Source organism: Parafrankia irregularis, assembly GCF_001536285.1.
Lineage (GTDB): Bacteria > Actinomycetota > Actinomycetes > Frankiales > Frankiaceae > Parafrankia > Parafrankia irregularis.
The window spans coordinates 1-57,671 of the sequence record NZ_FAOZ01000029.1; the positions used below are offsets into that span (position 1 = coordinate 1).

38 protein-coding genes (1 of these 38 running past the window's edge) are annotated in these 57,671 nt (G+C 72.1%); 27 read left to right on the forward strand and 11 right to left on the reverse strand.

The features are described from left to right. From AWX74_RS30040 to AWX74_RS30090, 11 genes are all read left to right on the forward strand, one after another. Window positions 1-264: group II intron maturase-specific domain-containing protein (locus AWX74_RS30040; RefSeq protein ID WP_278184667.1), on the forward strand; the 264-nt coding region annotated here is incomplete at its 5' end. 1,004 nt (window positions 265-1,268) lie between these two features. Then, the gene (locus AWX74_RS30045; protein ID WP_091283689.1) at window positions 1,269-2,456 is read left to right on the forward strand and encodes an LLM class flavin-dependent oxidoreductase; all 1,188 of its coding nucleotides are present in this window, start codon (window positions 1,269-1,271) and stop codon (window positions 2,454-2,456) included. Then, window positions 2,453-3,667, forward strand: coding sequence for an LLM class flavin-dependent oxidoreductase (locus AWX74_RS30050; protein ID WP_091283691.1), 1,215 nt, complete (start codon window positions 2,453-2,455; stop codon window positions 3,665-3,667). The genes AWX74_RS30045 and AWX74_RS30050 overlap by 4 nt, the downstream gene beginning before the upstream one ends. Then, window positions 3,664-4,896, forward strand: a complete 1,233-nt coding sequence (locus AWX74_RS30055; protein WP_091283693.1) for an acyl-CoA dehydrogenase family protein — start codon at window positions 3,664-3,666, stop codon at window positions 4,894-4,896. The genes AWX74_RS30050 and AWX74_RS30055 overlap by 4 nt, the downstream gene beginning before the upstream one ends. 62 nt (window positions 4,897-4,958) lie before the next feature. Next, window positions 4,959-6,623, forward strand: a complete 1,665-nt coding sequence (locus AWX74_RS30060; RefSeq protein WP_242666479.1) for an ABC transporter substrate-binding protein — start codon at window positions 4,959-4,961, stop codon at window positions 6,621-6,623. Between the two features lie 28 nt (window positions 6,624-6,651). Next, window positions 6,652-7,611: an ABC transporter permease gene (locus AWX74_RS30065; protein ID WP_091283697.1), complete on the forward strand. Its 960-nt coding sequence runs from the start codon at window positions 6,652-6,654 to the stop codon at window positions 7,609-7,611. Then, entirely contained in the window at window positions 7,608-8,606 is a 999-nt protein-coding gene (locus tag AWX74_RS30070; protein WP_091283700.1) for an ABC transporter permease, read from the forward strand. The genes AWX74_RS30065 and AWX74_RS30070 overlap by 4 nt, the downstream gene beginning before the upstream one ends. Continuing rightward, entirely contained in the window at window positions 8,603-10,525 is a 1,923-nt protein-coding gene (locus AWX74_RS30075; protein WP_091283702.1) for a dipeptide ABC transporter ATP-binding protein, read from the forward strand. Before AWX74_RS30070 ends, AWX74_RS30075 begins: the two co-directional genes overlap by 4 nt. Next, window positions 10,518-12,443, forward strand: a complete 1,926-nt coding sequence (locus AWX74_RS30080; RefSeq protein ID WP_311983898.1) for an ABC transporter ATP-binding protein — start codon at window positions 10,518-10,520, stop codon at window positions 12,441-12,443. Before AWX74_RS30075 ends, AWX74_RS30080 begins: the two co-directional genes overlap by 8 nt. After that, window positions 12,436-14,418, forward strand: a complete 1,983-nt coding sequence (locus tag AWX74_RS30085) for an ABC transporter ATP-binding protein (RefSeq protein ID WP_091283704.1) — start codon at window positions 12,436-12,438, stop codon at window positions 14,416-14,418. Before AWX74_RS30080 ends, AWX74_RS30085 begins: the two co-directional genes overlap by 8 nt. Continuing rightward, entirely contained in the window at window positions 14,418-14,942 is a 525-nt protein-coding gene (locus AWX74_RS30090) for an LLM class flavin-dependent oxidoreductase (RefSeq protein ID WP_091283706.1), read from the forward strand. Before AWX74_RS30085 ends, AWX74_RS30090 begins: the two co-directional genes overlap by 1 nt. Before the next feature lie 212 nt (window positions 14,943-15,154). On the opposite strand, the gene AWX74_RS39620 is transcribed toward AWX74_RS30090, so the two are convergent. Both AWX74_RS39620 and AWX74_RS30095 read right to left on the reverse strand, forming a co-directional pair. Next, window positions 15,155-15,844, reverse strand: a complete 690-nt coding sequence (locus AWX74_RS39620; protein WP_131799566.1) for a hypothetical protein — start codon at window positions 15,842-15,844, stop codon at window positions 15,155-15,157. 211 nt (window positions 15,845-16,055) lie between these two features. Further along, window positions 16,056-16,967, reverse strand: a complete 912-nt coding sequence (locus AWX74_RS30095; protein ID WP_242666480.1) for a ribokinase — start codon at window positions 16,965-16,967, stop codon at window positions 16,056-16,058. A gap of 1,300 nt (window positions 16,968-18,267) precedes the next feature. Between AWX74_RS30095 and AWX74_RS30100 the strand changes: the two genes are divergently transcribed. The 3 genes from AWX74_RS30100 to AWX74_RS30110 all read left to right on the forward strand — a co-directional run bounded on the left by AWX74_RS30100 (window position 18,268) and on the right by AWX74_RS30110 (window position 21,261). Then, the gene (locus tag AWX74_RS30100; protein ID WP_091283710.1) at window positions 18,268-19,335 is read left to right on the forward strand and encodes an NAD(P)H-dependent amine dehydrogenase family protein; all 1,068 of its coding nucleotides are present in this window, start codon (window positions 18,268-18,270) and stop codon (window positions 19,333-19,335) included. 136 nt (window positions 19,336-19,471) lie between these two features. Beyond that, window positions 19,472-20,158 (forward strand): VWA domain-containing protein, encoded by a 687-nt coding sequence (locus AWX74_RS30105; protein WP_091283711.1) that lies wholly within the window; start codon window positions 19,472-19,474, stop codon window positions 20,156-20,158. A gap of 101 nt (window positions 20,159-20,259) precedes the next feature. After that, window positions 20,260-21,261, forward strand: coding sequence for an LLM class flavin-dependent oxidoreductase (locus AWX74_RS30110; RefSeq protein ID WP_091283713.1), 1,002 nt, complete (start codon window positions 20,260-20,262; stop codon window positions 21,259-21,261). On the opposite strand, the gene AWX74_RS30115 is transcribed toward AWX74_RS30110, so the two are convergent. Beyond that, complete coding sequence (locus tag AWX74_RS30115; protein ID WP_207550444.1) at window positions 21,245-21,787, reverse strand: DinB family protein; 543 nt, start codon at window positions 21,785-21,787, stop codon at window positions 21,245-21,247. The genes AWX74_RS30110 and AWX74_RS30115 overlap by 17 nt on opposite strands. A 10-nt stretch (window positions 21,788-21,797) precedes the next feature. Continuing rightward, window positions 21,798-22,454, reverse strand: a complete 657-nt coding sequence (locus tag AWX74_RS30120; protein WP_091283717.1) for a hypothetical protein — start codon at window positions 22,452-22,454, stop codon at window positions 21,798-21,800. 370 nt (window positions 22,455-22,824) lie between these two features. On the opposite strand from AWX74_RS30120, the gene AWX74_RS30125 reads away from it, so the two are divergent. Further along, the gene (locus AWX74_RS30125) at window positions 22,825-24,183 is read left to right on the forward strand and encodes a jacalin-like lectin (protein WP_091283720.1); all 1,359 of its coding nucleotides are present in this window, start codon (window positions 22,825-22,827) and stop codon (window positions 24,181-24,183) included. A gap of 187 nt (window positions 24,184-24,370) precedes the next feature. On the opposite strand, the gene AWX74_RS40275 is transcribed toward AWX74_RS30125, so the two are convergent. From AWX74_RS40275 to AWX74_RS30145, 4 genes are all read right to left on the reverse strand, one after another. Further along, a complete protein-coding gene (locus tag AWX74_RS40275; protein WP_091283723.1) occupies window positions 24,371-25,870 on the reverse strand; it encodes a nickel/cobalt transporter in 1,500 nt (499 codons plus the stop codon). Continuing rightward, window positions 25,867-27,093 carry a DUF3500 domain-containing protein gene (locus AWX74_RS30135; protein WP_165615833.1) on the reverse strand — a complete coding sequence of 409 codons (1,227 nt, stop codon included), beginning with the start codon at window positions 27,091-27,093 and terminating at the stop codon, window positions 25,867-25,869. Before AWX74_RS30135 ends, AWX74_RS40275 begins: the two co-directional genes overlap by 4 nt. Before the next feature lie 365 nt (window positions 27,094-27,458). Continuing rightward, the gene (locus AWX74_RS30140) at window positions 27,459-30,218 is read right to left on the reverse strand and encodes an Hsp70 family protein (protein WP_091283726.1); all 2,760 of its coding nucleotides are present in this window, start codon (window positions 30,216-30,218) and stop codon (window positions 27,459-27,461) included. Window positions 30,219-30,221: 3 nt separating this feature from the next. Further along, a complete protein-coding gene (locus AWX74_RS30145) occupies window positions 30,222-31,787 on the reverse strand; it encodes a fibronectin type III domain-containing protein (RefSeq protein WP_091283728.1) in 1,566 nt (521 codons plus the stop codon). A 225-nt stretch (window positions 31,788-32,012) separates the two neighbouring features. Between AWX74_RS30145 and AWX74_RS30150 the strand changes: the two genes are divergently transcribed. From AWX74_RS30150 to AWX74_RS30170, 5 genes are read left to right on the forward strand one after another with little or no spacing between them, the layout of a single operon-like run. Next, window positions 32,013-33,017, forward strand: a complete 1,005-nt coding sequence (locus AWX74_RS30150) for an AAA family ATPase (RefSeq protein WP_054564474.1) — start codon at window positions 32,013-32,015, stop codon at window positions 33,015-33,017. A 15-nt stretch (window positions 33,018-33,032) separates the two neighbouring features. Further along, entirely contained in the window at window positions 33,033-34,205 is a 1,173-nt protein-coding gene (locus AWX74_RS30155) for a DUF58 domain-containing protein (protein WP_091283730.1), read from the forward strand. Beyond that, the gene (locus AWX74_RS30160; protein ID WP_242666481.1) at window positions 34,202-37,174 is read left to right on the forward strand and encodes a transglutaminase domain-containing protein; all 2,973 of its coding nucleotides are present in this window, start codon (window positions 34,202-34,204) and stop codon (window positions 37,172-37,174) included. The genes AWX74_RS30155 and AWX74_RS30160 overlap by 4 nt, the downstream gene beginning before the upstream one ends. Next, the gene (locus AWX74_RS30165) at window positions 37,174-39,903 is read left to right on the forward strand and encodes a PKD domain-containing protein (RefSeq protein WP_091283732.1); all 2,730 of its coding nucleotides are present in this window, start codon (window positions 37,174-37,176) and stop codon (window positions 39,901-39,903) included. Before AWX74_RS30160 ends, AWX74_RS30165 begins: the two co-directional genes overlap by 1 nt. 19 nt (window positions 39,904-39,922) lie before the next feature. Further along, a complete protein-coding gene (locus AWX74_RS30170) occupies window positions 39,923-42,637 on the forward strand; it encodes a PKD domain-containing protein (protein WP_131799570.1) in 2,715 nt (904 codons plus the stop codon). A 65-nt stretch (window positions 42,638-42,702) separates the two neighbouring features. Here AWX74_RS30170 and AWX74_RS30175 read toward each other — a convergent pair whose 3' ends face one another. Together AWX74_RS30175 and AWX74_RS30180 are read right to left on the reverse strand one after the other, a co-directional pair. Beyond that, window positions 42,703-44,412, reverse strand: coding sequence for a dynamin family protein (locus tag AWX74_RS30175; protein ID WP_091283735.1), 1,710 nt, complete (start codon window positions 44,410-44,412; stop codon window positions 42,703-42,705). Next, window positions 44,409-46,508: a dynamin family protein gene (locus AWX74_RS30180; protein ID WP_091283736.1), complete on the reverse strand. Its 2,100-nt coding sequence runs from the start codon at window positions 46,506-46,508 to the stop codon at window positions 44,409-44,411. Before AWX74_RS30180 ends, AWX74_RS30175 begins: the two co-directional genes overlap by 4 nt. Before the next feature lie 86 nt (window positions 46,509-46,594). Here AWX74_RS30180 and AWX74_RS30185 point away from each other — a divergent pair, with 86 nt between their 5' ends. Further along, the gene (locus tag AWX74_RS30185; protein WP_091283738.1) at window positions 46,595-47,434 is read left to right on the forward strand and encodes a response regulator transcription factor; all 840 of its coding nucleotides are present in this window, start codon (window positions 46,595-46,597) and stop codon (window positions 47,432-47,434) included. Window positions 47,435-47,442: 8 nt separating this feature from the next. On the opposite strand, the gene AWX74_RS30190 is transcribed toward AWX74_RS30185, so the two are convergent. Beyond that, entirely contained in the window at window positions 47,443-48,876 is a 1,434-nt protein-coding gene (locus tag AWX74_RS30190; protein ID WP_091283739.1) for an NlpC/P60 family protein, read from the reverse strand. A gap of 152 nt (window positions 48,877-49,028) precedes the next feature. Here AWX74_RS30190 and AWX74_RS30195 point away from each other — a divergent pair, with 152 nt between their 5' ends. The 6 genes from AWX74_RS30195 to AWX74_RS30220 form a co-directional block, all read left to right on the forward strand. Continuing rightward, a complete protein-coding gene (locus tag AWX74_RS30195) occupies window positions 49,029-49,709 on the forward strand; it encodes a Pvc16 family protein (protein WP_091283741.1) in 681 nt (226 codons plus the stop codon). A gap of 9 nt (window positions 49,710-49,718) precedes the next feature. Beyond that, complete coding sequence (locus AWX74_RS40925) at window positions 49,719-52,202, forward strand: ATP-binding protein (RefSeq protein WP_207550445.1); 2,484 nt, start codon at window positions 49,719-49,721, stop codon at window positions 52,200-52,202. Between the two features lie 431 nt (window positions 52,203-52,633). Beyond that, window positions 52,634-53,242, forward strand: coding sequence for a hypothetical protein (locus tag AWX74_RS30205; RefSeq protein ID WP_165615834.1), 609 nt, complete (start codon window positions 52,634-52,636; stop codon window positions 53,240-53,242). Between the two features lie 128 nt (window positions 53,243-53,370). Then, entirely contained in the window at window positions 53,371-53,883 is a 513-nt protein-coding gene (locus AWX74_RS30210; RefSeq protein WP_207550446.1) for a hypothetical protein, read from the forward strand. Between the two features lie 235 nt (window positions 53,884-54,118). Further along, the gene (locus tag AWX74_RS30215; RefSeq protein WP_091283747.1) at window positions 54,119-54,757 is read left to right on the forward strand and encodes an eCIS core domain-containing protein; all 639 of its coding nucleotides are present in this window, start codon (window positions 54,119-54,121) and stop codon (window positions 54,755-54,757) included. 392 nt (window positions 54,758-55,149) lie between these two features. Continuing rightward, on the forward strand, window positions 55,150-57,671 hold the 5' portion of the coding sequence (locus AWX74_RS30220) for a hypothetical protein (protein ID WP_131799571.1). Its footprint extends 55 nt past the window's final position; 2,522 of the gene's 2,577 nt are visible here — the first part of the coding sequence; it begins with the start codon at window positions 55,150-55,152; the stop codon falls past the right edge of the window.

A 57,671-nucleotide genomic window follows, 5' to 3' on the forward strand; every position in this document is an offset into this window, starting at 1 on the left:
CGGCGCACGACCTGGACCCTCGAAGACCTGGCATCGGAGATCAATCCGGTGACCAGGGGCTGGATCAACTACTTCGGGGCGTTCCGACGGTCCGCATTGTATCCAGTCCTCTACTCCATCGACCGCTACCTGGTCCGATGGCTGCAACGCAAGTACAGACGGTTCAGGGGACGTCCGGGACGGGCCTGGAGGACACTGCTGGCGATCAAACGCCGCAGACCCACCCTCTTCGCCCACTGGACGCTCTCCACGGCCAGCGGATAGCACGAGCCGGATGACGCGAGAGTGTCACGTCCGGATCTGTGGGGGCCGGCGGGTGAAACCCCCGCCGGCTACCCGGCGTCGGAACGACCAAAATCCTTCACTCTTGCGACTCGTCAAACCGGGCGACCGGGCGGCCGGGCGGCCGGTCGGTCGGCCGGAGGTGCACCGCCAGGGGCTGCGGGGGTGGGGCTGCGCGGCTGCGGGGTGGGGCTGGGTGGTGTCGGCGCGCGGTGGGCGGTGGATCGGTTGGCGGTGTGGTCCGCGGGTGGCGAGGCCGGCGAGTGCTGCGGCCGACGGGTGCCGAGCGTTCCGCAGAACGATCTATCGCGATTCCTTATCGGTGTGATCAGGAATCCGATCTCGACACCACACATATTTCCCACCATTCTGGTGGACATGGTGGGGAGCTCTGAGGGGGGAACGCACGGGACGCGCCGTGCGTGTGCTGCCGTCCATCGTCCGACATGTCCGGCGGCTGCCGGGCGGGCGCTGACCCGGCGGCGGTTCGTCGACTTCGGAATTCTCACCTCGGCCTGCTGTCGTCCCTGCTGAGCGGCCAGGCGCACCGGCCGCCGATGCCGCGCACACCGAACGCATCGACCTCGTCCGCCACTATCTCGCCCGCCACCATCGCTCGTCCGCCGCCATCGCTGGAGTGCACCCGGCGATTCGCCGCTGACGGGCCGAGGCCGAGGGCCCGGCGCGGGCCCAGGCCGCGAAAGCCGCGTGAGTCAGGCAGTGCCGTGTGCCCCGGAAGCCGATCGGGCTGCCTCGCGGCCGAAATCAGGCCGGTGGCCTGCCCGCGTCCGAGCGCGCCCAAGCGTGACCGATTTCCGGCCGTTGCTTCGCCAGCCCGTCTCTCCGCCAGCCCCCGGCCCTGCGCCCCCGACCCTGCGCCCCCGACCCTGCGCCCTCAGCCCTGTGCCCTCAGCCCTGTGCCCTCAGCCCTCGCTTCTGGCAGTCAGTCCAGGTGTGGACGCCTGTCCCGCCTCGCGGAGGTATTCGTGACCGTCGAGTTCATCAGCGCCATCAACGTCAATCCGTCCAACGAGCTGAACCAGCTTCGGTTGAGCGGGCTGGACCCGTCCTATCTGAAGCGGTACGCCAGGCTGCTCGACGAGGGTGGTTTCGACTACACGCTGGTTCCTTACCACTCGGCAGGCCACGACCCCTTCACGGTGGCGGCGGCGCTCACCCAGTTCACCGAGCACATCAAGCCGATCATCGCGCTGCGGCCGAACACCATGTACCCGACCGTCGCCGCCAAGCAGCTCGCGACGATCGACCAGCTCAGCGGCGGCCGGGTGGTGGTGCACTTCATCGCCGGCGGAAGTGACCAGGAGCAGGCCCGCGAGGGCGACCGGCTCAGCAAGAGCGAGCGCTACCTCCGGCAGGCCGAGTACATCGAGATCCTGCGCAAGGCCTGGAGCTCGACGACACCGTTCGACCATGCCGGCACCTACTACTCGTTCGAGGATTTCGTCTCGGTGGTCCGCCCGACGAACGGGACGATTCCCGTGTCCGTCGGTGGCTCGTCGGCGGAGGCGTATCGGGTCGGTGGCGCGCTGGGCGACATCTTCGGCCTGTGGGGCGAGCCGTTGCGGGAGACGAAGGAGCAGATCGACGCGGTCGGCGAGCAGGCGCGCCTCGCCGGGCGCACCGACCGGCCGCGGATCTGGGTGACCTTCCGGCCGATCATCGCCGCCACCGAGGAGCTGGCCTGGGAGAAGGCCGCCCGTGTCCTGGACGCGCTGCGGACCAACGCCGGCGTGGCGCGGACCCCTGGGCTCCGGCAGAACCTGAAGGCACCGCCGCCCAACGTCGGGTCGCAGCGGCTGCTGGCCGCGGCCCGCGCCGGTGACCTGCACGACCGGGCGCTGTGGACGGCGCCGGCGATCGCCACGAACGCGGGCGGCGCCTCGACGGCGCTGGTCGGCACGCCGGAGACGGTGGCCGCGGCGATCCTCGACTACGTCGACCTCGGCGCGGACCTGATCTCCATCCGCGGCTACGACAACTTCAACGACGCGCTCGACTACACCCGCCACATCATTCCGCTCGTCCGCCAGGAGCTCGCGCACCGCGAGGTGACCGGACGGCGCGGCGAGATCGTCCCCACCGACGCCGGCTACGACCGCGCGCCCGAGCTCGCCGCCGCGGCATCCGCTGACACCACCGGGAGCGTCCGATGACCGAGCCTTCTTCGACCGAGCTGCCCGCCACCGCGTCGCCGCAGGTCGAGTTCATCAGCCTGTCGCACCTGAACCCGTCGACGGAGCTCAACCCGGTGCCCAGCCGCGGCATCGACCTGGCCTACTTCCGCCGGTACGTGCGCTGGCTGGAGGAGTCCGGCTACGACTACACGCTGCTGCCGTACGGCTCGAACAGCGCCGACTCGTTCGTCATCGCCTCGGCGGTCGGGCAGCTCACCGAGCGGCTGCGGCCGATCGTCGCGGTGCGGCCGAACACCGCCTTCCCGCTGGTGGCCGCCCAGCAGCTGGCGACGCTCGACCAGCTCACCGAGGGCCGCGCCGTCGTCCACATCATCTCCGGCGGCAGCGACGCCGAGCAGGCCCGCCAGGGCGACTATCTGCCCAAGGACCGCCGCTACGACCGCACCAGCGAGTTCATCGACCTGCTCCGCCGCGCCTGGACGGAAACCAGCCCGTTCAGCCACTCCGGCGAGTTCTACAAGTTCGACGACTTCGGCCCCGGCTTCGCGCCGTACGGGAAGACGATCCCGATCTCGATCGGTGGCCAGTCGGACGCCGCGTTCGAAGTCGGCGGAGCCAAGGCGGACATCTTCAGCTTCTGGGGCGAGCCGCTCGCCGACCTGCGCAGCGAGATCGACCGGGTGAACGGTATCGCCGCGGCGGCCGGCCGGGCCGACCGCCCGCGGATCTGGGTGACCTTCCGGCCGATCATCGCCCAGACCGACAAGCTGGCCTGGGAGAAGGCCCACGACTACGTGGCGAAGATCGAACGCACGTTCAAGGGCGGGAACTACCACAAGCGGTACCTCGGCACGGCCACCGGCCCGCAGAACGTCGGTTCGCAGCGGGCGCTGGAGTTCGCCGCACAGTCGGACGTCTACGACCGTGCCCTGTGGACCAGGACCGCGGCGGCGACCGGCGGTGCGGGTGCGTCGACGGCGCTGGTCGGCAGCCCGGAGACGGTGGCGGCGGCGATCCTGGACTACGTCGACCAGGGCGCGAGCCTGGTGTCGATCCGGGGTTACGACACGCTCGCCGACGCGATCGACTACGGCCGCTACATCGTGCCGCTGGTACGCCAGGAGCTGGCGCATCGGGCCGCGACCGGGCAGCGCGGCACCCTGCAGGCCGACCATCCGGGGGCGCTCGCACCCGGCTTCGACCTCGCCACCTCGGCGGGCTCCCGATGACGGCGGTGGTGGGGGAGCCGGCCCCGAGCGCGGCAAGCGCGGCAAGCGCGGGCCTTCCGGTTGCCGGCCTTCCGGTTCCGGACCTGTCGGTGGAGGCGCTCGCCGCGGTCACCGCCGAGATCGCGTCCACCGCGGCCGCGTACGACCGCACCGGTGAGATTCCCCTGCCGGGGCTCGCCGCCGCGCACCGGGCGGGGCTGCTCACCGCGACGGTGGCGCCGCAGTTCGGCGGGCCGGGCGTCGGGCAGGTCGACATGGCGCGCATCCTGATCGCGCTGGGCGAGGGCGACGCATCGGTCGGCCTGATCGCCGCGAACAACCTGGGCACCCATCAGATTCAGGGCCTGGCCGCCAGCTGGCCGCCGGCCTACTACGCCGATCTGCTGCGGCGCAGCGTGGCGGGCGTGGCGCTGGCGAACTCGGTGCGGGCCGAACCGGAGCTGGGCGCGCCGGCACGTGGTGGTCTGCCGAAGACCACGGTGACGCGCACGGCGGACGGCTGGGTGCTCAACGGCCGCAAGGCGTACGCGACGGGCGGTACCGCGCTGGCCTACCACGTGGTGTGGGTGGTGGCGGACGAACCGGGCGGCGACCCGGAGCGGCCGCGGGTCGGCCACGTGGTCGTCCCGGGCGACCTGCCCGGCATCACCTGGATCGACACCTGGGACCACCTTGGCCTGCGGGCGTCGAACACCCACGACGTCGAATACACGAACGTCGAGCTGCCGGCGGACGCCTTCGTCGAGATCCCGCGCGGTCCGGACGGGGTTTACCGCGACCCGGCGGCGATGGCCTCGATCGGCCTGTTCGGGCATCCGGCCCTGTACATCGGGGTCGCTCGGGCGGCGCGCAGCGCGTTCGTGCGGTACGCGCAGGAGCGGGTGCCGACAGCACTGGGACGCCCGATCGCCACCACCGACCGGATCCAGGCGGCGGCCGGCGAGATCGACGCGCAGATCGCGCAGGCCGAGACGTTGCTGTTCGGTGTGCTGCTGCGGGCACAGAGCGGTGACACCGACCATCTGCCGCAGCTGTCGGTGCTGAAGGTCCAGATCGCGCGTTCGGTGATAGCGGCGGTCAATGCCGCTGTCGCCGTACTGGGAAATCCGGGGCTGAGTCGGCATCTGCCGTTCGAACGACTGCTGCGGGACGTCCTGTGCGTGCGGGTTCATCCGCCTCAGGAGGACACCGCCCTGCTGGCCTCCGGCCGCCGCCTGCTCGGCCTTTAGCTCCTCAACTCACCCCGGGTTTGTAGTTCATCTCCCACGAGAGACGAGAAAGAAAGAATTCGATGACGAGACGTATGTCCCGGCGCGGCATTGCCGCGACAGCCCTGGCCGTCACGGCAGCGCTGGGCCTGACTGCGTGCGGCTCCTCCGACGACGAGGGCGGCGCAACCTCCACGGCGAGTGAACCAGTCGCCGGCGGGACCCTGAAGGTCGCCTTCTTCCCCGACAACCCGCAGTTCACCTGCCTCGACCCGTTCCAGACCTACTGGATCGAGCATCGCACGGTGATCCGCAACGTCGCGGACTCGCTGACCGACCAGGACCCGAAGACCGGGGAGATCAAGCCCTGGCTGGCCAAGAGCTGGGAGGTCGGCGCAGACGGCAAGGAGTACACCTTCCACCTGCGTGACGGTGTGACCTTCAGCGACGGCACCAAGCTGGACGCCGCCGCGGTCAAGGCCAACTTCGACGGTGCCCAGGGCGTGGTCAAGGAGACCGGCGGCACCGCCTACGGGTCCAGCTACATCCTCGGCCTCGACCACACCGAGGTGGTGGACCCGCTCACCGTCAAGGTCGTCTTCTCGGCACCGAACTCGTCCTTCCTGCAGGCCAGCTCGACGACGAACCTGGCGATCATCTCGCCGGACTCGTACAAGAAGACCGCCAAGGAGCGCTGCCTCGGCCAGTACGTCGGCTCCGGGGCGTTCACCCTGGAGAGCTACAAGCCGAACGAGCTCACCGTGCTGCAGAAGCGCCCGGGGTACACCTGGGGCTCGGCACTGTCGAAGAACACCGGTGAGGCTCACCTCGACCGGGTCGAGTTCAGCTACGTCGCCGAGGACAGCGTCCGCACCGGCAACCTGGTCAGCGGGGCGATCGACATCTCCTGGCCGCGCAGCCCGATCACGGTCGAGGACCGCGAGCTGATCAAGAAGTCCGGTGGCGTCATCGAGTCACGGTCGCTTCCCGGTGTGGCCTCCGCGTACTACCCCAACGCGAGCGCGGGCCACGTGCTGTCCGACCTCAAGGTCCGCCAGGCGCTCTACAAGGGCATCGACCTCGCGACCTACGCGAAGACAAGCTTCGGTGACGACTACCCGGTGGTCGGCGGCGCCTTCGACAACACGACGCCGTTCTACGCCTCCCAGGCCAGCAAGCTGGCCTACGACCCCGACGGGGCCATCAGGCTGCTGGAGGAGGCCGGCTGGAAGCCGGGCGAGGGTGGCTACCGCTACAAGGACGGCAAGCGCCTCACCGTGGTGTTCCCGACCAGCTCCCTTTCCGTCAGCTCCGAGCTGATCCAGGACCAGCTGAAGAAGGTCGGCATCGAGCTGAAGATCGATGTGAAGCCCGCCGCCGAGCTCCCCGCGACGTACAAGAACGGCGCCTACGACCTGGCCAGCAGCTACTTCACCCGGGCCGACCCGGGCGCGCTGCAGTTCCTGCTCGACCCGAAGTACGCCACCTCGAAGGCGCTGGCGACCAACGCGGCGACCCCGGAGACCACGGCGAAGATCCAGGCGCTGTTCACCAAGGCGCGGGAGACCACCGATGACGCGGTGCGCAAGCAGGCCTACGCGGACCTGCAGGCCCTGCTCATCGACGAAGGCGTCGCCTTCCCGCAGTACGAGCGGGTGCAGTTCGCCGGCGTCAGCAAGGACGTCCACGGCTTCGCCTTCACGTCCGAGAGCTTCCTGAAGCTCAACGACGTCTGGAAGCAGCAGTAGCCGGGCCGCGGGGGAGGAGACAGTAGCCATGACGCGGTACATCCTCGGCCGGTTCGCCCAGGCACTCGCCGTGCTCTGGGCGGCCTACACCGTGACCTTCGCGGTCCTCTACCTGCTGCCGAGCGACCCGGTCGCCCTGCAACTGGGAGCGGCGGGGATCGAGACCGACAGCCTCACCCCCGCGGAACTGCACACGGCGAAGGCCAGGTACGGGCTCGACCGCCCCATCCTGGAGCAGTACTTCTCCGACCTGTGGGGCTTTCTGCGCGGCGACCTCGGAGAGTCGATCGCCAAGCAGCAGCCGGTCGCCAGCCTGATCGGCGACCGGCTGGCCCCGACCCTCACCCTGAGCCTGGCTGCCGCCACCGTCGCACTGCTGGCCGGGACGGCGCTCGCCTACCTGGCCTCCTATGTGCGGTGGCGGCCGGCCCGGCTGGTTCTCACCCGGCTGCCGTCGTTCGGGGCCTCGTTCCCGCAGTTCTTCATCGCGCTGGTGCTGATCCAGTTCCTCTCGTTCGAGCTCGGCCTGCTGCCCGCCACGGGTATCAGGGGCTGGAAGTCGCTGGTGATGCCGACGATCACCATCTCGATCCTGGTGTCATCCCAGCTCGCCGCGGTGCTGATGCGCAGCTTCGACGACACGCTGCGCCAGCCCTACATCGTCACGGCCCGGGCGAAGGGGCTCTCCCGCGCCGCCGTGCAGTGGCATCACGGGTTCCGCAACGCGCTGCTGCCTGCGACGACGGTCCTGGGCGTGCTCGTCGGCCTCACCGTCACCAGCTCGATCGTCGTCGAGACGGTGTTCTCCCGAAACGGCGTCGGCAAGCTCGCCCAGGAGGCGGTGCTCGCCCAGGACGTCCCGGTCGTGCTCGCCATCGTCTCGCTGTCAGCCGCGGTCTTCGTCGTCGTCAACCTCGTGGTCGACCTGCTCTACCCGCTGCTCGACCCGCGCATCGTCCAAGGCCAGCGGAAGGAGGTCACGATTTGACCACGTCAGTCGTTCCGGAGGCGACCGGTACGGAGGTACCCGCCGCCGCAGCTCCGGTCGCCGCAGCTCCGGTCGCGGTCGCGAAGCCGGCCGCGGGGCGGGCGGCATCGGGCACGGGCGACACGCTGCTCAGCGAACGCGTGATCGCCGACACGGAGCCGGGCGGCCGCTGGGTCGGGCTGCGCGCGACGACACGCACGCTCGCCGTGAAGCCCGGCTTCGTGCTCGCCGTGCTGTTCATCGCGTTCGTTGTGGTCTCCGCGTTCGCGCCGGGCCTGTTCACCTCCCGCGACCCGTACGCGACCGCGCCAGCGGAGCGGCTGGACTCGCCGAGCCTGAACCACCTGTTCGGCACCGACGAGCTCGGCCGTGACCTGTGGACCCGGATGCTCTACGGCTCCCAGTTGACGATCAAGGCCGCGCTCATCGCGGTGGGAATCGCGATCGTCGTCGGCCTCGCGCTCGGGGTGCTCTCCGGGCTGTCCGGCGGCTTCTTCGACGCCCTGCTCATGCGGATCGTGGACGTCCAGCTCGCCATACCCGTGCTGCTGCTGTGCCTGGCCATCGTCACCGCCCTCGGGTTCGGCACCGTGCCGGTGGCGATCGCCGTCGGGGTCGGCATCATGCCGGCGTTCGCGCGCACCACCCGCGCCGAGGTGCTGCGGGTCAAGACTCTGCCGTTCGTGGAGGCGTCCCGGGCGGGCGGGGCGTCGTGGCCGCGGGTGCTGCTGACCCATGTGCTGCCCAACTCGTGGGGACCGGTCGGGGTGCTCGCCGTCCTCGACACCGGCGTGGCGATCCTCTACATCGCCTCGCTGAGCTTCCTCGGCTTCGGGGCGACGCCGCCGGCGGCCGAGTGGGGCACGCTGATCTCCGCCGGCCGCAACTACCTGGTCACCGCCCCGTGGGTGTCACTTCTGCCCGGGCTCTTCGTCGCCGCGGCAGTGCTGAGCCTCAACCACGTATCGAAGACCATCCAGGAGCGGGAGCGATGACGCAGGACGACGCACTCGCGTCGGCCGCGGTGGCCGGGCCGGCCGGTTCCGCGGTGCCCGCCGGCGGTTCCGCGGAACCGGGTTCGTCCGTACTGGGCGGTTCCGCGGTGCCGGGTTCCGTGGTGCCGGACGGTTCCGCGGAACCGGTTTCCTCCGTACTAGGCGGTTCCGCGGCGCCGCCCGGACCGCTGGTAACGGTGACGGACCTCGAGGTCGGCTATGTGCGGCGGCGCCGGACAGCGCCCGCCGTGCGCGGGGTCAGCCTGACCATCGCCCGCGGCGAGACCGTCGCGCTCGTCGGCGAGTCCGGCTCCGGCAAGTCGACGATCGCCAACACCCTCATCGGCCTGCTGCCCGACAACGCCCGCGTCACCGGAGGCAGCGTCACCTTCGACCTCGGCGGCGACAGCGGCGACAGCGGCCGCGACCTCGGCCGCGACAGCGACGGCGACCTCGGTAGCGACGGCGCCGGTGCCCGGCGGGTCGAGGTGGTCGGGGCGCGGGAGCGGGTGCTTCGCGGGCTGCGCGGCCGGGTGGTCAGCCTGGTGCCCCAGGACCCGATGGTCGGCCTCAACCCCACCCGCCGGATCGGCGCGCAGGTCGCCGAGAGCATCAGGCTGCGCGGGGTGAACGGGGACCAGGTCCGTGCGGAGGTGCTGGAGTTCCTCGCGCAGGCGGGCATCGACGACCCCGAGCTGCGGGCCCGCCAGTATCCGCACGAGCTGTCCGGTGGTCTGCGCCAGCGGGTGCTCATCGCCATCGCGCTGGCCGGCAGGCCTCAGATGATCATCGCCGACGAGCCGACGAGCGCGCTGGACGTCACCGTGCAGCGCCGGATCCTCGACCACATCGAGGGGCTGGTCCGCGAGTCCGGGATCTCGCTGCTGATCATCACGCACGACCTCGCCGTCGCCGCCGACCGCAGCGACCGGGTGCTCGTCCTGCAGGATGGCTCGATCGTCGAGCAGGGCGTCCCGGGACGGATCCTGGTCAAACCCGAGCAGGAGTACACCCGGCGGCTCATCGCGGCCGCCCCCGGCCTCGCCCACGGCGGCCGGATCGTGCCCCGCCTGGTGCTGCGTCCCGACGAGGTCGCCACGCCCGACCCGGTGATCCGCCTGGAGAACCTGACCAAGCGCTACCCGCTGCCAGGCCGGCAGTCCGGGTCCTTCCTGGCCCTGGACGACGTGTCGCTGCAGGTCGCCCGCGGGCGCACCCATGCCCTGGTCGGCGAGTCAGGTTCTGGCAAGACCACGGCGTTGCGCCTCGCGCTCGGCCTGGAGAAGGCCACCAGCGGACGGGTCCTGCTCGACGGCGTGGACATCACCGACCAGGGCTGGCGGCAGACCCGTCCGCTGCGGCGCAAGGTCCAGCTCGTCCACCAGAACCCGTTCGCCTCGCTCGACCCGCGGTTCAGCATCGGCCGCAGCATCATCGAGCCGCTGGCGTCGTTCGGGATCGGTGACCGCCGCAGCCGCCGCGCCCGCGCGGTGGAGCTGCTCGACCAGGTCGCGCTGCCCGCCTCCTACCTGGACCGGCTGCCCGCGGAACTGTCCGGCGGGCAGCGCCAGCGGGTCGCGATCGCCCGCTCGCTCGCCCTCGAACCCGAGGTGGTGCTGCTCGACGAGCCCGTCTCGGCACTCGACGTCTCGGTGCAGGAGCAGATCCTCGCGCTGCTGCGTGACCTGCAGGAACGCCTCGGCCTGAGCTACCTGTTCATCTCGCACGATCTGTCCATCGTCGCCCAGATCTCGCACACTGTGACGGTGCTCAATCGTGGGAAGGTCGCCGAGTCGGGCGCCGTGGCCGAGGTCTTCGGCTCGCCGCGCAGCGAATACACCCGGGAGCTGATCGAGGCCATCCCCGGCCAGCGCAGCGCCGCCCTCTCGGTCGGAGCCGGCGTGCCCGTGCATGCCTGACCGGCGCGGCGCCGGCTCCAGCTTCGCCGGTCCCAGCGGCGCCGGTCCCAGCGTCGCCCCTGCTCGGGACGTCCGCGGCGGGGAGGCGACGGTCTGGCCCGGACTGCGGACCATGCTGGACGGCTCCCTCGCCCACCCGGTGCCAGCCCTGCTCGCGGCCGTCACCGGGATCATCAACGGCACGACCATGATCCTCGGTGCGATCGCGATCGGCTGGGCCACCGACCACCTGATCGTCCCGGCACTGGCCGGCGACGACGTCGGGCGCGCCGCCTGGTGGATCGCGGCCGGGGCGATCGTCGGCGTCTCCACCCTGCGCTGGATGACGATCATCGCCCGGGGGATCGCCACCGGGTTCGTCCAGCACGGCTCCCAGGCGGACGTCCGGCGGGCGGTCGTCGACCGCTACCTGCATCTCGGTCTGGCGTGGCACCGCCGGCACGCCCCCGGCCAGCTGCTGTCGACCGCGGTCGCCGACGTGGACGCGCTGTGGCTGCCGATGCTCAACTTCTACTTCACGCTCGGCATGGTCGTGATGCTCGTCGTCGCGATCATCGAGATGTTCCTGCGCGCCGCCGCACTCGGCCTCGTCGGTGTCGCGCTGGTACTGGCCGTGCTCGGCCTCAACCTGCTCTACCAGCGCGTGCTCGCCCCGCGGGCCGCCGCCGCCCAGGCACAGCGCGGGGTCTTCGGCGCGCTCGCGCTGGAGAGCATCGACGGCGGCCAGGTCGTGCGGACCCTCGGCCTCGCCGACCGGGAGCGCGCGCGGGTCGGCGCCGCCGCGCACGGCCTGCGGGACGCCAACTTCGCGATGGGCCTGGTCAGCTCGGTGTTCGACCCGGTCATCGAGCTGCTGCCGACGGTGGCCGTGCTCGGCGTCCTCGCCGTCGGCGCGCATCAGGTCGAGGCCGGAGAGCTGAGCGTCGGCGTGCTCGTCGAAGTCGTCTACCTGCTGCTCACGATCTCCATCCCGCTCAACGTCATCAGCCGTTTCCTGTCCATGCTGCCGATCTCGACCGCCGGGCGGACCAGGGTCGCCGCCGTCATCCACTCGGCCGAAACCACCGGGCACGGCGACCGAACCCTGGCCAGCCCCCTGAAACCGGGCGGGATCGGCCTGCGGGCGCGGGGCGCCGGCTACGCGGTCGGCGGGACCCGGCTGCTCTCGGACGTCGACCTCGACATCGCCCCCGGGGAGATCGTCGCGCTGGTCGGGGCGACCGGCTCGGGCAAGAGCACCCTCGTCGACCTGCTCGGCCGCCAGCTCGATCCGTCCGAGGGCGTGGTCGAGATCGGGGGTGTCCCGGCCGCCGAGCTCGGCCGTGGGCAGATCGCCGCGCGGCTGGCGGTGGTCTCCCAGAGCCCGTGGCTGTTCGCCGGCAGCGTGCGGGAGAACCTGCAGCTCGACGGGCATCCCCGCGAGCACCGCCCGTACAGCGACGCCGAGCTGTGGCGGGCACTCGCCTCCGCCGGCGCCGAGAACGTGGTCCGTGCGTTGCCCGCCGGCCTCGACACGCGGGTCGGGGAGCGGGGTGCCCGGCTGTCCGGCGGCCAGCGCCAGCGGCTGTGCCTGGCCCGTGCGCTGGTCCGCGATCCGGGCGTGCTGCTGCTCGACGACGCCACCTCCGCCCTCGACCCGGCCGTCGAACGCGACGTCCTCGCCGCGATCGCCGAACTGCGCGGACGGGTGACCGTGCTCATCGTCGGCGGGCGCCCCAGCTCCGTCCTGGTCGCCGACCGGGTCGCCTTCCTGCGTGCCGGCCGGCTAGCCGCCGTGGGCACCCACCCCGAGCTGCTGGCCACCGAGCCCGAGTACCGGCGCATCCTGCACGCCTACGCCGACCACAGCTCGCATCCCGGCGACGGCTGGCACCCCGACCACGGGTTCGGTGACGACCATGGCTCGGGCGATGAGTAGCACCGACCCGGCCTCGGCCCCCGCTCCCGCCCGGCTGGCTGATCTCGCCGGGGTCCGGGGACGGACCCTCATCCACCTGCTGCGCACCACCACCCCGATGCTGACCAGCGGCCTGGCGCTCACCCTGCTGCTCGCCTTCGTCGCCGGGGCCGGGCGCATCGTCACCCCGCTCACCGTCCAGTACGCCCTCGACCACGGTCTGCTCCACCCGCACCCCGGCACCGCGGACGTCGTCCTGCGCGCCGTCGGCGTCGGCGCGGGAGCCACGGTGCTGGCGGCGGCGGCGTCCGGGTGGCTCAACCGGCGCGTCTTCCGGCGCACCGAGGCCGCGCTCGCCCAGCTGCGTGCGGACGGCGTCGCCCGCATCCACGAGATCTCCTACGAGCGGTTCGCCCGGATCCCCAGCGCCGACCTGGTCAGCCGGCTGACCAGTGACCTCGACACGGTGACCACGTTCGTCCAGAACGGCGGCGTCCTGCTGCTGGTCAACGCCGCCCAGATGGTGATCGCCGCGGTCCTCATCTCGATCTACTCCTGGCAGCTCGCGCTGCCCGTGCTCGCCGCGGCGGCGCTGCTGCTCGTCGTCATGCGACGCATCCAGGCAGTCGTCGGACGCCGTTTCCGCGTCGTGCGGGAGCGGGTGTCGGCGATGCAGTCCGTCATCGGCGAAGCCATCACCGGCATCGCCGTCATCCGCTCCACCGGCACCGAGCGGCGCAGCCGCGCCGCCGCCGACGAGTCGATCGAACAGGTCGCGGCCGCCCAGCGCCACACCCTGGTCCCGCTGCACACCAACACCGCGCTCGGCGAGGTGGCGATCTCGTTCATCACCACCTTCATCGTCATCGCCGGTGTCCGGTGGTCCGTGGACAACACCTGGTGGGAGCCGGGACTGGACCTGTCCGCCGGTGAGCTGGTCGCGTTGTTGCTCCTGGTGACCTTCTTCGTCCGCCCGCTTCAGCTGCTGGTGACAATGCTCGGCGAGGTGCAGAGCGCGGTCGCCGGCTGGCGGCGGGCGATCGAGGTGCTGGCCACCCCGTCCGCGGTGGTCGCCGGGCCGGGCGCCCGCGAGCTCCCACCCGGCCCGATCGCCGTCGACCTGCACGGCGTCGCCGCTTCCTACGGGGACGCCGCCGCCGACGTCGGCGATGTCGCCACCGGAGACGGCCTGCTCGCGCTGCGCGACGTCACCATCGGCATCGACCCGGGGGAGCACGTCGCCGTCGTCGGCGAGACCGGATCCGGCAAGAGCACGTTCGCCCGGCTGCTGACCCGTCAGCTCTCGGCGCGGCGCGGGCGCGTCCTGCTCGGCGGCATCCCGATCGCCCAGGTCGGCGACCGGTCGTTCCAACGCCGGATCGCCGTTGTCCCGCAGGACCCGTTCCTGTTCGATGCCACGATCGCTGACAACATCCTCGCCGGAGTCCACGGTGACATCCGGGCCCCCGAGGCGCGGGAAGCACTGGACGAGATCGTCGACTCGCTCGGCCTGCGCCCCTGGATCGGCACCCTGCCCGACGGCATCGACACCCGCGTCGGGGTGCGCGGCGCGCGGCTGTCAGCCGGCGAGCGCCAGCTCGTCGCGCTCGCCCGCACCGCGCTGGTCGACCCGGACCTGCTCGTGCTCGACGAGGCCACCAGCGGCGTCGACCCGGCCACCGACGTCCGCGTGCAACACGCCCTCGACGCGCTCACCGTCGGCCGCACCACCATCTCGATCGCGCACCGCATGGTCACCGCCGAGCGCGCCGACCGCATCCTCGTCTTCGACGACGGCCGGATCGTCCAGAACGGCCGCCACGCCGACCTCGTCACCCGCCCCGGACGCTACGCGGACCTACACGCCGTCTGGGTCGACCACACCGTCGCCGCCGACCACGTCCCCCACCCGCGGGAGGAACGGACGGAAGGAGACGGCGACGAGCACCGCGAACCGGCGACGCGCCACACCCTCCGGAACGACAGGAGCACCTGATGACATCGGCGCGGCTCGGTTTCAACGCGCGGATCTCCTTCCCAACCGGCGGCGCCGCGCAGGCGCTGCGCGACGGCGTCGAGCTGTTCCGCGTCGCCGAACAGCTCGGCTACGACACCGGCTGGGTCTACCAGCGCCACTTCGACAACTACCTGGCCTCCCCGCTGGTGTTCCACGCCGCGGTCGCGCAGCACACCGACCGGATCGGCCTGGGCACCGCCATCATCGGCGTCCGCTACGAGGACCCGATCCTGCTCGCCGAGGCCGCCGCGACCGCCGACCTGCTCAGCTCCGGACGTCTGCAGCTCGGCCTCGGCACCGGCCAGGGCGGCTTCGACAGCGTCTTCGGCCAGGAGCCGAACGACGGGCGGGAACAGTCCCAGACCCGGCTCGCCGACGACCTGATTGCCTTCCTGCCGCCCGCGTTCGGCCTCCGGGAGAACCTGCGCCTGCTGGAGGACATCGCCACAACCGTGGCCCCGCACCTCGGCTGGGCACCGACCACCGGCGGTCGGACCTCATAGCAACCGGTCATCACCTCTCGACAGCCGTCGCCTCATCGTGGCCGCACACCGAACCGCCTGGCAGAAGGCCGACAAAACACCGGTCCGAAGGACGGCTCGAACCCTCGATGGAGAGACTGTGCTGCACCTGCAGTGCGAAAGCTGGTCGGATTTTAGCGATCCTCTCGCTGCTGCGCTGTCGCTGCCTCCTGGGCGTGGCGGCTGTCACTCGGCTACGAGAATGAATCGACCTTCTGTATGACGGCTTCTCTGACTGCCTTCCCCGTGGGGGCGAATCCGCCAGTGTACCACTTGGCTGAAAGCGTCGATCCGGACCGGGATATGATGATGTTGTTTGACAGAAAACTGTAGTCGGAACAGTAGGGGGAGTCCCTGAGCTCCTCCGATACTTCGAGCCGGTCTGGTGAAGCCGCAAGGAGAGTCAGGGTCTTGACGCAGGGTGAACCGTCGGCGGCCTGCAACTTCGGATAGTCGGCGCTGCCCACCGTCGTGCCCAGTCGGCCGCCGGAGATCGTGATATTTACGGGAGATCTCGAGCTGGCCGATGAAACTACGCCCTGCCACCGGCCGAGAAAGGACTCGGGAACGCTCAGAAGCTCCGGTCCGGCCTCCGTGGGCGGCGCGTAGGTCGGCACGCCCAGAAGTGCGGAATACGAAGGAGAAAGGTAGGGTGGCAGAGCGCCCTGCGTTTGGCCGCCGCCGCTGCGCAGGTCGGTGATATCTGGGCTCGCGGTGGTTCCCACCGTGGCCGGCCCGCCGGGAGGCGATGCCTGTGGACTCCCGTTCTGGTACGCCCTGATTCCGACGATTACGCCGATAACGGCGACAACAAGGCCTGCAATCTCCAGGCCAAGCCGCAGGCGACGGTCACCGCCATCGCCGCTTCCCCCGTTGTCTGTCACGCCACCCCCGGTTCATCGACCAGGCCAATACAGAGACATGATGCTGTTGACCCGGTCTTCATCACGCCGCCCGACAGCCTATGAAGCACTGCCCTTCCGATCAAGGAGCGTGACCTGGCGGGCATGTCAGCCGCAGGTACGTGTCCGCTGGCCTGCCCGGGGCGTCGCACGGCCGCGTTTGGTTCGTTTCTCGACAGGCCGCAGCCCTCGGCTACCGGGCCGGTGAGCCGAGGAAATGGTTGATGGCTGCATCGGTGGGCATCGAGGGCCCGGCCCCGTGGCTGCGTACCGACAGGGCGGCCGCGGCGCTGGCGTACCGCAGCGCCTGCTCAGGCTCCTCGCTCCGCGCCAGGGCCGCGCCGAACGCGCCGCAGAAGCAGTCGCCCGCGCCGGTGGTGTCGACCGCCGTCACCGGAAAGCCGGGCACCCGTAGGACAGTGCCGTCGAGCCGGGCCAACAGGCCCTCGGCGCCGAGGGTGACGACGACGTTGGGCGCCACCCCCGCGCCGTCAGCCAGCAGCCCCTCCACCCGATCGGACGTCATCGCCGCCGCCGGGTCCGCCCCGACCCCGGTGACATTGGCGAACTCGGTCTCGTTCACGACCAGATAATCGACGTCGCGCAGCACGTCAGGCGGCGTCGGCCGATACGGGGCGAGGTTCAGCACCGTTACCGCACCGGCTTCCCTGGCCCGGGCAATCGCCGCAATGTTCGTTGCCTCGGGAATCTCGCCCTGCAACAGCAGGATATCGCCCGGGGTGAGAGGGATGCCGTCGAGCGAATTCGGCAGCACCCGATCATTCGCACCCGGAACAATGGTGATGGCATTCTCGCCCGACCCGTCGACGAGAATAACCGCGGTACCGGACGCCCCCGGGACGGCAGCCAGCCGGCCGAGGTCCAGATGCTCGGAATCCAGGAAATCGCGCAGTATCCGCCCGAAGTCGTCGTCACCGACGGCACCCACCATGGACGTCGCCGCACCCGCCCGGCGTGCCGCGACCGCCTGGTTCGCGCCCTTCCCGCCCGGCAGAAGACTCACCGAGCGTCCCGGGACGGTCTCGCCGGGCCTGGGCATGCGCACGCATCGGGTCAGCACGTCCATATTGACCGAGCCGACCACCACAACTCTGCTCAGCACGCCTCCCCGCCTCCGGACCCTCACGTCTGAGGCACAGGTGGGCCCGCCGAGCGCGGGGCTGGCGTGCCTGCGCCTGCCGGATGCCTTCCAGCCGCTGGCCGACGCTACCCGACCATGTCGCCGAAGAGGCCGCACGCCGCTACCGGCCGCGTGCCCCGGTGCCGGGATGGATCATGATCAGCCACCCCTCCGCCTTCAGCTGCCACCACTGCTCCTGAGCAAGAAGTGAGGATTCTGGCTGCTGCAACAGCCGAAATCCGCACTTCTTGCGGATTATCAAGCAACTCCGTCGGCCTGTTTGTCACTATTAGTGTGAATTGCCGGTGCTTGTGGCGGAGTGGAGTCCCCGGCGGCCCGACCCTGCAGCGGTTGGGCGGCCCGCCGTTCACCAGCCATCCGCGCCTGCTGCCGAGCGCGGTCCGCGCAACGAGAGTGACATTGGTGTCTGAAACGGGGATCAGATCAAGATGTTGAATGAATCTGTCGCGGATCGTGGGCTGCCGCATGGTGTCAAAGCCCCGCGGTGGACCACTCGCTCGTCCGACATCGCCGGCCCGAAGTGGCCCGAAGTGGCGCGAGGGTAGCCGATGAAACTCGAACTGCCACCCGTGACCAGCGCTTTCGGTGACTCCAGCGGCGCCCATGCGTCGATCGGCGAGCAAAACCCCGGTTCTGCCAAGCTCCGGGAGCGCCCCAGAACCGACGTAAAGAGCTAGCAGTATCTGATCCAGAATGCGCTTCCCGAAGGCTTGCGAAATCTGTGTCAATATGGATGTCAAGAAGCTCAGGTGCGAGGTCACAAGGAGCCCTCTATCCGTGGATACGCGACAGCCATGCGAACGCTGCAAGCTGACCGCGACTGTCAGAAAGCTCCGGAAGGTCGACCAGGCCGGCCGCCCGCCTCGCCCGGTCCGCGAGCCTATAGCCGACATCGGCCCCATAGCCGGCCGCGCGCACGGGGCACGGGGTGCCAGCCGTTCCGCAGCCGCCTGACGCCCGCGACCGGCATCCGCGACTGTGGTCGGGTGGCCGCGTCCTGCGTCCTGCGTCCCGCGGCCGTGGCGGGTGTTCCGTGGTCGACGGCAGGCCCCAAGCGGCCGGCCCCCGCCCCGCGCAGTAAACGAGGTACCTTGCCGGGTCGGAGAAAGGTGTGTTAGAAAGCTCGCAGCAAAGCTGAGCAAGTGCCCAACGAAAATTCACTTTCACTCGCGCCCACGATGAACTGGCGGCCTTGTCCGTGTGTGCGCACGGTTCCTTACAACTTCGTACCTGAGGAAGAACAATGACTGAGGCGACCCGGCCGGTGCGCGTCGTGCAATGGACGACGGGAAACGTCGCGAAGGAGTCGATCAAGGCGATCATCGAGCGTCCTGGACTGCTCGAGCTGGTCGGGCTGTTCGCGTTCAGCAAGGAGAAGGTCGGAAAGGACGCAGGTCAGCTGGCAGGCCTCGACCGTGACCTCGGTGTCACCGCGACCGACGATGTCGAGGCGCTGATCGCCTTACGTCCCGACTGTGTGATCTACATGCCGCTGTACCCGGACGTCGAGCACCTGACCCGGCTGCTGCGGGCCGGTATCAACGTCGTCTCCAGCGCGGGCTTCATCACCGGCCGAGCCTACGGTGCCGAGAGCCGGGCCGCGCTCGACGAGGCCGCGCGCGCCGGCAACGCCAGCCTGTTCGGCAGCGGTATCAACCCGGGCTTCGCCGACTACCTCGCCGCGGTCGCGACCGGCCCATGCCGGGAGGTCAACTACATCCGGGTCACCGAGTCGTTCAACATCGGGCTGTGGGCCGGCGACGCGAACCAGAACGAGCTCGGCTGGGGCCGCCCCGCCGGCGACCCCGGCCATGCCGACGAGATCCGCAAGGCCACCGCGGTGTTCGGTGACGCCGTCGAGTCGATCGCCCACCAGCTCGGCCTGGAGCTGGACGACATCCGCTGCGAGGTCGAGTTCGCCCACGCGACCACCGACGCCGACGTCCCCGGCCGCACGGTGCGGGCCGGCAGCGTCGCCGGGATCGACGCGCGCTGGATCGGCTCGGTGGCCGGCACCGACCTGGTGGAGGCGCAGGTCCGCTGGACCGTCGCCGCCGACATCGAACCAGCCTGGGACATCGCGATGGCCTACCTGATGGAGGTCCGCGGCACTCCGCAGATCAACCTGCGGGTCGAGGTCCTCCCCGCCGACCTCACCAACCTCACCATGGACGACATCAGCGCCATGGGCTCGATGATCACAGCTCTGCCGGTGGTCAACGCGATTCCCGCCGTGGTCGCCGCGCGGCCGGGCATCGTCACCTACGCGGACCTGCCGACCGTCGCCTCCCAGCTGGTCGTCAAGCGCTGACCCAGCTCATCTGGCTGATCCAGTTCAGCTGGCTGAACCGGCTGACCCGCGTTACCCGGCTGGCCCCACCGCGACCGGGCCGCTCCGCCCGGCTGATCGGCCGGCCGCCCAGGAGCGGCCCGATAGCGTGTGGCCCATGCCGATATCGCTGGAGAAGATCGAGGCCCAGGCCCCTGAGCTGCTCAGTCTGGTCAAGGAGGCTCGTTCTCGGCTGTCGGCACAGGCATTGGACACCGCCCGCGCGAAGGTCGCGCTGTGCGTCGACCACAGTGGATCGATGCGGGCCCTGTACGTCAAGGGCGTCGTCCAGCGGATCGCCGAACGGGCCCTGGCCCTCGCGACCCAGTTCGACGACGACGGCGCCATCGACGTGTTCATCTTCGACACCGGCGCCGTCCACGCCGGCGAGCTCACCCTCGCGGACTACGCCGGGGGAATCGACCGGCTGCGCACCGGCCGGCGCATGGGCCGGACGGACTACGCCGCCGCGATGACGCTCGTCCGCGAGCACTTTCCGGCCGACGGGCTGCCGGTATACGTGCTGTTCGTCACCGACGGCGCGCCGGACAGCCGGACCGCCGCCAGACAGGAGCTTGTCACCGCGTCGCAGCGGAACATCTTCTACAAGTTCCTCGGTGTGGGGGAGGGCCCCTTCGACTTCCTGCGCCGCCTCGACGACCTGCGTGGACGTCCAGTGGACAACGCGCACTTCGTCGAGCCGGACGACATCGAAGCCCTCGACGACCGGCAGGTCTTCGATCTCCTGCTGGCGGAGTACCCGCAGTGGCTCGACGAGGCCAGGAAGGCCGGCCTGCTCACCTGACGTTGCACCTGTCGGGCTGCCTGAAGGGCATGCCCCGGCGACGGAGGTGACGGCGGCGACCGCGACGGCGGTGATGACGCCGATGACGAAGGGCTCAACCGGTGACAGTACCGCTCTCCATCCTCGACCTGGCGACGATCGGCGTCGACGAGACCGCGCAGCAGAGCCTCGAAGGCAGCGTCGCGCTCGCGCGCCTGGCCGAGTCCCTCGGCTACCAGCGGATCTGGTACGCCGAGCACCACAACATGCCGCGGATCGCGTCGTCCGCGACCAGCGTGCTCATCGCGCATGTCGCGGCGAACACGAGCACCGTCCGGCTCGGCTCCGGCGGTGTCATGCTGCCGAACCACTCGCCGCTCACCATCGCCGAGCAGTTCGGCACGCTCGCGACGCTGCACCCCGGTCGCATCGACCTGGGCCTGGGCCGGGCCCCCGGCAGCGACCAGCAGACGATGTACGCCCTGCGCCGGGACGACCGCTCGGCCGAGCGGTTCCCGCAGGACGTCCAGGAGCTTCAGGGCTACCTGGCCGGCCGGTCGCTCATCCCCGGCGTCGACGCCACCCCCGGCAAGGGCACGAACGTCCCGTTGTACATCCTCGGGTCGTCGCTGTTCGGGGCCCGGCTCGCGGCGGCGCTCGGGCTGCCCTACGGGTTCGCATCGCATTTCGCCCCGAACGCCCTGCAGGACGCGGTCGCCCTCTACCGCCGCCTGTTCCAGCCGTCGGCGCAGCTCGACCAGCCGTACGTCATCGCAGGCGTCAACGTCATCGCCGCGGACACCGCGGACGACGCACAGGACCAGCAGCGCACGATCCGCCGCCAGCGGGTCAGCTGGCTGCTCGGCCGCGGCCAGACCTTCACCGATGCCGAGGCGGACGAGATCCTCGCAGCACCGCAGGGGCAGCAGCTCGTCCAGATGATGAAGTACACCGCCGCCGGCACCCCGGACACGGTCGGCGCGTACCTCGACTGGTTCACCACCCACGCCGACGCCGACGAGCTCATCGTCGCCCACCAGTCCCCGACGATCGCCCAGCGCCTGCGCTCCGTGGAACTGACCGCCAAGGCAGCCGGCCTCGCCGCACCTACCCCGGGCGACTGACCCCGGCGGCGCTCTGGCCGAGAACACGGTCGATATCCCACAGGTGATGCCACACATCATGGGCGTTGTTCCGCACGATGTCGGCCGCCTGCTGCTCACCGCGCGTCGCGTGGCGGACGACGACGCCCTCGGCGAGCGCGGCGCGCATGACGTCAACCCAGGCGGGCGCGCTGATCCCGAGGGCCCACCGGGCCGCCGCCAGCGGAACGCTGTCGTACCGGCGGGCACGGGCCAGCTCATCCGGGTCGTACCCCGCGATGTCGGTGACGCCGGCCAGGCGCGCTCCCTGGACCCGCTCGGCCCAGTTCCGCAGGTTGTCGGCCATGTGGCTGACGTACTCGGCGACGCTCCACGCCTCGGCGGACAGCCGCTCATCGCCGACCGCGTCCCTGGAGCGTCGGTCGACCTCGGCTGGTGACGCCGCTACCAGCACGACGGCGTGCACCATGTCGATCCGCCAGTCGAACTGGCAGTCGCCACAAGGATCCCCGTACAGCGCCGCACCCCACAGCTCCATACCGAGCAATGATGGCCGATCAGCGGACGGCGTCGGCGGCGACCGTGGCGAGTGGGATTCCTGCCCAGCCGAGAGTGACCGGTTCGGCCTGCGCGCTCGTGACGACGAGGCCGCGGCGGCGTGACCCGTAGGCGTCGCCGCTGTACGCGACGGCCTGGTAGGGGCCCACCTCTCGCGAGAGTTCGGTGATGTTCCCCGTGCCCTGGGCGTCGTCGACCAGTTCCTGGAAAGCCCGGGCACTGTCAAGATCGGGCATCTTCACCCAGGAGACGGCGACCAGTGCGATGTTTCCCCTGCCGTCGATGATCGTGAACTGCGCCCGGCTCAGCGCGGAACACGGCTGCTGCAGGAAGAAGACGTGGACCTCGCCGTAGGAATGCGCCGCGCAGCCGTCCGTCTCGGCCTGGAATCGGCTCTGGGTGCCGAGATGGTTCCGCCGGAACCTGTTCTCGATCCGCTCGATCTTCCGGATCTCGTCGGTGCGACCCGCCTCCTCGGCGATCCTGCCCTCGCCGGGCTCGGCGGCCTCGCCGCTCTCACCGGACGGCTGTGGTTGCCGGCTGTGCACCGACCCGGACGCCGGGCGCGTGGCGGTGGAGTCGCCGGCCGAGATCCCGCTCGCGCTCAGCGCGAGCAGCAGTAGCAGGGCAAGGGCAGGGGCGGACAGATTCTTCACCGGCTCGCTCCCGCCTCCGCAGCAACATCCCATTGCAGCTCCTCCTGCCGGCCACTGCCTGCCCCTGGGGGTGGCACCGTCCGGAGCCGGGGGCGGCGAGTGTGGAACAGGCGAGCTCGTGATATGAGCGTAGCGTGACGGGGTGAACGCGTATAGAGGTCGAAAGCGGAATGCCGTTCACCGTCGCCGGGTGCCCCGAGTTCGACGAGTACGTCCGTCAGGTCTGGGTGCTGGTTCGTGTGGTATCGCCGCTGGCGGGTTGTCAATTGTTGCCTGATTGTTTCGATTGTGGACCGTTGACCGTTCTGTAACGGGGGCCATAGTTTTCCGACGCCGGATTCCGTCCGACATCTGCCGATGCGGAGAACTGATGCGTTTGTTTTCCCGCCCGAGCCGTGCCCTGCTCGCGGCTGCCCTGGCCCTGCCACTCGCGATCGGTGCCGCAGCTGTGGCCAGTCCGGCCGCGAACGCCGCCTCACCGGCCGGAGGCTCCTTCTCCGTCCTGACCTACAACATCGCCGGCCTGCCCGAAGCGCTTTCCAGCGCGGAGACCCCGCGCGCGGAGAGCACGACCACCATCGGCCAGCGCCTCGGCCCCTACGACATCGTCCAGGTGCAGGAGGACTTCAACTACCACGCCTACCTCTACGACGGCGACACCACCCACGCGTACCGGACGCCGACCAGCGGCGGCGTCCCGTTCGGCAGCGGGCTCAACACCCTCTCGAAGGTCAGCTACAGCGACCTCGACCGGGTGAGCTGGGATGACTGCAGCACCTTCGACGGCGCCGACTGCCTGACGCCGAAGGGCTTCACCCTCAAGCGGATCCGCCTCGGCGAGGGCGTCTACGTCGACTTCTACAACCTGCACGCGGACGCCGGGACCACCAGCGCGGACACCAGCGCGCGGGCCTCGAACCTGAGCCAGCTGGCCTCGTACATCTCGTCGCATTCGGCCGGTAACGCCGTGGTGGTGATGGGTGACACCAACGCCCGCTACACCCGCACCGGCGACACCATCGCCGCCTTCGCCGCGGCGAACGGACTGACCGACGCCTGGGTGAAGCTGGAGCGCGGCGGGGTCGCACCCGCGACCGGCAGCACCGCACTGGTCTGCGACGAGGCCGCGCCCACCGACACCTGCGAGGTCGTCGACAAGGTCCTGTACCGCAGCAGCAGCTTCGTCACCCTCAACGCCACCGGCTACGCCAACCGCAACGCCGACTTCCTGAACTCCGCCGGCGTCATGCTTTCCGACCACTTCCCGATCGCCGTCGACTTCAGCTGGACCCGTAACAGCGCCTACCAGGCCAGCGACCAGTTCGGTGGTTCCGGTGGCACGGCCTACACCGACGTCAACGCCATTCCGGCCGGAGCGGCGGTCAGCACCGTCAGGCTGCGTTCCGGCTCCCGGGTCGACCAGATCGGCCTCACCCTGACGAACGGCACCACACTGAACCACGGTGGTACCGGCGGAACCGCCCAGTCGCTGACCCTGGGCAGCGGTGAGTACCTGACGTCCGTCTACCTGTGCTCGGGCGTGAAGGACAGCAGCACCCGGGTCTTCTACACCAGGTTCACCACCAACCTCGGGCGCACCCTCGCCGGTGGGGCCACGACGTCCACCTGCGTCACGTACACGGCGCCGTCCGGCTGGCAGATCGCCGGATTCCACGGCCGTGCCGCCACCGAGAACGACAAGATCGGGGTCTTCTACACCCAGCGCTGAGCGCGGTCCGGAACCACCACGCATGAAAAAACAGGGCCGGGACGGTTTCCACCGTCCCGGCCCTGCCGTTGGCGGGGAGTTGTCCAGAAATTCCGTCATCGGGATTGTTTCCGTCGGCTGGGGAGCTGCGGCCAGCTGTAGAAGTACCAGGCGCCGCGGTTCACGGTGGTAGCGCTGGTCGCGAAGGTCAGATGGCGCCGGCGAGCTGGGTCGCCCCGGTGACCGCCATGACCGCACCCAGCGCCGACACCACCAGCGCGGACAGGAGCGGGACCGCTCGACCGAGGCGGGCCGGGACGCGGTCGGTGACGCGGGCCAGCAGGGGCGCGCTCCTGACAAGCGCAAGCCCGATCCCGACGAGTACCCCGGCCAGGCCCACACTGAACGCGATGATCATCACGATGCCGAGCGCCGCGCGGTGAAGCCCGGCGGCGAGGAGCATCACGCTCAACGCCTCCGGGCAGGGGATGAGACCTGCGGAGAAGCCCATCGCCAACACCCCGCGCGGACCGCCGGCCCACCCCGCCGCGCCATTTCCGTCCCCGCGCCCGTGGGAGTGCGTGTGCGCGTGTCCGTGCACGTGTCCGTGCGCGTGGGCGGGGTGGTGGTCCTGCCCGTGCGAGTGGTCGTGCGTGGCGGTGACGGGAGCGAGGCTGGACTGCCAGCGGCGGCGGACGAGGCGGGCGCCGAGCGCGAGTACCGACAGCCCGGCCGCGACCGTCAGCGCGGGCACGACCGCCCCGGGAACGAAGTGATTGCCCGCGGCCAGGACCGCGACGCCCAGGGCGAGGACAGCGGCCGTATGCGTGAACGTGATGGCCACGCCGAGGCCGACCGCGTGCCGGCCGGTTCCCGACTCGCCGACCAGATAGGACGCCAGCAGTGCCTTCCCGTGGCCGGGGGTGAGCGCGTGCAGCGCACCCAGCAGCACGCAGGCGCCCAGCAGGCTCACCAGCGCCCACGGACTGGTCAGTGGGCGGCGCAGACCCTCGATCATCGTCGCGCCGCCCGGCCCGCCCGGCCCGCCCGGCCCGCCCGGCCCGCCCGGCCCGCCGCGCCCGTCGCGTTCGTCGGTGGAGGTCCCCGAGCCGCTGTCGCCGGCCGCGGTCGCGGCCTCGTTGAGCGCGGCGCTGATCGTGCGCCCGCCGTCGGTGTGCCGGATGGCTCCGACCGGCACCGCGTCGGCGCCGACGAGCACGCTCATCTGGACCTTGGGCACCGCACCGGGATCGTAGGAATCGTGGATACGCAGGCCGCGGGAGCCCGCCGGCAGATCCGCGGCCCAGAAAAGCTGGATCGTGCCGACTCCCGCGGCGAGCAGCTCCGCCTCGGGGACGCGGACGTCGACCTGCCTGAGCTCGACTGCCGCCGTGTCGACCTGGACGGACAGGCCGGCGCGGACGGCCTCCGCCAGCGCGTCGCCTTCCGCCGGGCCGATCGTGCCGTCGCCATCGCTGTCGAGCTGCTGGACGTACGCGGCGCCGACGAGCACACCCGCGGTGATGTCGAGCTCGACGGCCAGCCCGGACCGCTCCGGCGTCACGTAGAGCTGCTGGACGATCTCGTCGGTGGGATGTGCCGACGCCGGTGCGGCGAGCCCCGCCACACCGGCGCCGATCAGCAGGCCCAGCACAGTCAGTCGGGCCAGTGCCCTCCGGGCGGGATGGCCACCGGCCGCGGGGCTCATGACGTGTACTTCGCGCCGTATTCGTTGCTCGGGTCGCGGTAGACGCCGTGGATGTGGTTCGTCGACGCTCCGGAGGTCTGCCCTCCGCTCTGGCCGGCCGCGCCACCGTTCTGAGTGGCGCCGCTGGGCGGGGTCCCGCCGTTCGGCAGGCCGGTGCCGTTCTGCGGAGCTCCGCTCGGCGGTGTTCCACCGTTCTGCGGGGCGCCGCTCGGCGGGGTCCCGCCGCCGGGCAGGCCGCCGCCGGCCCCCGGCACGCCGGCCATTCCCCCTTGTGGCGAGTATTCGATGACGAGGTTCGGGCCGCTGAAGCGGAAATAGGCGGCGCTGCCCTTGGTGGTTGGTCCGTACCAGGCCAGGTAGGTCTGGTCGAGCACGGACTGGACCTCGTTCATCCGGGTGGCGGCATCCGTGTCGTCGACCAGCCCGGTGTAGTGGCCGATCACCTTCAGCGCGGCGGCCTGCTGGTCGCTGTTCAGCTCGGACAGGGCAAGCCCTTCCGCGGCGATCGTCCTGCCGTCCTCGCCGGGGCCGAGAACGAGGTCGATCGGCGTTTCGCCGAGCACGGCGGCCTTTTTCTGGTCGTCGTCGAGCGAGTCGACCAGGGCGAAGGCCTCGTCCTCGATGTCGCCGAGCGGGCGTACGGTCTTTCCGTCGGCGTCGGTGTAGGAGGCCGGCTGGTCACCGATGAAACTCGGGGTCACCGACACGACGCCGGAGGCGATGGTGGCGTTGACGGTCACATGGTGCCCGCCCCACTGCCACATCCAGGGGCTGCTGTCCGAAGGGGTGCCGATCACGGCCAGGTAGTAGTACTGCTTGCCGTACTGGTCCGTCTGGCCGGTCTGCTTCGCGAGTGCCTCGTCCGCGTCCCATTCGCTCAGGACGCGGTTGTAGCCCTCGGTGCTCAGCGAGACCTTCATGATTTTCAGCCAGGCGTTCTGCTGGGTTTCGCTCATGTCACCCCAGCGAAGACCCGACCGCGAGTAGAGCGCGGCCGGGAAGTTCGACCATTTCTTCTTCTGCTCGTCGTCGCTCCACTCGAACGAGACCGTGTCCTTCTTCGAGTCGTCCAGCGTGGCGAGGAATTCTTTTGCCGCGGCGGTGACCTCGGGCGTCACCGACTCCCCGGCAGGCGCCGTCGCGGCCGTTGTGGCCGACGGGTCCGCGGACCCGTCGGACGACGAGCAGGCGGACGGGATGAGCAGGGCCGCAACGGCTCCCACGGTTGCCACTGCTCGTCGCAGTGGCCGGCGCGGCCGGTCGCCGATGGCTGGACGGATCAGAATCTGGGGCACCTTCCCACCTCGAAAAAGCTGCGTCGCGGTCCTCGCGGGCTCTCCCCGGTGACCGGCATCGCCAAATGCTAGCGGAATGTCAGGGCATCTCCGGAGAACTCATATCCGATGCACAGGTGAGTGCCCCGGCCCGACGTCGCCGATGAATCTGCGCGAGATGGGGTGATCGTAGCTGTGAATACTCTGTGGGTTTCCGGTCGGCGTCGGACCCGATATGGACGCAGCGTGACCGGATGAATGTTGGCGGAAGCGTGAGGTGGGCACGGCAACCGGGGAACCCGCGCCGGGCGCGCTCAGCGGGGCTGGTCGAGGTCGATCGTCCACGATGCCGGCGTCGAGCCGGCGACTGTGCCGGTCGCGAGGACCGCCCCGGGCGCGACCACCCCGAGCAGGTCCACCTCGGCGCGCGCGGCGCCCGCGGTGCCTCCGGTGCCCCCGGCGATGACTGGCTCCTGCGGCGTCCATCGCCGCGCACCGGCGTCGGTCACCCAGATGCGAGGCTCGCGGTGCCCCGCGGCCGGTGTGGAGCCGGTGCCGACGAGCCGTCCGCCGGGGAGTGCCGCCAGGCCGGTGACCTCGGCCCCGTCAGGAAGATCCGTCTCGACGGCGGCCCAGGCCGCCCCGCCGTCCGTCGAACGCCGGACCCGGCTGACCGAGCCAGCCCCGGATGGTTCCCGGCCCACCGCGAGCAGGCTGCCATCGGCAAGCCGGGCAACCCGGTCGAGGCTCTGGACGCCCAACCCGTCGACGCCGGTGACGGTCAGCCGTCTCCACGACGTGCCGTCGGACGACGTCCATACGGTGCCGTCGCCCTCACGGTCGAGAGCCAGATCCTGGCCGACGGCCAGCAGGCCACCGGGGACGGCCACCACGTCGCGCAAGGTGGCGTTCGACGCCCGCTCGACCGAGGCCGGCTGCCAGCTTCGCCCGTCCGTGGAGGTCCAGGCCGTGGCGGTGAACACGCCCGCGGCGCTGTCGTCCCAGCCGACCGCGACCAGCCGGGTGCCATCGGACGTCGCGGTCACGGCACCCAGGCCGCCGGTGACGCCACCGCCCGAGCCGGCAGTCGCGGCGCGCTGCCAGGTTGCCCCGTCGGCGGTCCACCAGGCGGCGGGCGTCTCGTCCGTCGAGCCTGAGCCGATCTCGCTCCCCACCGCGACCCAGCCGCCGCCCGGCCGCGGGGCGATTCCGCGCGCGGCGCCGCCTGCCTGTCCGCCTGTGCCGACACCTGTGCCCGAGCCCGGGCCCGGGCCCGCTCCCGCCAACGGGCCACCGGTCAGCCGGGCGATCTGTTCGGTGGCCGGAAGGGCCGTGCCGGCGCCGGTGGTTCCCTGCCTGGTGAACGGCGGGGCGCCGCCGGCCAGGTTGGGATCGCCCGTACCACCGCCCAGGCCGATGCCGATCCCGACGATGACGGCGACCAGGAGCACCACTGCCGCGACGGCGGCGTACACGACCGCGCCACGTCGGCCGGCCTTTCGGTAGTCGCTGTCGCCCGCGGTCCGCACCACCAGCGGCGCGTCCCGATCGGCGAGCGGGACCCGTCGCGGGACGCTCGCGGCGGGGCGCAGCAGCTGGTCGGTCGCGGCGGTGAGACCAGCCCGGTCGAGATCGACCCGCAGGCTCACCGCCGCGGGCGCGGCCTCGGCGGGTGCCGGGCCGCCGTGTACCGGGGCGATCAGGTCGGCGGCCCGGCGGGCCTCCTGTTCCCCCGGGGGATCAACCTGGCTACCGGGACCGGTCCTGCTCCACCCGCCCGTCGTCGTACTCGTGGATTTCACGGGGACGTCGTCCGGTGGGGCGGCGCGGGAGAGTTCGTCCGGTGGGGCGGCGCGGGAGAGTTCGTCCGGCGGGGCGGTGCGGGAGAGTTCGGCGCCGTCGTGCCAGCTGCCGTCGTGCCAGCCGCCGTCGTGCCAGCCTGGTGTCACGCGGTCTCGGCGCGGCGCTGCCGCCTGATCCGGGACGGAGGCCGCGGCCAGCCGGGCGCCCGCGGAGATCGCCGCACCGAGGCAGACAGCCAGCTTCGGGTGCGCATCGGCCGTGACGGTCACCCCGAGGTGGTCCGCCAGCAGCCGGCCGATCATCGGAATGCGGCTCGACCCGCCGACGAGCAGCACCTGGGTGAGGTCGGTCTCCCGGAACCCGGCCGCGGCTATGGTCCTGTGCAACGCGTCGACGGTGCGCAGGATCAGGACCCGCACCGAGTCCTCCAGGTCGTCCCGCGTGATCGGGACGACCCTGTTCACCCCGGGCAGGATGACCGGGATCTCGGCCCGGGTGTCGTCGGAGAGCAGTTCCTTGGCCGTCACCGCGGCGGCGGCCACGGCGGCCATTGCCCGCGCTGTCGTCGGGTCGGCAACGTCCAGCTCGTACCAGCCCGGGCCGACGGCTCGGGCGACGTGCTCGAGGACGGCGTCGTCGACATCGGCCCCGCCGATGCTGTCCTCGCCGCCGGGAGCCCCGCACAGGTCGAAGCCGTCGGCGGTCCGCCGCAGCACGGTGGCGTCGAAGGTGCCGCCGCCGAAGTCGTAGACGGCGAGCAGTTCGCCGGGGCCGAGCTGCCGGTCCGGCTGTGCCGCGTACCAGACCGCGGCCGCGGTCGGCTCGTCGAGCAGGCCCACGTCCCCGCGCCCGCCGAGCCCGGCGCGACTGGCGGCCTGTTCCAGCAGGCCCCGGCGGTGCGCGGACCAGGTCGCGGGGCAGGCCAACGTCACGTGTGCCGGAGCCTGGGATTCCCGCTCGGTGACCTTGGAGACGACGTAGCGGATCATGTCGGCGGTGAGGTCGGTCGCGTCGACCTTCGTGTCGCCGAGCCAGATCGGCACGTCGTCACCGAGCCGGCGCTTGAACGCGCGGGCGACCCGGTCGGGCTCGGTCACGGCCCGCGCCTCGGCGGCCGCGCCGACGAGCATCAGCCCGTCCTCCCGCCGGAAGAGCACGCTGGGGATGACCGGGGAATGGTCGCCGAGGCCGACCGTCTCCGCCCTGTTGTCACGCCAGACCGCGGCGGCGGTGAAGGTCGTGCCGACGTCGATGCCCAGTGCGTAGGCCATCGGCTACCGGCCCAACACAAGCGAGGTCTGCCGCGCGCTGGGCGTCCCCGTCGGCAGTCCGTTGCCTGCCGGGGTGGGTGACGGCACGGGACGCACGGTGGCGCCGCCGGCCTCCAGCGGAGCGAAACAGACCGGGTCCCGGCCGAGCAGCCCGCTGGCCTTCTTCTCCGTGCAGTAGGCGTCGGCTTCTTCCCAGGAGGCGAACTGCCCGTCGAGGTAGATGATGACCTGCCCGGGGAACTGGCTGCCCAGGCGCTTCGAGGCGTCCGCGTCGGCCAGCACCGTCGTGACGCCGAGCGCCCGGTCGATCTCCGTCTTGCGCAGGAGTGGCTTCTGAGCGGCCTGCTCCGCCTTGTCGTCCTTCCAGAAGCTGCCGAGCACGACGTAGAAACCCTGAGGCTCACGTCCCTGCCCGGTTTTCCCACCCGGGTCGGTGGGAGTGGTGGCGGTGACGTTCGGGTCGGGTGTGGGCGTCGTCGGTGGGGTCGACGAGCCGGTCGGCTCCGGCGTGGCCGGGCTGGCCCCCGCGTCCTGGCACACCGTCTCGGACGCCTTGGATTCCCCGCCCTCGTTGGAGGCGACGAGGCGGAAGCAGGTGTGGGCCCCGGCTGCCAGCCCTTCCCAGGTGTGCGCGGTCAGAGGGGCCTTGACCGGATGGAGTTCGTTGGCGGCTCCGTCCGGGTCCGCATCGACCAGCTTGTAGAGCAGGTAGTTCTCCGCGCTGGGCACCGCCGACCAGTTCAGGCTGATCGCGCCGGCGCCGGCGGTCTCGGCGGTCAGCCCGGTGGGCTGGTCCGGCCGGGCGACCTTGTCCGAGGCGAGCTTGTCGCTCGGCGCGGCCCGGGCCAGCAGGAGGACGGCCGCGGCACCGCCGACGAGTGCCAGCGCGCCGACCGCGGCGACGGCCCGTGAGAGCACGGGGACCTGCTCGAACACGAGCTCGACGGTTCCCTCGTCCGCCTTCTCGTCCGGGCCGGTGGCCCTGGTGTAGGTCAGCTGCACCGGCCGGGGGGTGACGGTGCCGAGCAGCGTCGGCACGCTGGCCCGCGCCTTCAGGTAGACCTCGCCGGTCTGGCCGGGATCGACGACGATCTCGTGCGGGGCGAGGGCGAATCCGAGCTCGCGGCGCTTGTCGGACGCCGTCACCCGCAGCCGGGCCGCGACCGTGCCCCGGTTCTCGAACCGCGCCGTCCACCGGCCGGTCCAGCGACCGCGCGAGATGGTCGGGGTAACCGTGGGAACGATGTCGTGAATCGCCCCGACGACCAGCTCACCCTCGTCGACCGCCGCGCTGTCGGGATGGTCCTGGGAGACGCAGCGCAGCGCGAACGGCACGTTCCCCACCGGCCCGACCGGCGGCCGGAACCGGATCTGGACGGTGTTCCGCCCGTTGCGCACGACGGAGACCGTCGGAGGGACGACCTCGGCCCAGGCAGCGGCCGGGCCGAGGACCTCGAACGTGTACTGGGCGATGACATCGGTGGCGTTGTGCACCGTCGCGGATGTCTGCACGGTCTCCCCGGGACGGACCTGAAGCCGGCGGTCCCGCAGTTCCACAACCGGATCCATCACGCTCCGCCCGCGTCCGTACGGTGTGCTCCGCACCGGTGACGTCCCGCACGGTACGGCCGGTGCGGCCAGCGGGGCCGGCGCGGGACGTCGCCTGCCCGCAGGTATACGGAGATCGCCCGCCAGGGCGGGGTGTGCTGCCCTTTCGGGACCACAACCGCGAGGCCGTTTACCGGGGTGCTCGACCTCCCCTAGCGTTCGCCGCGTGATCGTTCGGAGCGGCTCATGACCAGCCCCCCGGCGGCCGGCGCCGCGGCGGGAGACGCCGAGGTGACCTGGTTCCGCGAGTGCTTCGAAGCACTGCACGGCAACATCGGGCGTTTCGTCCGGGGGAAGCCGGAGGTCATCAGGCTTGCGCTGGTGTGCCTGGCCGCCGAAGGGCACATCCTGATCGACGACGTCCCCGGAGTCGGCAAGACCTCGCTGGCGAAGGCCATCGCGAGCTCGATCGAGGGCGGCCTGATGCGCCGCATCCAGTTCACCCCCGACCTGCTGCCGACCGATGTCACCGGGGTACAGATCTGGAACGCCGAGAGCCGGGAGTTCGAGTTCCAGCCGGGCGCGGTGTTCGGCAACGTCGTCCTGGCCGACGAGATCAACCGGGCCTCGCCCAAGACGCAGTCCGCGCTGCTGGAGGTGATGGAGGAACGCCAGGTCACCACCACGGACAGCATCCCGTACGAGGTGCCCCGGCCGTTCATCGTGATCGCCACCCAGAACCCCGTCGAGCACGGCGGGACGTACGACCTGCCCGAGGCGCAGATCGACCGGTTCATGGCGCGCCTGCACATCGGCTACCCGCGGTACGAGGCCGAGGTGGAGATCCTCGCCAACGGTGCCCGCGGGGTGACCCCCCGGTCCCTGTCGCCGGTGGTGAGCATCGCGGACGTCCAGCGGATGACGCAGATCGTGCGCCGGATCCACCTCGCGCCGGCCCTGCTCGGCTACATCGTGATGATCGTCTCGGAGACCCGGCGGATCGGTGAGCTGCGCCTCGGCGTCAGCCCCCGCGGCGGGATGGCCCTCGCGGTCGCTGCCCAGGCCCACGCCGCGGCCGCCGGGCGGTCGTTCGTCAAGCCCGAGGACGTGCAGGCCCTCGCCCCCTACGTGCTGGGGCACCGGATGCTGCTGCGGCCCGAGGCGGAACTGTCCGGGGCGACGAGCGAGAGCCTGCTCGGCGCGATCATGACCTCGATGCCGGTTCCCGACCAGCGCGTGTCCTCCTACTAGCCCGGCAGGGAACCGATGGGGTCCTCACAGGCAACGGGCAGTACGCGGATCACCGGGTCCGGTGTCGCGATGGCGGCGGCCACCGCCGTGCTCATCGCGGCCGGGCTGGTGCTGGACTACCCGGAGCTGCTCGCCCTCGGCCTGGTGGCCGGGGTGGCGCTGCTGTGCGCCGCTGGCTGGATGACGGTGACACCGGACGTGACCCTGATCCGGGAGATCCATCCACCCAGCGTGTTCCAGGGCGACGGCGCCCGGGCCCTGGTCACCGTCACCAACGCGGCGCGACGGCGCAGCCCGCCGATCCTGGCGGCCGAGACGGTGGGGGAGCAGACCGTGGCCGTGGCGCTGCCCAGCCTCGCGCCCGGCGCCCGGTTCCAGGCTGCGTACCCGCTGCCGACGGACCGACGCGGGGTGTTCGAGGTCGGCCCGCTCGTCGTCGGGCACACCGACCCGTTGCGCCTGCTGCACGTCGGGCGGGCCTTCCCGGACCGTTCCACCTTGCGGGTGCATCCCCGCATCCACACGGTGGACCCGCTGCCGACCGGCGGCTCGCCGGACATGGACGGCCCGACCAGCGCGACCTCGCCGCTGGGCGGCGTCGCGTTCCACAGCCTGCGCGAGTACGTCCGCGGAGACGACCTGCGGCTGATCCACTGGCGGTCCACCGCACGCACCGGAAAGATGATGGTCCGGCACAACGTCGTTCCCAACGAACCGCGGATGACGGTGGTGCTCGACACCAGCGCCGCCCCCTACGCGGGCGACTACTTCGAGGACGCGGTGCGGGTCGCCGCGTCGCTGGCGGTGTCCGGCGCCCAGCACGGCTTCCCGGTGGAGCTGTGGACCACCGGCGGGCGGCGTGGTGCCGCCGAGAGCAGCCGCGATGTGGCCGGCCTGCTTGACCTTCTCGCCGCGGTGGGGCCCGCCGACGACGACCCGGGGCTCGCCGAACTGACCCGGATGACGCCCGGTGAGGACGGCATGGTCCTCGGCGTGGTCACCGGTCAGCCGCCCGGCGCCAGGCTCGGCGCCGTGTCCGCCGTGCGGTCGCGGTTCGCGATGGCGAGCGTGGTGTGCGTCGGGGAGGAGCACGGGCGCCCGGGGCTACCCGTCCGCGGGGCGCTCACGGTGAACGTGCGGACCAGCGACGACTTCGCCGCGGTCTGGAACTCCTGGGTCCGGCGGTGAGCGGCCAGGAGACGCCGCCACCGGGCCGGCGGCGGGGCGAACCCTCACCAGCCGAGACGACCCAGCCACTCCCGGTGCTCAATCTGCCTCCCGCGCCACCGCCACAGCCGGCCCGCGCACCCCGACCACTGCCCCGCCAACCGCAGACGCCTTCGCCCCCGCGGAGCCCACGGCCGGCACAGGCCCCTCCGCCGGCGCAGCGCCCGCGGCCGGCTGCTTCGCCGCCCACCCGGCCGGCCGCCGGGTCCGCGCCATCGGCCCCGCCGCCAGCGTTCCCGCCGGCTCCGTTCGCCCCACCGGCCCCACCGGCTCCGTACGCTCCACCGGCTCCCTACGGGGCGCCCGCTCCCTACGAGCCGCCGGCCGGGTCTGCGCCTCCGGCTCCAGCCGCGCGGCCTGCCCGGCCCGGCCCACCGGGTGATCGGCCGGTCCCACCGGTCCCGCCGGAGCAGGGCGCGTCGGAGGAATCCGGATCGGGCGGCCCGGCGCGGCGGGGGCTGCGCCTGCGTCGCCCACGCCCTGCCCGGCGGACCACCTTCCGTCCGCCGCCGCCGGCCGTCAGGTCCTTCCGGCCGGCCCAGGTCGTTCTCGCCGGGGTCCTCACCGCCCTGGTCGGGCTCGCGTTCGCCGGGCTTTTCGCCGGCGGCCCGGCCGGGCGCGCCGCCCTCGAACTGGTTGCGGCGGCGGCCTGCGCCGCGGCACTGGGCTGCCTGGCCGGCGCGCGCCTGCGGCCGGCGCCGCTGGTCGGCCTGGCCGGGGTGGCCGGCGCGCTCGTCTTCGGCGTCCTCGTACTGTTCGCGGGCCGGCTCACGGACGGGGCGTCGGTCGTCACCGACTTCGGTGCCGCGGCCCGGGACGGCTGGGCGCGGCTGCTCACCGTCGGCCTGCCGGCCGCCCCCGACGGCGATCTGCTGTTGCTGCCCGTGCTCCTGGTGTGGCTGGCGGCGTTCAGCACGGCGGTGCTGGTTGTGCGTGCCGAGGCGGTGCTTGCCCCGCTCCTTCCGCCGCTGCTCGGCTACGTCGTCGCGTTGCTGCTGGTCGCCAGCCGTGGCCGCTCGCTGTTCGTGCTCACCGGGCTGATCGCCGTCGTCGGGCTGGCGCTCGCCGTGGTGCGCGCGGCCCAGCTGCCCGGCCGGGGCCGGATCGCCGCGGTCGCGGTAGGCCTGACAGAGGACGGTACGGGAGGCCCGGGCGCTCCAGGAGGCGCCGGGGCCCCGGGCGAGGCGGACCAGGCGGGCAGTGACGGGAGTGCTCCGACCAGCCGGCCAGGCCGTGGACGGTCGCAGTCCGGACCGCGGTCCCGGTCGCTGGCCGGGGCTCCGTCCTGGCGCCGGCCGCGGGCCGGCCAGTTGGCCGTCGGGATCCCGGCGGTGGCGCTCATGGCGGCGCTCGGCACCGGCCTCGCCGTCCTGTCGCCGATCGCCGAGGGGAACGACAGGTTCGACCCGCGCGACCATCGGCATCCGCCCGTCGACATCACCTCGACGCTCAACCCGCTCGTCCAGGTCAAGTCCGCACGCGGCGGCGCCGAGCGGAAGCTGTTCACGGTGCGGCTGCCGAGTAACGACGGGAAGGTCGTCACCGACCGGATCCGCACCGCGGTGCTCACGGACTTCGACGGAGCGACCTGGCGGGACGACAGCGTCTTCGTCCGTACCGGCAGCGTTCTCGGTACGGACGACACCCCGGTGACCACGACCGGCCGCGAGATCCAGATGGACGTCACCGCCCAGGCCCCGGGCGGCCCCTTCCTGCCCACGCTCGGCCAGCCGACCGGCATCCGTGACGCCACCGTCAGCTACGCGTACCAGCCCAGCTCCGGGTCGCTGGCCGCGACGGACCCGCTGCGGGCCGGCGACCGGTACGTGCTCACCGCCCAGGTACCTGTCGCGGACGACCCCAGACTTCCGGACGCCGGCGTCGCCCGCGGCACGGAGATAGCCCCCTACCTGGCGCTGCCCGCCAACATCCCGGACGAGATCACCTACGCCGCCGCGGACGCGGTGGGCACCGAGACCACCGCGTTCGGCAAGATCACCTCGCTCACCGCCTACCTGAACAACTCCACGATGTTCCCGGTCGACCTCGACGCCCGTCCCGGCCACTCCCTCGGCGCGCTGAAGAGGTTCCTTGATCCAGGTGGCGTGAAGGCCGACCATCACGGCTACGTCGAGCAGTTCGTGACCGCGTTCGTGCTGCTGGCCAGGATCGAGAGCCTGCCGAGCCGGATCGCCGTCGGGTATCTGCTGGATGGGCGCACCTCGTCACAGGCGGGAGAGTTCACCGTGACGTCCCGTCAGGCGTTCGCCTGGCCGGAGGTCGCCCTCGAGGGAATCGGCTGGGTCGCCTTCGACCCCACCGACATCTCCAAACTCAAGGATCGGCTTCCCCCGCCCGACCCCGACGACCCGACCGGCGGTGACGGCGCGGCGCAGGCCCCCGAGGCCCAGGCGGCGGACGCCGTCGTCCGCCCGGAGCTCGACCGGTCCGCGGACCTCGGCGCCACCGGCGGCGGATCCGGCGCCAGCAGCCTGTGGTGGGTGCTGCTGCTGGTGCTGCTCGTGGTGGCCGTCGCCATCCCGGCCGGGATCGTGGGGGAGAAGGCCCGGCGCCGCCGTCGCCGGGCGCGGTCCGGGCCACCCGCGGCACGGGTGGCCGGTGCCTGGCGCGAGGTCCGTGACCGCCTCGCCGAACGCGGACTGGCCCGCTCCCTGTCACTGTCCGCGGACCAGGTCGCCGACCTGGCCGCCGCGCGGCGCGGTCCGCTGGTCGGCGACCAGCTCGCGCTGCTGGCCCCGCTGGTCGGCACCGCCCTGTTCGGCGCGACCGAGCCGGACGACACCGATGCGCGCCGGGCCTGGGAGCTCACCGCGGCGGCGAGTCGCGAACTGCGCCGCAGTGACGGCGTCCGGCGCTGGGTCACCGCGACGCTCAGCCCGGTGCCACTGCTGCCACGACGTCGCCGCTGATGAGCAGAACGGGCGGCTGGCCGCCGGTGGTCCGCATACCCGCAGTCTGGTGGGCGCTGTGCGCCATCCTGCTCGGCACCGCCGCGGTGGTCGTCACGGCCGCCGACGGACCGAAGGCCCGCACGGTCGCCCTTGATGACGGCACCACCTGGCTGGTGTCCTCGGCGGTCGGCCAGGCAGCCCTGCTCGACGGCGCCTCCGCGCTGACCGACGGGGCGTCCGCCCACGTGGTGACGCAGGTCGCGGTGGGGCGTGGGGAACTGTCCGCGGCCCGCTCCGGCGCGGACGCGTTCGTCGCCAACGCCACCGCGAACAGCGTGACCCGCATCGACGGCGCGACGTACCGCAAGACCACGGCGCCCGCGCCGCTCGGGCGGGCCGGCGAGCCGCTCGCCCTGTTCCCCGGCAGGTCGGCCCTCTACGCCGTCAGCGCGACCGCTGGGCTGGTGACAGTCGCGGACCCGGCGACGCTGCGGGTCCGCGGACCCGAGCAGTCACTCGGCGCCCGGGTCCGCGAGGGTGCCGCGCTGGTCGACGGTGCCGGGCTGCTGTGGCTCATCGACAGTGACTCCGGTGACCTGATCCGTGTCGATGACTCCGGCAAGCACCCGAAGCCGTCCGGCGCCGACCCCGCCGCGGCCACCCTCGTGCTGGCCGGCAGGCGGGTCGCGGTGGTGGACGCCGCGGCGCGGACCGTCCGCCCGGTGGGCAACGACGGCGTGCCCGGGCCGGCGACCTGCCTGGACGTCCGCCAGGGCGACGAGGTGGCGGTGACCGGCTCGCCGACACAGGACCGGGTGTACGCCGTGTCCGGTGATCGCGGTGTGCTGCTGGTGAGCGACCTGGACCGGAGGTCCTGCAACCGGGCGGTGGATCTCGGTGCCGCCCGCCATCGTCTGGGCCCGGCACAGGAGGCGGCCGGCCGGGTGTTCGTCCCCGACTACACGACCGGCGAGGTCGCGGTGGTCGACCTGGCCAGCGGCCGGGTGGTGGCCCGCCCCGAGGTGCTGGCCGGCGGGGACGAGACGGTCTTCGAGCTCGTTCCGAGCGGGTCGTTCGTGTTCTACAACGACCCTGCCAGCGAGCGGGCCGGGGTGATCCGCCTCGACGGGACCACGGTGGAGATCCAGAAGTACGACCCGGAGCGGCCCGACGCCGGGCTCGTCCCCGGCGGCGGCGCAGCGGGCCCGTCCTCCGGGCCGGGCGGATCCGGGTCGTCGACCACTCCGCCGACCAATGCGCCCACCACCGCGCCGACCCCCAGACCCTCGACCCCGAGCCCCTCGACCCCCGGCACCACCGGGGCGGTCGCGATCGAGCTGTCGACGGATCGGGCCGCCATCGGCGAGCAGGTGACGATGCGGGCTGTGGCGACCGACCGCACACGGATCGGTGCCGTGCGTTGGGAGTTCGGCGACGGTTCCGCCGACGGCGGCGTCCAGGTCTCGCACAGCTGGTCGAAGGCGGGGCAGTTCACCATCACGGCACGGGTCACCCTCGCCGACGGCCGGCAGGCCGCCCCCACGGCCCGGATCACCGTCGTCGCCGGCATCCCGCGGCCGGATCCGACACCGACACCGACGCCCGGGCCGGACCCGACCCCAGGGCCGGACCCGACATCGAGCCGGTCAGGCCAACCCGACCCGACCACCACATCAACCGGGCCGACCCCGTCCCAGACGACTCAGAGGTCGGAACGGCCCACCGCCGAACTCACCCTGACCGAGTACGCCGGCAACGTCACCGCCGACGCGAGCGCCTCGAAATCGAATGTGCCCGGCGAGCGGATCGCCAGCTATGCCTTCGATTTCTTCACCGGCACATTCGGGGCACCCCAGTCGGACCCGCAGGCCAAAAAGTACTTCACCACCGGGACTTATCAGATCAGGGTTCGGGTGACAGACACCGCCGGCCTCACGGCCGAGACCACCCGCACCATCGGTGTCCGGGATTCGTCCTTCACGCTGATCATCACCCCCGAAGGGCCCGGCGGAGTCAGGGATTCGCGAGGCCAGATGTGCCTCGTGGCGGGGGCACGGGAGTGCTCGGGAGTCTGGGACCAGAGCGATACGGTCACGCTGACCGCGGTTCCCAACTCCGGAGCGACGTTCGTCGGCTGGTCCGGTGACTGCACCCCCCAAGGCCTCACCTGCGCGGTCACCCCTACCCGCAGTGACATCGGCGTGACCGCCACCTTCGCCGAGCCGACGCCGAACCGGACGTTGTCGGTGACGGCCAACGGGCCGGGCCGGGTCACCGGCGGTGGTATCTCCTGCCCGGGCACCTGCTCGATCTCCGTCGCGGACGGCACGCGGGTCGACCTGATGGCGGCCGGTGACGGCGGTGACTTCACCGGCTGGTCCGGTGACTGCTCCGGCACGCAGAGCTGCCCCGTCACGCTCTCCGGCGGCGACCGTTCCGTGACGGCGACGTTCGTGGACCCGCTGGTGGCATCGCTGCGCTGGGTGGACGACGGCTCGCCGCTGCCGCCTTACGGCCCGATCTACGCGGTCCTCGACGCGTCGGCGTCGAGTGGCGCCGTCTCGTACAACTTCGACTACGGCGACGGCACCGGCTCCACCGGATGGATCACGAGCTCCCGGGCCCCGCGGCACGCCTACAACACGGAGGGCCCGCCGGGCACCAGCTGGACGGCCACGGTCACCGTACGTGACGCATCGGGTCGGGAGAAGTCCGCGACCACCGGCATCTACGTCAAATGCTGCTGACGCCCGGGGGATACCGAGAATGACCACGGGACGGCGATCCTTCGGTGGCGCGGGGACGTCTCGACCGGCGCGGGCGCGCGCGCGGGCCGTGTCGGCGCGGCTGGGATCGACGTTCCTTGCGCTCGTGGTCGTTCTCGGCGCGGTCGCGGTCGTGCTGTCGGGGCGCGGCGACCGCACGGTGAAGGTGTCGCTGCAGGACGGCGCGGCCTGGCTCGTGTCGTCGAAGGTCGGGCAGGCCGCTTTGATCGACGGGGCGTCCGCGCAGGTGGTGACGCAGGTGCCGGTCGCCGGGGCCGACGCGGACCTGACCTCGGCGCAGGCCGGGGCCGATGCCTTCGTCGCCGACGGCACCACCGGCAGCGTGGTGCGCGTTGACGGCATCACCTACGAGCCGTCCAGGCCGGTCAGGTTCGCCCAGCCCGGCCAGCGGCTGCAGCTTTTCCCCGGCCGCGACGACTCCGGGCTGTTCGCCTTCACCGAACAGTCCGGCCTGGTCACCACAGCGGACATCCGGTCACTGCAGCCCCGGGCGAGCCAGGCACTGGCGTCGAGGATCGCGCCCGGCGGCGGAGCGGTGGACGGATCCGGCCGGCTGTGGCTGATCGAGGCGGGTTCGGGTGACCTGGTCTGGCTGGATGATCGGGGCAAGGTGGGCCGCCGGGCCGCGGCGGTCGACCCTGACGGCGCCCGGCTGGTGGTCGCCGGCGGCAGGGCGGTCGTCGTCGCCGGAAGTTCGGTACGGCCGTTGGAGTCCGACGGCAGCCTCGGCGCGGCGACCTGCCTGGCGGAGAACCCCGCCGACACGACGGCTGTGGTGACCGGCTCCCCGGAGACCTCGCGGCTCTACACCGCCTCGGGGCGGCGCGGTGTGCTGCTGGTCAGTGACCTGGCCCGGCGGTCATGCGACCTCGCGGCCGATCTCGGCGCCGCCGACGACGAGCTCGGCCCACCACTGGAGGTGGCGGGCCGGGTGTTCGTACCGGACTTCACCACCGGCGAGATCTTCGTCGTGGACCTCAGCCGGCCGCGGGACGCGCCGCGCCGGGCGGAGGTCCTGCCGCCCGGCACCCGTTTCGAGCTCGTCCCCGGTGGGTCGTTCGTGTTCTACAACGATCCGGCCAGCGAGCGGTCCGGGGTGGTCCACTTCGACGGCACAACCATCTCGATCAGCAAGTACGACCCCGAGCGGCCGGAGGCCGGCCTGATCAACGGCCGGGGGAGCGAGTCCGGGCCGCCCGGGTCAGGCCAGTCCGGGTCGCCGGGCTCCTCGGCCGGGCCGACCAGTCCGGCGCAGAGCCCGTCCTCGACGCCCTCGCCCACCCAACGTCCGTCGGACCCGGCCGACGGCGCCGTGGCGATCGAGCGGTCGGCGGGCGTGGTGGCGGTCGGGAAGCCGGTGGCGTTGCGGGTGGTCGCCACCAGCGGGGCCCGGATCAGCGCCGTGCGCTGGGATTTCGACGACGACAGCGGGGGCCGCGGCACCGCGGTGTCGCACAGCTGGTCACGAGCCGGGCAGTACACGGTCTCGGCCCAGGTCACCCTCGCCGACGGCCGTAAGGCCGCACCCACCGCCGGGATCACCGTCACGGCGCAGCCCACACCCACCCCGACGGCGCCGACCACGAACCTCACGACCCCGACCATCCCCACCACTCCGATCATCCCGACCAGCCCTTCGCGGACGGAGGAGACCGGGAAACGAGGCCCGACCGCGGCGCTGACCGTGACACCGGCCTCGGGCGGCGCGCCGCTGCTCGTCAACGCCGACGCCTCCGGATCGACCGCCGGCTCGGAGCCGATCACCGACTACCGGATCGACTTCGACGACAACGGCGCTGTCGCGACCTCGCGGACGGGAAGTCACACCTATTCCGCCGCGGGGACCTACACCGTCCGGCTCACGGTCACGGACCGGGCTGGCCGGAGTGATTCGATGACGCGGCAGGTGACGGTCACCGCGGCCGCGGTGGCACCGACGGTGCAGGTCTCGGCCTCGGCGGTGGCGGGTGAGCTGGTGGTGAACGCGACCGCCGCCGCGACCCCGGGCACCGCGGCGCTGCGCGACTACGAGTTCAGCATCGAACCCGCGGGATCCCCCGAGAGCGCGCAGCCGCAGGCGGCGAACACCGCGCGGTTCACGGTTCCGGCCGCGGGTACCTACCGGGTCACGGTCAAGGTCACCGACACGGCGGAGCTGTACGCGACAGATACCTCGGATGACGTCGTCGTCACGGTCGCCCCCCCGGAGCCCTACGCACTGATTCCCAACGCCAGCAGCGCGGCCTGGAGCAGCGGCGCGGGTACGCCGGTGTACGGCGCGCGGGGAGAGGCCAAGGGCTACATAAACACCGAGGCGTACCAGCTGGAGGACGGATCTTATCAGTCCCACATGGAAACGCATCCGAACTATGCCGCGGACGGCTGGATATCCGGCCAGTTCACCCTTCCGCAGGCCATTGTCAGCGGCCAGAGATTCCGTGCCCAGCTAGGATTTGTGAAGCCTAATGAGGGTACTGCCGGCCGAGTCCAGTTCAGTGTTCGGGCCGTGTACCCGAGCGGCCAGCTGTCGGCCGTGCTGTTGAGCCGGGTAGAGGTTCAGTCCGACGGTTCCATGCCGCCTGTCGACGTCGACCTGTCCGGGGTCAGCGGCGCCACTGGACTGGTTCTCCGGGTGGACGCGCTCGGCGACGCCGCGCAGGACTGGGCCGCCTGGGTGAACCCCCGCGTCGAATAGCGCAGGCCCGCGGCCGGCCGCGCCGGCCGCGGGCGGGAGGTGCCGGCCGATCAGCTGCCGGCCGATCAGCTGCCGGCGGCGGAGACGTGCAGCAGGCCCTCGCAGGTGCGGCGCAGGATGGCCGCGGCGCGGCGGGTCGGCTGGGGGAGCAGGCGGTTCTCCGCCAGCTGGCGGTAGCTGCCCAGGACGGCCAGCACCGCCGGCCGGATCTCGGCGGCGTCGGCGTCGGCGGGCAGGCCGAGTCGGGTCCGCACGTCCACCCCGGCGGCGCCGAGCAACCGTTCCATCTCGTCGCGCCGCCCACCGTCCAGGCCGCGCAGGTCGGCCCTGCCGGTGCGCAGCTCGCCGATCAGGCGCAGCTCGGCGAGCTCGTGCGCGCCGGCCTCGATCTGCTCGCGGCGGGCCCGCAACAGTGCCAGCAGACGGGGCGGCGGGCCCACCGGCCCGTCCGCTCCGGTGGCCTCGCCCGTGGCGTCTTCGCCGAGAACTCCGTCCAGGACGCGCAGCGCATGCTGGGCTTTGAGGACGTCGGCGCGGTCGGTGAACTGCCCGCGAAGCAGCTCGGTCAGCTCGGGCAGGCCGCTGCGCGCGGTGAGTTCCGCGGCGAGCCCGGCCGGGTCACGGGCGTACCCGAGCCGGGCCAGTGCCACGGCGAGACGTACGCCGGCGAGGCCGAGGCCGTCGATCAGGAGCGCCCGCACCGGCGCGGCGACGGATGTCGACGCGGCCGGGGCGACGAACCGGTCGACGGACAGCAGCAGGTCGTCGGTGTCCGCGGCGGGCTCGGCGGCGAGTGCCAGCAGCTGGCCGAGCTCGTCGCCCGACAGCCGGGTGCCGGCCTGGGCGAGCAGGCCGGCGACCGGTACGACGGTCTGCACCAGGGCGCGGACCCGTTCGTCGCGGCCGATGGCGGCGGCGGCCCGGCGGGCCACGTCCACGGAATCGGTGCGCCCGGGAGCGATCTCGTCGGCCCGGGAGAGCACCCCGATGGCATGCGCCGGGGTGGCCTCGCCGAGCCCGGTCCGCCGGAACGAAGCCAGGAAGTCGACGTCAGCCGCGTGCAGGTGACGCAGCAGATAGATGATCGCGTCCGCACCGGCCAGTGCGGGGCCGGCGGCTCCGGAGCCGGCCGTGCCGAGACCGGGGGGCACGTCGCCAGCAGACCTGCCGCCGGGCCGGCGGGCCGGTGGCCGGCGGGTGCCCCTGGTCAGGAAACTCTCCGTGCGCCGGGAGAGCTCCACGGACAACGAGGCGATGCCCGGCGTGTCGATGAGGGTGAGGCCGTGTAGCCGCGGGCCCGGCAGCTCGACCCGCAGAGCCTCCACGCCGGGACCAGTCGCGCCAGCTCCGGGGGCCGCCGTGCCCGCGGAACCGGCCCCACCGGGCAGCCCCGCCAGGTCAACATGTGCGCTGCCCGCCGTGCGGCGTAGCCGGGCCTCGACCACCGACCCGTCCCGCAGGTAGGCCCAGGCCGCCTCGCGCGTTCCGGCGGCGTAGGAGGTCACGATCCGGGTGCACTCCGTGGCGTCGGTCGCCGCGATCTGCTCGCCCGCGAGGGCGTTGAGCAGTGTGGACTTGCCGGCCTTGACCCGGCCGGCGAGCGCGACCCGCAGCGGCCCGTCGAAGCGGTCCACCTCCTCGCGCAGGATCGGTTCGGCGGGGCATCCCTGACAGGCGTCGAGCGTGTCGAGGAGCAGAGCGCGAACCAGCGCACGCAGGCTCCCAGGGCGGCCGGCCGGGTCGCCTGGACCGGTGTGACCGGTGTGACCGGTCACCTGGCAGCTCCCCGTCCTGCCCGTCCCGTGCTGACCGCTCGGGCCGCGCCGGCCGCGCCGGCAGGGTCGCCGGCGCCGGGTGCGCTGGCGGCCTCCGTCACGGCGCGCAGCCGGGCGATGTCCCTGTCCAGCGCGGCGAGCCGGGCCTGGTGCGATTCCTCGGTCTCCCGACCGGCCCGCTCGGCGGCCGCCAGGTTGCGCCGCGCTTCGGTCGTCAGCTCAGTGGCCAGCCCGGTCAGGGCCTGGTGCAGGCTGACGCGAAGCTGTTCGCAGACGACGGTCGCGTCCTGCGCGATGATCCTTCCAGCCTGTTCGATGTACTGCCGCGCGGCTTCCTTGGCATGTGCCTGGTGGGCGCGGCGTTCGTTCGCGCGGACGGAGGCGATCGTGCGCCGCCCGAGCATCACGAGCGCCCCGATTCCGACCGGGGCGAGCACTGTCGTGAGGGCGGCGAGCCCGGCGATGCTGGCAAGTGCCCCGCCAGCCGAGACGATGACCATCCCGACGCTCCCGCCGCGCGCGCCCTGTGCCAGCAGGTCGAAACCGGTCGACTGGGTGAACTCGAGGCCGCGGACGTCCTCGACCGTGGGCAGCGGCCGGTCGACCGCCGTGGCGAGCAGCTCCCGGACGGGGCCGGCGGCGGCCTCGAACGCCTGCGTGACGGTGTCGACGAGAGTCGTGCCTTCGGAGCGGATCTGCTGGCGGTGGTCCAGCAGGGTCTCGTTGACCGCCTGGAACAGCCAGCTGCGCAGCTCGTCCCACTGCTCGGACGGATCACTCGCGGTGATCCTCTCCTCCGCTCTGGCGTGTAACGTCCGGATGCTGGCCGCCAGGCCGTCCCTGCAGCGCAGGGTCATCTCCGGGTACTGCTGCGACAGTTCCTGCCGCCAGACCGCGGCGGGCTCACCCATCCGACTCGCGTCGCGGACGGCGGCGGCCAGGCCGGCCGCCCGGTCGCCCGCGTCATGCCGCGGATCGGCGAGTGCTGCCCGTTCGGTCTCCAGCTCGGTGAGTAGCTGGCGCAGCGCGTCGGCGGCGGTGGCGCGGGCCAGTCGTTCAAGGCGGGCCCGGCGCGGTGCGACGATCTCGTGGCGCAGATGGGTCACCAGCGCCGGGTAGCCGGACTCGGTGTCGAGATCAGGCCGATGGTCGCGCAGGGCGCGCAGCCGCAGCGGCGCGCCGAGGGGGAAGACGGTGAGGTCCAGACCAGCACGCCGCAGATGCTCCCGGTTGGCCGCGACCACCCGGCGCCAGTGCGGGCAGGCGTCGATCTTGGTGATCGCGAGCAGCACGGTCCCGCCCTGCCGGACGAGCCGTCGGATCAGGTCCAGCTCGGGGGCGGTGAGTTCCTGCCCGGCGTCGGAGACGAACAGGACGGCGTCGGCGCTGACGGCCGCGTCCAGCGTCGCCGCCGCATGGCCGTCGGCCAGTCCGCCGTTCAGCCCCGGGGTGTCGAGCAGGGTCAGACCCTGCGCCAACAGCTGCCGGGGGACCCCGACCTGCGCCGAACTCACCGGACCGGTGCCGGAGCCGGTTCCAAGGCCGGAGCCGGTACCGGTGCCCGAGTCGGAGTCGGAGTCGGAGCCGATCGCGAGGCGTGTCGCCGCCGGCGGGCCCTGGACGAGGTCGTGCAGCACCTCGATGGAAACCGCGTCGACGGACGGATCCTCGACAGACCGAGCCTCGGCCGGTGCTGCCGCTGTGGGCGGTGCCCCGCCGGTCGGTGCGTCACCCGGGGCGGATCGGGCGGCGCGCCGCACCGTCGCGGTCGGGTGCGGGGCGTAGCCGACCATGGTCGGCACCAGCGTGGTCGAGATCGGGTCGGTGCCGCACACCGCCGCCCCCAACAGGGCGTTGACCAGGGTGCCCTTGCCTTTCTTGAACTCGCCCGCGACGACCACCAGGGCGTCCGGTGTGACCAGCCGGCCGCGTTCCCGGGCAAGCCGCACCTGCAGGTCCGGCCGGCCTCGCCGCCCGGCCTCGGCGGCCACCGCGTCGAGCAGCCGGACCGTGGCCGAAGGCCCGCCGGCGGCCGGGTGCACCGGACGTGCCGATGCCGGACGCGCCGGATTTGAGTCCGCGCCGAGGCCCGTCATGAGCGTTCCTTGAGCGGTTCGTGAGGACGAGCCGACCTTGAGCGCGCTGTGCGATACGTGGTCGTCAACGACAGGGAGGACGGACCATGCCCCACCGCATCCGAGTGCTGCTCCGTGCCAGTGATCCGATCACCCAGGCCGGTCTGGCGGCCCAGCTGGGTGGCTGCCCGGACATCGAGATCGTCGAGAGGCTGTCCGGAGCCGTCGCCGTGAGCGCGGGTGGGGGTTCCGAGGCAGCCGTGGCCGTGGCTGGCGCCGGCGGTCCCGGGACGGGTGCGGCTGGGCGGCCGTCGTACCTGCGTCCCGTCCAGCTCACCGCGGAACCCGACCGGGGCCGCGAGCATGGCGCCACACCGGTTCGGCCGGCCCACGACGGTGCGGCGCCGGGTGGGCCGAACCCGTCCGGCGGTGATCCGAGGGCAGCCGACGTGGTCCTGGTGAGCGCGCAGGGCACCGACGAGCGCACCCTGCGGATGGTGCGTGAGCTGCAGCAGGGTGGGGTGCCCGTCGTGCTCGTCGTCGCGGAGCTGGAGGCCCACGACCTGACCGCCGCCGTTGAGGCGGGTGTCGTCGGGCTCCTGCGCCGGGCCACCGCCACCCCGGAGGCGGTGCTGGCGGCCGTGCGCGGGGCCGCCGCCGGTGAGGGCTACCTGCCGCCGGACATGCTCGGTTCGCTGCTGAGACAGGTCCAGCAGGTGTCCACACAGGTGCTGGCGCCGCGCGGGCTCACCTTCTCCGGGCTCTCCGAACGTGAGCTGACGGTGCTGCGCCTGGTCGCCGAAGGGCATGACACCCAGGAGATCGGGCGGCGCCTCAACTACTCGGAACGGACCGTGAAGAACGTCCTGCAGGACGTCACGCGGCGGTTCGGGCTGCGCAACCGCTCCCACGCGGTCGCCTTCGCCCTCCGCCAGGGCCTGCTCTGACCGGCGAGTCAAAGGACCGTGTGTCCGTCGAGGCCGCCGGTACCCGTGTCCACATGATGGGTGAGGGATGTACTGCTTCCGGAACCGGAACCGGAGGCGGCGTCGGTGCCGGCGGGGTCGAGGTGGTCGAAGGCCAGCGGGTCCAGGCCGAGCTGGTGCTCCGCACCGTCGAGCAGGCCGTCACCGTCGGAGTCCATCCGGCTCGGGTCCGTTCCCAGCACCCGCTCCAGATCGTCGCTGAGCCCGTCGTGATCGCTGTCGAGCGTCGCCGTCGGCCCGGTCGCCCCGTCGAGGTGGCCGGCACCGAGACTGTCCGGGTTCGTGGGGCTGCTCCCGAGGGCGAGCTCGGCCGAGTCGGGCAGGCCGTCATGGTCGGAGTCGGCGGACGTCGGGTCCGAGCCCACGCGCAGCAGCTCGTAGATGTCCGACAGGTTGTCGTGGTCGCTGTCGACGGCAGCGGAGTCCGTACCGACCTGGCTCTCCAGCGCGTCGGTGAGGCCGTCGCCGTCGCTGTCCGCCCCGGCGGCCTCGGTGCCGACCCCGCCGGCCAGGGCCAGGGAGCTGCTCGAGTACCCGCCGGGCGGTGCCCCGGCGCCGACCGGGCCGGACAGCCCCGGCAGCACCGCGGCCCGGTTCAGCCAGTCACCGCGGTTGTCGAACACACCGACCCCCAGGCGAGAGTTGCGCGCCTCGATCGTGCGGCCGTCACCCAGGCTGATCGCCACATGGCTGATGTAGCCGTTCGGGTCGGCGCGGAACAGCAGCGCGCCCGGGGTGCGCAGCGCGTCGTCGACGGAGATCTCCTGCCCGTGGGTGCGCAGCTCCTCGTACTGGGCCGCGGCCCCGTCGGGGATCTCGACACCCGCCTGCGCGGCCGCCCACTGGGTCAGCTCCGAACAGTCGAACGCGGTCGGGTCGGAGTCGTCGAGGTGCGCCTCGGCCCCGTAGACGTACTTGTCGCCGGCCTGCGCGAGCGCTGCCTGCAGAAAACGGGCCGTCGTCTCGTCGAGATGGCTGCCGCCGGCGTCGCCGGCGGCGGTGAGCTGATGGCCGTAGCCGGCCGTCCCCGCCCAGTTGCCGTGGGCCTCGCCCTCACCGGCCAGCTGGGCCGCCCGCTCGGCCTGGGCCCGGTAACCGAGGTAACGGGCGTCGTCCAGGCCGTGGGTGGTGGTCCACGGCGAGACGTCCCGGCCGCCGCGGGAGACCTCGTAGGCGAGCTTCGCGTTGACCGCGGGGTCGTACGCTTTCTGGTCGGCCCACTGGCGGTGGGCGTCCATGTTGATCTGCCACAGGCCGCGGGAGTCCTCCCCGCGGGTCGCGTGGGCGGAGCTGTCACCGCCCGACTCGGCCAGGGCGATGGCGGTCATCGTCACCGCCTGGTCCGGAGTGAAACCCGCCGCGCGGGCGTAGCCGTAGATGTCCGCGGCGTTGTACCTCGCCATGAGCTGACGCTACGTCGATCACGCGGCGGGCGGAACCGTCGCACGCGCAGATGTTTCGCCTCGTCTCGTTGCCCGAACACGCAGCCCGAAGACGCAGCACGAACGGGCAGCGCGGACGGGCCGGGTGCGTCCTTGCGGCGGTCGGTGCCCGGATGTCACCGTCTGAGGCGATGATCCATGACGTGGACGCGACGCTCGCCGCGCTGCTCGCCGCCGAAGCCGTGGCCGGCGGTGACACGGAGGTCCTCTTCGACGCACCGACCCGGGAATGGGCGGCCCGGCGCGGTGGGCCGTGCATCGACGCGTTCCTCTACGACATCCGGGAGGATGTGGCGCGCCGCGAGATCGCCTTCGAGCAGGTCCGGGACGGCGCCGGCCGGATCGTCGCGCGCCGGCCGCCGCCGCGCCGGCTGCGGCTGTCCTACCTGCTCACCGCGTGGACGTCCCGCCCGGAGGACGAGCACCGGCTGCTCTCCGTCCTGCTCGCCGCCCTGCTGCGGCACGACGCGGTGCCCGCCGAGTACCTGCGCGGGGCACTGGTCGACCAGCCGATCCCGGTGCTGCTGCAGCTCGCGCTGCCCACCGGCGCGGACCGCGGCATCGCCGACGTGTGGAACGCCCTCGGCGGTGAGCTCAAACCCTCCTTGGACCTCGTCGTCGTCGCGCCGTTCGACCCCGCCCGGGTCGAACCGGTGCGCAAGCTGGTCGCGGCCGACCCCGAGGTGCACCTGCGCGCCTCGGCCACCGACCCGCGCGCGCCAGCCGTGCCGCCACCGCCCGGGAGCAGGCCGGCGGGCGCCGGTCCGCGGACCCGGCGCGTCCAGGAGCTCTGAGCGCCACCCGTGCACGGGGACGACTCGCTGGCCGATCTGCTGGGCCGGCTCGCCGTGGTCGAGGCCCGGGTCCGCGGCGCCGTCGCCGCCCGGCGCGCCGTCGACCCGGAGCCCGACGACGCCTTCCGCGGCCTCTACCTCAGCGACGGCCACATCGACGCCCTCCTGCTCCGCACCCCGACCCAGACCGCGCCAGCTCCGCCGGAAGCACCCGGCCCGGCCGATCCGGCCGATCCGTCTCCAGGCGATCAGAGCGCGGGTCCGGGTGATCTCGCGGCCGAGGTGGAGCGGGCCGCCGCGGCGGCGCGGGAGCGGGGCAGCCGGCTGCGGCTTCGAGAGCTCGCGGGCGGCTTCGGGCTGAGCGGGCTCGATGTCGACATCCTGCTGGTCGCGCTGGCCCCGGACCTGGACGCCCGGTTCGAGAAGCTCTACGGCTATCTGCACGACGACGTGACCCGCCGCCGGGCCAGCCCCGGCCTCGCCCTGGAACTGTGCGGGCGTTCGCCGCTCGACGGTGCGGCCCGCGCCCGGTGCGCGCCCGGCGCCCCGCTGCTCGCCACCGGGCTGCTTGTCGTGGAGGACGCCGACCGCCCCTTCCTGACCAGGTCGCTGCGCGTTCCGGACCGGGTCACCGCCCACCTGCTCGGCGTGGACGACCCGGGCCCGGCGCTCGCCGAGGTGCTGACCGACGCCCCGGACGTCGACGATCCGGTGGTCCGGCGGGTGGCCCGTTTTCTCAGCACGGCACCGCGCCCACCGCGCCCACTGCGCCCACCGAGCCGGCCAGACCCGCCGGTGCGCCAGGCTCGTCCGGCGGCCGACGCCCGGCCGTCCGACACCGGGCTGGACGAAGCGGGGCCGGACGGCGTCAGGCTTGTCGACCCCGGGCTTGGTGACCCGATGCTCGTCTACCTGCGGACCACGCCCGGTGCGGACGGCCTCGCTGCCGCGTTGTCCGCCTGCCGCCGGGCCGGGCGCCGCGCCCTCGGCCTGGATCTCTCCGCGCCGGGCCTGGCCCGTGTCGCGGACCCGGCCGGAGGTCGCACCGGCAGCGGCGACGTCGGGGCGGGCGAGGACGGGGGCGGGGAGATCGGCATGGGCAGTGGCTCAGGCTCAGGTGCCGTGCCGGCCGCCGACCGGTTCGGCGGTGTCGCGGCGACGCTCGCCGTCGCCGTCCGCGAGGCACGACTGTCCGGGGCCGTACTGGTCGCCGGCCCAACCGGAATGCTCGACCCCGCGGCGCGTGGGCTGGTGGTCCGCGCCGCGGCCGGAGGCGATGGGACGCTGCCGCCTCTGCCGGTGGTGCTGTACGGGCGGGGCGCGTGGGATCCGGAGACCCCCGGACCGGTGCCGTTGATCGATGACGTGCTTGCGCTGGGGGCCGACGCGCAGGCCGCGGTGTGGGCCGCCGAGCTGGGCGCGCCGATGCCCGGCGAGCTCGCGTCCCTGCGGCTCGCGCCCCGCCAGGTGCGCCGGGCGGTCGCCGCCTCCCGGCTGTCCGCCCGCGTCCTGGAAGGTGGCCCGGAGCACGATTCGCCGGAGCTGCAGGAGCCGCAGCCGTCGCCGGTGCCGCCGGAGCTGCAGGCGGCGCCGGCGGCGCGAGCGGCCGCGCCGCCGCGGGTCGAGTGGCTGGTGGCGGCGGCACGGGCGCAGAACGCCACCGGGCTGGAGCGGCTGGCCCGCCGGATCAGCCCGGCGGTCGGCTGGGACGATCTGGTGCTGCCGCCGCGCACCCTCACCACCCTGCGCCATCTGGCCGGACGGGCGGCCCACCGCGGCCGGGTTCTCGACGACTGGGGGCTGCGTCGCGGCGGCGGCCGAGGTGAGGCCGTCACCGCCCTGTTCGTCGGCGAGTCGGGAACCGGTAAGACCATGGCCGCGGAGGTCGTCGCGGGCGCCCTCGGTGTCGACATGTACGTCATCGACCTGTCCGGGGTCGTCGACAAGTACATCGGCGAGACGGAGAAGAACCTGGAACGCATCTTCGTCGGCGCGGAGGGGCTGAACGCGGTGCTGTTCTTCGACGAGGCCGACGCGTTGTTCGGGAAACGTTCCGAGGTCTCCGACGCCCGCGACCGTTACGCCAATGTCGAGGTCGCCTACCTGCTGCAGCGAATCGAGTCGTTTGACGGGGTGGCCGTTCTGGCGACGAACCTGGCCGCGAACCTTGACGACGCGTTCCGCCGCCGGCTGTCGGTGGTCGCGGAGTTCACCCGGCCGGACGCCGAGCAGCGCCTCGCCCTGTGGCGGCGGATGCTCGCCGGGGTGCCGCTGGCCACCGACGTCGACCTGGAGTTCTGCGCGAAGGCGTTTGGGCTGGCCGGCGGCGACATCCGGAACGCGGCGGTGACCGCGGCCTACCTGGGCGCGGCGAACGGTCAGGTGGTGGACATGCGCGAGATCGTCACCGCGGTCGCGCTCGAATACCGCAAACTCGGCCGCCTCTGCCTCGCCGACGAGTTCGGCCCTTACTTCGGTCTGGTACCACGTTGATCGCCGGGCCGGCGGCGTCGACATGAACACCATGTGGTGCCCTTTGAGGCAGATCCCGGCCTCGTGCGCCTGCAGCGTGCAAACATGGCAGCGGCCCAGGTGCTGGCCGGGTCCGTCCCGCTGGGAGGTCGACCGACATGGACCACGACCGGATTGAGCGGAGATCCCGCACTGTCCGTGGGCCGGGGCCTGAACCTGTGGCGGTGGCGCGGGCCAGGCAGGGGCACAGCCTGCAGGCCCTGGTAGGCAACGCCGCCTTTGGGCGGATCGTGCGTTCGGATGGTGGTCTCCCGGTCGCCACAGCGCGGCCTGCGTCGGTTTCGACCATGCTGCGCGTGCAGCGGGCTGGTTCAGCTCCGTGCTCGTGTTCCGATCACGAGGATGTCGAGCCGGGGGAGCGGACCGCGGTCTCCGCGAACGCGGTGAACCGCATGCCTCTCGTGCAGCGTGTGACCGCGACGGACCTGGCGGTGCAACGCGTCCCCGGCGACGGCATGACGCCCCCTGGAGACTGCTCCTACGGCCGGTACATTCCGTTGCGGATGTCGGTGGAGTCCGCGAAGGCCGTTGTCGGCATGCTTGGTTCGTGCTCGCCCGGCGACAGCTGCCCCTTCCTCGCATTGAAGATCGCGGCGATCGGTGCGGAGATCGCTGCCCGGGTGGCCCTTGACGCGACCTGTTTCAAGGGTGGGGACACCGGTCACCAGACGCAGGTGCGAGACAAGATCAACATGATGAACAGGTGCTTCCGGTTCTTCCAGACATCCGACTGCTCGGGTGATCTGATCGCCGCGATGGAGATCGTTGTTGCGCGGGCACGCGAGGTTATTGAGGCTGCCGCCATGGCTGTCGCCGCCGCTGTCGTCATCGCCACGATCGCCGCGCTGGTCGCGGCGGTCATCGCGCTCGCCGAGATCGTCATGGCCGCTCTCGCGGCGGCAGCGGAGGCCGCTGCCGCCGCGGCCGCGGTCGCGGCCATGGCGGCGCTGCTCGCGATAGTCCGGGAGAACCTCTCGTCCGAGTCCCAGCCGTCCGCGTGAGAAGGGTTGGCTGCCGCGCGATGTCTCTCGAAGCGCACCTGTTCGAAGCGTTCGCGTCGCGCCCGCGACCCGTGGCGGCCGGGATCCTTCGCCCGGCGAGCGTGTCGGTGGATGACCGGGTACCGCTGGTGCTCGCGGAGCGGGCGGTCACGGAAATTTCGACCGACGACGTCAACAACGTCTTCGCAGGAAATCTGTGGGCTCTCTCCCCGGTGGCCTTCCGGTACTATCTGCCGGCTCTCATGCGTTTCTCGCTGATCTCCTACCGTTCGGTGAGCGTGTTCGCCTCCGAACTGGTAGGTGCGCTCACGAGGCCGGAGCGGGATGATGTGACGGAATCGCTGGACAGGCTGGATCTGCTGTCATCAGAAATCGCGCCGAGTGTCTCAGGGGTTGCGGATCTGCTGCGTTCCCAGCAGCTCGAGTGGTTCGATTCAGGTGCTCCGACCGCGACTTTTCATGAACGTTTCGATGACCTGTCGGCGGCGGAGGGAGATGCCGTCCTGAGGTTTCTGGAGACGTTCCAGGAAGCGCATGGCGCGGACTTTCCGTTCGGTGAACTGGACGCGGCGATCACCCGGTACTGGTCGAGGTTCCGGGCGTCTCCAGGTGCCGAATCCACGGGTGCCGAACCAACCTGATCATTCATCTTCCGTGGCTGCATCACGTGTGCCCGTTCGGGCAGTGTTCGCCACCTGAAGACGTCAGGGGTGTTCGCGCGATGTCGACACGACCAGACTGTCGGATGGATACGTCCGTCCGATCGGTGTCCGCCGGTGCCCGAACTGGGCGGCCGTGCGCGGCGGCGGGCACGTCGGCGATGGGCACGTCGGCGATGGGCATGGAGCGGTGCGCCCGTTTCCAGAGGAGGTCGCTATGGAGCAGGACCAGCTGGCCGTCCGCTCGGCGGCGGCAGCCGTGGCGCGGCGTTCTTCGGCCGCCAACCGGGAGCGAGGCTCGGCCGCGCTCCACACGCAGGTAGGTAACGCGGCATTCGGGCGAATCCTGCGTGCCGGCGGTCTGGCCAGCGACGGCGGCTCACACGGAGCCGAGACAGCGGTGCTGCGCAGTGCCCTGCGCTCGCAGGGCGCCGGTCCGCTGGACCCGGAGATCGGAGCGGCGATCGAGGCGCGGCGGGGTGCCGGCTCACCGCTTCCGGAGCCGGTGCGGGCGGAGATGGAAGGCCATCTCGGTGCCGACCTGTCCGCCGTGCGGATCCACACCGACGGCGCGGCGGCGACCCTGAACCGAGCGGTGCAGGCAGAGGCGTTCACCACCGGCTCCGACGTCTTCTTCTCGCCCGGGCGGTACGACCCGGCGTCGCCGACCGGGCGCGGTCTGCTGGCCCACGAGCTCACCCACGTCGTGCAGCAGACGAGCGGCGCCGGCGGGCCCGGCGGCACGGTCAGCCATCCGGACGACCCCGCCGAGCGGGAGGCCGCCGCGGTCGGCGCCCAGGTGGCCCGTGAGGCCGCTCCGCTGCCGGAGGAGGAAGAGCCCGCGGAGGGCATGTGAGCACCGGATCGGCGCTGATGCCGCCCGCAGCGGCTGACCGGCGTTCGCCAGCCGACCGGCACCCGGCGGCTGTCCGGCACCCGGCGGCTGACCGACCAGGGCCGGCTGCCAACCGGCTGGCATCACCCCGGTCGGTTCCACCACCGGGGCATCCGCTGCTCGGTCTGCAGCGCAGCGCCGGGAACCGGGCGGCGGCCACCCTGCTGCGTGAGCAGCGCGAGCAGACAGAGTCGGACGGGCGGCTTCGCATCGGGGTGCCAGGGCTGGCGGTGACAAAGCCGCCGGTTTCCTGCCAGCCGTCGGTGTACCGCCGCTCCTCGGCGTCCCAGCCCGCTACGGCACCTCAGCGGCCTTCACCGTCCCGCCGAACTGCGGTGTCCCGGGATCCGGCGGTGTCCCGCCGGCCGGCGCCTGCGGCGAACGGCGCGGCGGTGACGGTGTCGCGCGGCCTGCTCGACGACGTGACCTCCGGAGTGTCCGACCTGGCGGCGGGGGCGCGGGACAGGGCACTGTCCGGGCTGACCTCGTACGCACACCGGATGCCCGGCTACAAGCTGCTCGGCGTCGTCCTCGGCCGGGACGTGCTCACCGGGACGGAGGTGCCGCGCTCCGCGGCAACCGTGGTCGGAGGCTTCCTCGAGCTGGTGCCGCGCGGCCAGGAGATCTTCGAGAACCTGAACCGGTCGGGCGCGCTGGAGCGGGCGTCCGCCTGGTTCGAGGCCGAGGTGCCCAAACTCGGGCTCAGCTGGGAGGCGATCCGCGCCCTGTTCAGCCGGGCGTGGGACGCGCTCGACATCACCGACCTCGCGGACCCGGCCGGTGCCTGGGCGAAGATCGCCGGCGTTTTCGGGCCGCCACTGCAGGCCCTGCTCGGCTTCGCCCGCTCGGCGGCCGGCAAGGTCATGGAGTTCGTCTTCGAGGGCGCGCTCGCACTGGCCGGCGGTGCCGGCGAGCAGGTGATGGCCATCATCCGGCGCGCCGGTGACGTGCTCGGCACGATCGTGAACGACCCGGTGCGCTTCGCCGGCAACCTCGCCGCCGCCGTACGTACAGGCCTGGGGCAGTTCGTCGGCAACATCGGGACGCATCTGCAGTCCGGGCTGCTCGGCTGGCTGACGGGCGCCCTGCGCGGCGCGGTGCGCATACCCGCCCGCCTCGACCTGAACGGCATCGTCTCGGTCGTGCTCGACCTGCTCGGGCTGAGCTGGTCGGCGCTGCGCACCCGGCTGGTCCGGCTGCTCGGCGAGCGGGTCGTGCGCGCGATGGAGACCGCCGTCGACTGGGTGCAGCGGATCATCACCGGTGGGCTCGGTGCCGTCGTCGACAAGATCATGGAATCGGCGACGGGCCTGCTCGACACCGTGCTCGGCGGCATCCGCGACTGGGTGGCCCGCTCCGTGGTCGGCGCTGCCGTCACCCGGCTGATCTCGATGTTCAACCCGGCCGGCGCCGTCATCCAGGCGATCATCGCCGCCTACAACACCGTCCAGTTCTTCATCGAACGAGCCCAGCAGCTCGCCGCCTTCGCCACCTCGGTCTTCGACTCCATCGCCAAGATCGCCGCCGGCTCGATCGGGGACGCCGCGAACGCCGTCGAGCAGGCACTCGCCCGCAGCGTCCCGGTCGTCCTCGGCTTCCTGGCCCGCCTGCTCGGCCTCGGCGACATCGCCGCCCCGGTACGCGACGTCGTCGGCCGCGTCCGCGGTGTCGTCGACGGCGCCCTCGACCGCGTCGCCGACTGGCTCGCCTCTGTCGGTCGCCGCCTCGTCGGTGGACGGCGCGAGGGCGGGGAGCGTCACACCGCCGCGGCGACCGGTGCTGACGGCGCCGCAACCCCCGGAGCGGCCCCTGCATCGGCGACCGCTCCCGGCACCGCCGCCGCGACTCCGGCCGGCGAAGGCACGGCCGAGGGAAGCGTGATCGCTACGGCTTCCACCACGGCGGCTGGTCACGCCTATACAGGTCGTGCGGTTGTCGCGGGTGGCCGTGTCGAGGTCCAGGTCCAGCGGGCGGTGGTGAAGGCTGGGCCGGCGGCTGCGGCGAGTGCCGCCGCGGCTCCAAACGGCGAGGCGCGCTCGGCTCTCGCTGCACTTTCCCGCATGATCCAGAACATCGAGGAGCGCCGGCTGGACGGCTTGACCGTGGATTCTCGTGGTCGTGCCATGCAGATCAAGCCGGAGGAGATAGTTCGCATTCAGGCGCTTCTGCGTCAGGTGGTCGGAGAGGATCTGGTCAAGGCCGCCGCGTTGTATGTCGCCGGCGTCACCGCGACGGGCTCGTCGCGACCGGCTCTCAGCCGGCATCAGGAGGATTTCGCGAAGACGCCCCGCAAGGAGCGGCGTGCCGTCTACTACACTGGTTTGGTGCCCTGGGATTCTCATATCCGTGGCGCCATTGCTGCCCGCGACTACTCCCGGATCGAACTGCAGGTTCGCAGCCTGGGGGCGGACTGGATCGCCGGCGAGGGGGGATACCTCGGCGACGGAGGTCTGAGGGATCTTCTCCGAACCGGGATCAGAATAGGATCTCGTGGCGGAGACAACGAGCCCAGGGGTGAATATCCGAAGTTCATCCCGCATGCTTCGTTCATGCTTTTCGAGGCTGCCGCGGGCAAGGTGGTGAAGGCGGAACGGGAGGCGCGAAAGCCGAACCCTCCGGAGCGGCGAGCAGCGCTCCAGATACTTCTTGCGGACATGCGTCAGGGCGAGCGCTTCGATGTCGACCACATCAGGCCACTGGCGCTCGACTGGGAGGAGAGGGGGCACCGGAGCACTGCTGAGGAGCGGGCGCGGGTGGCCGCGGATCCGAGCAACCTGGAGCTCGTCTCCCTGAACTGGAACCGGTCGAAGGGCGGCGAGGACGAGAGGTTCCTGACGGAGCCGGCGGCCGGATTCACCCGTGCGCCGGGTGAGGC

Bases quoted from the DNA above. Each gene is read 5' to 3' on its own strand.
- AWX74_RS30090 (WP_091283706.1), top strand. From the start codon at position 14,418: ATGACATCGGCGCGGCTCGGTTTCAACGCGCGGATCTCCTTCCCAACC.
- AWX74_RS30190 (WP_091283739.1), bottom strand. From the start codon at position 48,876: ATGGCGAGGTACAACGCCGCGGACATCTACGGCTACGCCCGCGCGGCG.
- AWX74_RS30185 (WP_091283738.1), top strand. From the start codon at position 46,595: ATGCCCCACCGCATCCGAGTGCTGCTCCGTGCCAGTGATCCGATCACC.
- AWX74_RS30205 (WP_165615834.1), top strand. From the start codon at position 52,634: ATGCCTCTCGTGCAGCGTGTGACCGCGACGGACCTGGCGGTGCAACGC.
- AWX74_RS30050 (WP_091283691.1), top strand. From the start codon at position 2,453: ATGACCGAGCCTTCTTCGACCGAGCTGCCCGCCACCGCGTCGCCGCAG.
- AWX74_RS30180 (WP_091283736.1), bottom strand. From the start codon at position 46,508: ATGACGGGCCTCGGCGCGGACTCAAATCCGGCGCGTCCGGCATCGGCA.
- AWX74_RS30150 (WP_054564474.1), top strand. From the start codon at position 32,013: ATGACCAGCCCCCCGGCGGCCGGCGCCGCGGCGGGAGACGCCGAGGTG.
- AWX74_RS30145 (WP_091283728.1), bottom strand. From the start codon at position 31,787: ATGGATCCGGTTGTGGAACTGCGGGACCGCCGGCTTCAGGTCCGTCCC.
- AWX74_RS30125 (WP_091283720.1), top strand. From the start codon at position 22,825: ATGCGTTTGTTTTCCCGCCCGAGCCGTGCCCTGCTCGCGGCTGCCCTG.
- AWX74_RS30165 (WP_091283732.1), top strand. From the start codon at position 37,174: ATGAGCAGAACGGGCGGCTGGCCGCCGGTGGTCCGCATACCCGCAGTC.
- AWX74_RS30075 (WP_091283702.1), top strand. From the start codon at position 8,603: ATGACGCAGGACGACGCACTCGCGTCGGCCGCGGTGGCCGGGCCGGCC.
- AWX74_RS30080 (WP_311983898.1), top strand. From the start codon at position 10,518: ATGCCTGACCGGCGCGGCGCCGGCTCCAGCTTCGCCGGTCCCAGCGGC.
- AWX74_RS30100 (WP_091283710.1), top strand. From the start codon at position 18,268: ATGACTGAGGCGACCCGGCCGGTGCGCGTCGTGCAATGGACGACGGGA.
- AWX74_RS30155 (WP_091283730.1), top strand. From the start codon at position 33,033: ATGGGGTCCTCACAGGCAACGGGCAGTACGCGGATCACCGGGTCCGGT.
- AWX74_RS40275 (WP_091283723.1), bottom strand. From the start codon at position 25,870: ATGAGCCCCGCGGCCGGTGGCCATCCCGCCCGGAGGGCACTGGCCCGA.
- AWX74_RS30215 (WP_091283747.1), top strand. From the start codon at position 54,119: ATGGAGCAGGACCAGCTGGCCGTCCGCTCGGCGGCGGCAGCCGTGGCG.
- AWX74_RS30195 (WP_091283741.1), top strand. From the start codon at position 49,029: ATGTCACCGTCTGAGGCGATGATCCATGACGTGGACGCGACGCTCGCC.
- AWX74_RS30065 (WP_091283697.1), top strand. From the start codon at position 6,652: ATGACGCGGTACATCCTCGGCCGGTTCGCCCAGGCACTCGCCGTGCTC.
- AWX74_RS30085 (WP_091283704.1), top strand. From the start codon at position 12,436: ATGAGTAGCACCGACCCGGCCTCGGCCCCCGCTCCCGCCCGGCTGGCT.
- AWX74_RS30055 (WP_091283693.1), top strand. From the start codon at position 3,664: ATGACGGCGGTGGTGGGGGAGCCGGCCCCGAGCGCGGCAAGCGCGGCA.
- AWX74_RS30060 (WP_242666479.1), top strand. From the start codon at position 4,959: ATGACGAGACGTATGTCCCGGCGCGGCATTGCCGCGACAGCCCTGGCC.
- AWX74_RS30140 (WP_091283726.1), bottom strand. From the start codon at position 30,218: ATGGCCTACGCACTGGGCATCGACGTCGGCACGACCTTCACCGCCGCC.
- AWX74_RS30170 (WP_131799570.1), top strand. From the start codon at position 39,923: ATGACCACGGGACGGCGATCCTTCGGTGGCGCGGGGACGTCTCGACCG.
- AWX74_RS30105 (WP_091283711.1), top strand. From the start codon at position 19,472: ATGCCGATATCGCTGGAGAAGATCGAGGCCCAGGCCCCTGAGCTGCTC.